Here is a 57009-nt window from a genome sequence, read left to right on the forward strand (position 1 = left end):
GCGCCACCCTTGCCCTCGCGGCAGGCCTGCTCGGCGCAGCGGCGGCGCCGTCCGTCCTGGCCCAGGCGCCGCAGCCGGCGCCGGCTGTCGCGCCCGCCGCGCCCGCGGCGTCCCGCATCCAGCTGGCCGATGCCATCCTGGCCGTGGTGAACAACGAGGTCATCACCCGGCAGGAACTCATCGACAAGCTGCGCATCGTCGAGCGCCGCATGAAGAGCCAGGGCATCCAGCTGCCGCCGCCCCAGGAATTCCAGCGCCAGATGCTGGAGCGCATGATCGTCGATCTGGCGCAGATCCAGCTCGCCAAGGACATGGGCATCCGCATCGATGACCTCGCCCTCGACCGCACCATCGCGCGCATTGCCGAGCAGAACAAGATGTCAGTGACGCAGTTCCGCGACCAGCTCGAACGCGAAGGCACGCCGTTCCCGCGCTTCCGCGAGGAAATCCGCGAGGAAATCATCATGCAGCGCCTGCGCGAGCGCGAGGTCGACAACAAGATCCAGGTATCGGAATCGGAAATCGACAACTACCTCGCCACCCAGGCCAGCTCCACCCGCGGCCCGCAGGAATTCAACGTGCAGCACATCCTGGTTCGCATCCCGGAGAACGCCACGCCCGAGCAGATCAACGACCGCCGCCGCCGCGCCGAAGGCGTGTTCCAGCAGCTGCAGGCGGGCGGCGATTTCGCCAAGCTGGCCGCCACCTACTCCGATGCCAGCGATGCCCTGTCCGGCGGCGACCTCGGCTGGCGCACCGAAGAGCGCCTGCCGCAGATCTTCGTCGATACCGCGACCAACCTGAAAGAAGGTCAGGTGTCGCCAATCTTCAAGAGCGCCAACGGCTTCCACATCATCAAGCTCGCGGGCAAGCGCGCACCGAGCGTGGTCAAGAACGGCGGCGCCGCGCCGAACGCGGTGCAGCAGACCCATGTGCGCCACATCCTCATCAAGGTCAACCAGATCACCTCGGCCGCAGATGCCCGCCGCAAGCTGGCCGAACTGAAGCAGCGCCTCGACAACAAGGCAGCCACCTTCGACGAGCTGGCCAAGCTGTACTCCAACGACCTGTCCGCCTCCAAGGGCGGCGACCTCGGCTGGATCTATCCCGGCGACACCGTGCCGGAATTCGAGCGCGCCATGGATGCGCTGCAGCCCGGCCAGGTCAGCGAGCCGGTGGAGTCGCCCTTCGGCTTCCACCTCATCCAGGTGATGGAACGCAAGTCCGACGACGTCTCGCAGGAGCGCCAGCGCCAGATCGCCCGCGCCGCCATCCGCGAACGCAAGATGGAAGAAGCCACCAACGACTGGCTGCGCCAGCTGCGCGACCGCGCCTACGTCGAGTACCGCGTCGACGCCGGCGATCCGCGCTAAGGAAGATCCCACGTGAGCCAGCGTCCCGACATTGCCATCACCTGCGGCGAACCGGCCGGCATCGGCCCGGAGATCGCCATCCGCGCGGCCTGGGAATTGCGCGGCGAGGTCAATGGCATCCTGATCGGCGACGCGGCCCTGCTGTCGCTGCTCGCGCGCGAGATCGACCCGGCCATCCGCCTGCTTGCCATTTCCACCCAGGCCCTGCGCAACAGCGGCCTGCCGCGGCCCGGGCCGGAGCAATTGGTGGTCATCGATTGCCCGCTGGCCGAACCGGCCGTTCCCGGCAAGCTCGATTCCCGCAATGGGCGCGCCGTGCTGCAGACGCTCGACGTGGCCATCCGGTCCGCGCTGGGCGCGGTGTTCCAGGCGGTGGTCACCGCGCCGCTGCAGAAAAGCACCATCAACGACGCCGGCGTGCCTTTCACCGGGCATACCGAGTATTTTGCGGAGAAGACTGGAACCCCCCAGGTGGTGATGATGCTCGCCGGCGGCTCGCCCATGCTGCGCGTGGCGCTGGCCACCACCCACCTGCCGCTGAAGGACGTATCCGCCGCCATCACCGCCGACAGCCTGGTGCGCACCATCGACATCATCCACGCCGACCTGCAGCGCAAGTTCGGCATCGCCGCGCCGCGCATCCTCGTGACCGGGCTGAATCCGCATGCCGGCGAGAACGGTTACCTCGGCCGCGAGGAAATCGAGGTCATCGAGCCCGTGCTTCAGGACGCGCGGACGCGGGGCATCGACGCCCGCGGACCGTATCCCGCCGATACCCTGTTCCAGCCGAAATACCTCGAGAACGCCGACTGCGTGCTGGCGATGTACCACGACCAGGGCCTGCCGGTGCTCAAGCACGCCAGCTTCGGCCGCGGCGTCAACATCACGCTCGGCCTGCCGATCATCCGCACCTCGGTCGACCACGGCACCGCGCTCGACCTCGCCGCCGCCGGCCTCGGCCATGCCGACCACGGCAGCATGATCGAAGCCATCCGCATCGCGGCCCGCATGGCCCAGGCCTCCGCCGCATCGACCTCTTCCTGATCCATGAAACACATTCCCCGCAAGCGCTTCGGCCAGAACTTCCTGACCGACCAGGGCGTGCTGCACGACATCATCCGCGCCATCGATCCGCGTCCCGAGGACGTCATGGTCGAGATCGGCCCCGGCCTGGCAGCGATGACCAGGCTCCTGCTCGACTCGCTGGATCAGTTGCACGTGGTCGAGCTCGACCGCGACCTGGTCGAGCGACTCAAGAAAAACTTCGACCCGCAGCGCCTCATCGTCCACGCCGGCGACGCGCTGCAATTCGACTTCGCCAGCATCCCGGTGCCGGAAGGACGCAAGCTGCGCGTGGTCGGCAACCTGCCATACAACATCTCCAGCCCCTTGCTCTTCCACCTGGCCGAGATCGCGCCGCAGGTGCATGACCAGCATTTCATGCTGCAGAAGGAAGTGGTGGAGCGCATGGTCGCCGAACCGGGCAGCAAGGCCTATGGCCGGCTGTCGGTGATGCTGCAATGGCGCTATCACATGGAACTGCTGTTCGTCGTGCCGCCCTCGGCCTTCGACCCGCCGCCGCGGGTTGATTCCGCCATCGTGCGCATGATTCCCCTTCCGCAGCCGCTGGCCTGCGACGCGGCGCGTCTCGAAGCAGTGGTCACCAAGGCCTTCTCCCAGCGTCGCAAGGTGATTCGCAACTGCGTCGCCGGCATGTTCACCGAAGACGACCTCGTCCGCGCCGGCATCGACCCGCAGGCCCGCCCCGAAGCCGTGCCGATGGAACAGTTCGTCGCCCTGGCCAATCTTTGATATCCACCCTGGAGAGCATGCGATGCAGGAGCCGTTGATCGAAACCGAGCGTCTCAAGCTGATCCAGGTCACGGCAAACGATGCGCCGGCGGTGGCCGATTACTACCGCCGCAACCAGGAGCACCTCAAGCCCTGGGAGCCGGCGCGCGATCCGTATTTCTATTCACTGGAAGGTACCGAGGAGCGCCTGCACAAGGCCTGGCTCAACAGCCAGTCCGGCAGCGGCTACAGCTTCGGCTTGGTGCTGAAGGACTCCGGCGACCTCATCGGCATGTGCGCGTTTTCGAACATCGTGCGTGGGGTGTTCCAGGCTTGCCATCTCGGGTATTCCATTGACGGCGCGTGGGAAGGGAAGGGGTTGATGTCCGAGGCGATCTCGGGCGGGATTGCCTACATGTTCAACGAGGTCGGGCTGCACCGCATCATGGCGAATCATCTGCCGCATAACCGGCGGAGTGAGATGTTACTGCGCAAGCTGGGATTTGAGCGGGAGGGGTATGCCAAGGCCTATCTGATGATTAATGGGGTTTGGCAGGATCATGTGTTGAATGCGTTGGTGCGGGTGGGATAAAGAGAGTTGGTGTCGCGCCTCCTAAATCGGCCCGCCTGCCTTCCCTGCTTGTCAGCTCAAACCGAACAGGTCCGTGATCCAGCGATCGGGCCGCTGGTTGCTATGTCCCACGCGCAACGCCGTCTGAACGGCGCTTTCATTGGACTGACTGAGAAGCGACCTGTCCGCGCCTGCAGCCACCAGGGCGCAAATCGCGTCCTGGCTTGAAAACAGCGTCTCCGCAGCGATGTGAAGTGCCGTGCGATTCTCGTGATCGCGGGCATTGATGTCGGCGCCCGATTGAATCAATAAGTTCAGCAGCGCAGGGTCATTCCTTGGGGCCGCCAGATGCAGGACGCTCGGAGCGGCATCGTCGCCGCTTGCATTGAGCCCCTCATGAAGCGAGTTGAGGCGAAGAAGGCTTCGCACGCACGCCAGATCGGCGTTTGGCTGGTGATGGTTGATTGCCTCCCGCAGGCTTTGCGCCAGCCAAGCCTGTTCGTCCTGACGTTCGCTGTCGTCACGCGGACGAAAATCCAGCTCTTCGTATAGCGACAGAAGCCTGACTGTCGAGGCTCCGGCCTGCCCATGCGACAGAGCTTGCCTGATCGCTTCGACGACACTCCGCAAATACAACGTCGATGGCGAAATGTCCTCGGATGTCTCAGCTGCCTCGCGCACGAGAGCGTATTTTGCGAGCACGAATTCGACTTCATGAACGTTGCCGTTCCGTGCGGCCTGGGCAAGCAGGTTTGCAGCCGTGCGCGGCTGGCCTGCAGGAAGTGCCGCCTGCAATTGATGGAGGTTGCGCTGATCGACAGGTTTGTCGCCAAGCACCTTTCTAAGCAGCGGGTCTTCTGCGGACGCTTGATCGACATACCCAGCGATGATTTCCAAAATATCGTCGGTGAAGGCATCCCGCAACTCATGCACCGGGGTTGATGCATCAGTTTCAACGCGCGCGGCAGGCAAGGATGTCAATCCGGAGGATGGCGGAATAAAACTGGAAGCGCTTGCGAACGGTGAACGCATGAAGCGTCCGATCGCATCCATGAGTAATTCGCGGATCTCCCGATTCTCCTCATTATCGGACAAGGACGCCATACGCAGTGGCGTGAAACCGCGCCGCTCGTGCAGGAAGGGCGTAGCCCCGTGGTCGAGCAACATCCTGACCATGTCGGGCCTGCCGCGATTGACCGCAAAATGCAGGGCGCAGTTGCCATCCACGCTTCGCCGGTCAACATCCGCGCCTCTTTCGACGAGAACCTTAGCGATGTCGTCGTGGCCTCTGGCCAGGGCGAGGATCAAGGCGGTGTCGCTGTTGGCGCTGCAGGTATTGATATGCGCGCCGCGCTGGATCAAGAGTTTCGCCATCGCCGGTTGGTCATGTTCCAGCGCCCACATCAACGCTGGATGACCGGCACCATTGCCCGCGTTAACATCAGCCCCTTTCCTGATCAGTACGTCGGCGATGTCGGTATTGCCTCGTATTGCAGCGCATATCAAGGGCGTGTTGCCTTCCTCGTCGCGCGCATTCACCTCCGCGCCGTGATGGAGATGGTGTCGGACGGCATGCACGTCACCGGCCTCTATGGCCTTGTGCAAAGAGGGATACGCAGGAGGGCGCACGGGCGGGTCTGCCTGCAGACTAAATGCGTGAAAATCGATCGGCGCAAGCGCTTCGGGAGCAAGCATGTCGTGGTTGTCTCTGGCACTGAAATGGAATGAATCGCGAGCGGATTGATTGCCAAGTGTTGTTGACTTGACGGGGCTTTTTTTCAATCCGCTCAGGTTGCGCAATTTGCTGAACGTGATCGCGAAACGCGTCCTTGGTTTGACAGGCTGGGTCTGGATAACTCCTCCAGGGTGGGAGGGGGATGGCTTGCTGGAATCCGATATTGCCGGGCGCTGGAAGAGTTTGAACATTTGATGTCTTTGCCGGGGGTGTTGGCCATGGGGATTTCTGGCTCGAACCTTCCTTGCGAACGTCATGTAAAGCGTGTGTCAATGAAAGGCCTGGTTATCAAGCCGAGTGCTAAAGGCTGAACTTTTTGAATCCCGTTGCAATCACGTAGCGTTCATCCATCAAATTCTTGAGGCCGGTAATTTTGGCGCTGTAGTAGACTTTTTTCATATTCAAACTTGATATTTCTGCCCCTATTTTTGAAAGCTTGTTACTTATCTGGTCAACTTTCTTTTCATCGTTTGAACTCTTTTGTTGTTTAATCAGGTCGACTTGCAAGTCCGTTGCATCTTTTATTCTTTTTTCCACACTGTCAAATTTGGACTCATTCCTGGCAATTTTTTTCAGTAATTTCTCGCTACTGATTTCTCCAGCCTTATCTTTGGCGACAGCGGCCTCTGCTCGTAAAAAAGCGGCAGTCCTTTGTCCGTTGGTCGTTTTGTTTTTATCAGCGACAGCATCGGCCTTCTTACCAAGGATATCGGGGTCCGTCTCTTCCGGACGAGTACTTTGCATCTTGGATGCTGTTTGCAGTGTTACTGCCAATTTGGTATCCCGGACATTTTGCTTCAGGGCAAACTGGTCTTCTTTGGATAGACTGTCGTACTTGAGTTGCTGATCTTCGCTAAGCCTCAGGTTGCTTGTGCCAGTCAATTGAGAGTGAAAATCCCGTGCTTTCGTCGAAATGCTGTTGAAAGTGGAGAGGAGCATTGGCTCTCCATTTGACAAGGTCGACACAACTTCAAGTTTTGAGAGTACTGATAAACTCTCCCTGAATACCTGTTTGTCGCTTTCTGAAAGCAAATAAAATCGTTCCTTTTGATTGGTCGTTAAGGGACGATTAGCTCTTCCGCCCTCCGGGTCCCTTAGTTCGGCGTAAAATGTCTTGCCTTCCTCCGAAAGCCGGTCGTGAAATCGGGGAAGCATCGGGGCGTCGCCCACGATCGACTCTACTGTTCTGTACGAGCCTTGGAAGGCTACATTCTGCTCAAGCAGGGATATATCACCGAAAGGTAATCCGTTATAGGCAGCCATATGAGCATTAGACATTTGCTTCAGTCTCGGGCCACCTGATACCACGCTTGCATTAAGGTTGTTGTAGAAGTCTTGGCCGGTCGGTGTGAGCTTGTCATAGATTGGTTTAAGGATCGGGGCCTGACCAATTACCTTTGAAATCGTTGGTGCTGTTTTGGAGTGAACCGATTGACTGCTTATCCTCGCCTCGGGTTTGGAGGCTCCAACCTGGCTTTCCCCAAGCGAGTCAACGTGCTTTCCAGTGTCCAAGGCGGAATCCGTGCCTGCCGGGTCCGGCAGATTAAAGCTGCTGCCAGTATTATGGGTAAAGGTGCTCGCGGCGCCGGCGCCGGCTCTGGCTTCGGGGTTCAATCCCAGTTTTGAGTTGGACGGAATGCCATTTGTCAGGTCAATGCTCGCGTTGCGACCATGTTCCACCGTGCTGCGCAGTTCCGGTGATGCCGGTTCATTATGCTGGCCGGCCAGTTGGATGGCTGCGGTACCTGGAGCAATTTGACTGGCAAGCATAATTTTCTCCTGGTCCGGAAGCTTCCCTATGAATGACAGGTGCTTCAGCTTGACTATGGCTTTATATGAAGTGAAATAACTCCTTAAGCAGTTTAAGTTGACAGGTTTCTCAGAACATTAAGAATTAGTTATTTGCATGCATGACTAATTTTTTAAAGAAGGAACAAAGTTTCTTGTGCGGTAACCCGGTACATTCCCCCGGAGTGTGAGCCGCAATTGGGTCAGCAGAGATGCCGGAAACGACTCGGAGCGCCACGGAAACCGAAAAAAGATTCCCGCCTGCGCGGGAATGACAGCAGGAGGAATGGGATTCTCTCGCCTGCCGAGAAGGACAGGCGACTGGGGATTACCCCACCTTCCGCTCAATCAACTCGATCTTGTACCCATCCGGATCCTGCACGAAGGCGATCACCGTCGATCCCCCCTTCACCGGCCCGGCCTCGCGCGTCACATTCCCGCCCTGCGCCTTCACCCGCTCGCACGCCGCATAGGCATCATCCACCGCGATCGCGATGTGTCCATACGCGCTGCCGAGGTCATAGCTATCCACCCCGTAGTTGTAGGTCAGTTCCAGCTCTGCATGATCCGGGTTGGTCCCATATCCGACGAAGGCGAGCGTGTACTTCTGCTCGGGCCGGTCATTGGTGCGCAGCAGCTTCATGCCGAGCACGTTGGTGTAGAAATCGATGGAGCGCTGCATGTCGCCGACGCGCAGCATGGTATGTAGGATTCGCATGGTCTCTCAGAATATCGGCAAGGTTTCGGGGCCGCTGTCACGCAGCACGCGTTTCGCCGCCTCGAACTCGGGGAAGATCGACTGCACGGTGGCCCAGAAGCGCGGGCTGTGGTTCATTTCCCGCAGGTGGGCCAGTTCGTGCGCAATCACGTAGTCGATCTGCGGCAGCGCGAAATGGATGAGCCGCCAGTTGAGGCGGATCTTGCCTTGCGCGGTGCAGGAACCCCATTGCGTCGTGGCTGACGAAAGCGCAAAGGAATGATAGGCCACCCCGAGTTTTTCTGCATACAGCGGCAGGCGCTCGCCGAACAGGCGCTTGGCCTCGCGCTGAAGCCAGCCCTGCACCCTGTCCTTGAGCTGCTGCTCGGTGGCATCCGGCGGCAGGCTGACGGTGAGTTCCATGGCTTCCCCGTCGAATGCCACGCCTACGCCTTGCGCCGCGCGGATGCGCAGCGTGAGGTCGCGGCCGAGGAAGGGCAGGGTGCCGCCGTCTTCCCAGCGCATCTGCGCCTGCAGGCGGCGGGCGGACCGCTCGCGGCGCTCGGTCAGCTTGGACAGGATCCAGCGCTGCTTTTCCCGGATCGCGTTTTCCAGTTCGGCGATGGTGACCCAGCGCGGCGCGGTGATTCGCAGGCCGTCTTCGTCGATCACGAAGCCGATGGAGCGGCGCTTCGAGCGGACGAGGCGGTATTCGATGACGTGGCTTTCGAGCTGGATGCGGCGGTTCCCCGGGGCAGACAATTGCGAGGATGGCGTGCCGGGCGAGGGCGAGAGCGCCAGCGGATCGCGCGCCGGCTGGAAGGGCTGCCCCCAGCCTGGCGCGGCAGGCGCGGGTGGCGGAACGGGAACGGCGGCGGGCGCCGGAGCAGGAGTCGGTGACGGCGCCGCCTCCGCAACCGGCGCGAACAGGTCGAGCTGCTGGCCGGGTTGCGGGGCGTCGCTGGAAGAATCAGGCGGAGTCTGGCGAAGCAGCTTCAAGGGTCTTGTTCGGTACGTAAGTCTGGGTATAGACGCCGGGCGAGGAAATCACCCGCATTTCCGATTCTATCCAGTTTTCCACTTCCTGCATCAGGTCGTTCGGGGTGCGGCCTGCGGAGGAAATCGGCTTGCCGATGGAGACGGTGATGAGGCCCGGCTTCTTGATGAAGGAATTCTTCGGCCAGCATTCGCCGGCATTGAGCGCGATGGGAATGACGGGCACCTTGGTTTCCACCGCGAGGCGGGTGCCGCCGGACTTGTACTTGCCCTGCTTGCCGACCTTCGAGCGCGTACCTTCGGGGAACATGATGATCCACTTGCCGGTGGCGAGGCGCTGCTTGCCCTGTTCGACAACCTGGGCGAAGGCATCCTTGGTCTTGCTGCGGTCGATGGGAATCATGCGCAGCAGCGCGATGCCCCAGCCGAAGAAGGGGATGTAGAGCAGTTCCTTCTTGAAGACATACACCAGCGGACGCGGCAGGGCGTAGTAGAGGAAGATGGTTTCCCAGGCCGACTGGTGCTTGGACAGCACGATGGCCGGGCAGTCGGGCAGGTTCTCGGCGCCCTTGATCTGGTGGCGCACGCCGCAGAAGACGCGCAACGAACCGATGATGAAGCGGTTCCACAGGCCGGTCATGAAGTAGCGCTTCTCGTAGGGCAGGGGCGCGAAGAGGAAGCAGATCGGCGCCCAGATGACGGTGGCGACGATCATCGTCAGCGTGAAGGCGAGCGAGCGCAGGAAAAGAATGGGGTGGGACATCGGGGCTCCGGGTACGTCGATTCAAACCAGCTGTTTCAGTCCCCTCCCTTTCAAGGGGAGGGTTAGGGTGGGGATGGGGTTCGGTTGCAAGCAAAGAACAGGATTTGGTTTGCTTTCGATATCAATGCTGTTCCTTGCTCACGCCGGAAACCCATCCCCACCCCGGCCCTCCCCTTGAAGGGGAGGGAGTTAGATTCGCCCTCAAGGGGAGGGCAATCAATTCATGCCGCCTCCACCGCCACCTTCCGCGATTTCAGCAAAAACTCCACCGCCGCCGCGAGGTCGACATGCACGCTCGTCCCCGGCGGCAGGCCGCCCTTCGCGAGGGTACGCTCGCCCTTGCCGGTGCGTACCAGCAGCGGCGTGCAACCCACGATGAACCCGGCCTGCAGGTCGCGCAGCGAGTCGCCGATGCAGGGCACGCCCTTGAGGCTGACCTCGAAGCGCTTGGCGATGGCCTGGAACATGCCGGGTTTGGGCTTGCGGCAATCGCAGTTGTCGTCGGCGGCATGCGGGCAGAAGAACACCGCGTCGATGTCGGCGCCGGCCTGCTTGGCGGCGCGGTGCAGCTTCTGGTGGATGGCGTTGAGCGTGAAGATGTCGAACAGGCCGCGGGCGATGCCGGACTGGTTCGACGCCACCACCACCCGATAGCCGGACTGGTTCAACCGAGCGATCGCTTCCAGCGAGCCGGGAATCGGAATCCATTCCTCCGGCGACTTGATGAATTCGTCGGAGTCATGGTTGATCACGCCGTCGCGATCGAGAATCACCAGCTTCATCATGCGGCGAGCTTGGAGATGTCGGCCACCCGGTTCATCATGCCGTGCAGCTCGGACAGCAGCGCGAGGCGGTTGTTGCGCAGCTTTTCATCCTCGGCCATCACCATCACGTCGTTGAAGAAGGCATCGACGTTGTTGCGCAACTGCGCCAGCGACTTGAGCGTGCCGGCGAAATCGCCCTTGGCGAAGGCAGCGTCGACCTGCGGCTTGAGCAATTGCATCGCCGAGTACAGGCCTTCCTCTGCCACTTCCTTCAGCAGGCCGACGTGGATGAGGTTCTCGCTCACCGCGGTCTTCTTGAGGATGTTGGTGATGCGCTTGTTGGCAGCGGCCAGCGATTCGGCTTCCGGCAGGGCGGCGAAGGCATGTACTGCGTCCAGACGCTCGACGATGTTGTCGAGGCGGTCGGGCTGCTGCGCCACCACCGCTTCGATCTCGTTCTGGCTGTAGCCGCGCTCGCGCAACAGGCCGCGCAGGCGGTCGAGCATGAAGGCGTAGACCTCGCCGGTGGCGTCCTTGAAGTTGGCGTTGCCGGCGAAGAGTTGCGCCGCATCCTGCAGCAGGGCGTGCAGAGACAGCGGCAGGCGCTTCTCGACGAGCATGCGCAGCACGCCGAGGGCATGGCGGCGCAGCGCGAACGGGTCCTTGTCGCCGGTCGGCTGCAGGCCGATGCCCCAGATGCCTACCAGGGTTTCGAGCTTGTCGGCGAGCGCAACCACGGTGCCGGTCTGCGTAGCCGGCAGGGCGTCGCCGGCGAAGCGCGGCTGGTAGTGCTCGGACGCGGCCAGCGCCACCTCTTCCGGCTCGCCGTCGTGGCGCGCGTAGTAGGTGCCCATGATGCCTTGCAGCTCGGGGAATTCGCCCACCATGTCGGTCAGCAGGTCGGCCTTGGCCAGCAGCGCGCCGCGTTCGGCGAGCGCCACGTCGGCGCCGAGCGCGGCGGCGATCTTGCCAGCCAGCGCCGTCACGCGTTCGGTACGCTGGCCCTGCGTGCCCAGCTTGTTGTGATACACCACGTTGGCCAGGCCGGGAATGCGGTCGGCAAGAGTTTTCTTCTTGTCCTGCTCGAAGAAGAACTTCGCGTCGGACAGGCGCGGGCGCACTACGCGCTCGTTGCCGCCGATGATGTGGCGCGGGTCGGCGGTCTCGATGTTGGAGACGATCAGGAAGCGCGAACGCAGGCGGTTGGCGTCGTCGGTGAGCGCGAAATATTTCTGGTTGGTCTGCATGGTGAGGATCAGGCATTCCTGCGGCACCGACAGGAAGGATTCCTCGAAGCGGCATTCGTAGACCACCGGCCATTCCACCAGCGCGGTGACTTCGTCGAGCAGCGACTCGGGCATCAGCACGCGGTCGGCGCCGGCTTTCTCGAGCAGCGACTTGCGGATGGTTTCCTTGCGCTCGGCGGCCGAGGCGATGACCTTGCCCTGCGTGGCCAGCGTGCCGGCGTAGCTGGCGGCATCGGCGATGCTGATCTCGCCTTGCGAGAGGAAGCGGTGGCCGAGGGTGACGCGGCCGGCTTGCAGGCCGAGCGTGGAAATCGGAACGATCTCGCTGCCGAGCAGGGCGATGAGCTTGTGCGCCGGACGCACGAACTGCACCGTCTCGCCGTCGGGACGCTGATAGCTCATGACCTTGGGAATCGGCAGCTTGGTCAGCATCTCTTCCAGCGCGGCCTGCAGGCCGTCGCGCAGCGCCGAGCCCGGCGCGGTGTAGGTGTAGAAGAAGCTTTCCGCCTTGCCGTCGGAAGCGCGTTCGAGGTCGCTGACCTTCAGGTCGGGGAAGCCGAGCGCGGCAAGCTTCTTCGCCAGCGGCGGCGCGGGGTTGCCTTCTTTGTCCAGCGCCACAGACACCGGCAGCACCTTCTCGCGGATGGACTTGTCGGGCGAGGTGGCGCGCACGCCGCCGATGGTGACGGCGAGGCGGCGCGGCGAGGCATAGGCTGTCGCGGCGGCGTCGGCTTCCAGGAAGTCGCGCGACTTCAGGCCATTGAGAATGCCGGCGGCAAAGGCGTCGCCCAGCCTGGCGAGCGCCTTCGGCGGCAATTCTTCGGTAAGCAGTTCAACGAGAAGAGTTTGGGTCATGTTGTGGTGACGGCCTTGTCAGGTCGGCCGTGTCGATTGCGTTGGTCCGGTCGGCCGCCCGGGGGAGGGGCGGCGTGCGGGTCGGTTCGGATGAAGCGGATCGGGCAGGTCAGGCGGCGCTGCGCGCGGCATCCACCGAGCCGCCGCACATCGGGAAGCCCAGCTTCTCGCGCGACTCGTAGTAGGCCTGCGCGACCGCGCGCGACAGGTTGCGGATGCGGCCGATGTAGGCGGCGCGCTCGGTGACGGAGATCGCGCCGCGGGCATCGAGCAGGTTGAAGGTATGCGCCGCCTTGAGGATCATCTCGTAGGCCGGCAGGGCCAGCGGCACTTCCATCAGGCGCTTGGCCTCGGCTTCGTAGTTGCCGAAGAGCGAGAACAGGAATTCGGTGTTCGAATGCTCGAAGTTGAAGGTCGATTGCTCGACTTCGTTCTGGTGGAACACGTCGCCGTAGGTCAGGCGCTTGGTGACGCCGTTTTCCTGCCATTCGGTCCATACCAGGTCGAAGACGTTTTCCACGCCCTGCAGGTACATCGCGAGGCGCTCGATGCCGTAGGTGATCTCGCCGAGCACCGGCTTGCAGTCGAGGCCGCCGACCTGCTGGAAATAGGTGAACTGGGTGACTTCCATGCCGTTGAGCCAGACTTCCCAGCCCAGGCCCCAGGCGCCGAGCGTCGGGTTTTCCCAGTCGTCCTCGACGAAGCGGACGTCGTTCTGCTTCAGGTCGAGGCCGAGGGCTTCGAGCGAGCCGAGGTAGAGGTCGAGGATGTTTTCCGGCGCCGGCTTGAGCACCACCTGGTATTGGTAGTAGTGCTGCATGCGGTTGGGGTTTTCGCCGTAGCGGCCATCCTTGGGGCGGCGCGAAGGCTGCACGTAGGCGGCGCGCCAGGGCTCCGGTCCGATCGCGCGCAGGAAGGTCGCGGTGTGCGAGGTGCCGGCGCCGACTTCCATGTCGTAGGGCTGCAGCAGAGCGCAGCCCTGCTTGTCCCAGTACTCTTGCAGGGTGAGGATGACTTGTTGAAATGTGAGCATCGTGGTGTTCTTGCTTTCGGGACCGGCCGGGCCGGTGCTTGATCAAGGGTGGCGCAATTCGCAAGGCCTTGCCGGCGATTGCGCGAAACCCCTGATTTTAGCGGCTTTTACTCCTTGGCGGCACGTCTGGAGACCAGACCGGAAGCAATCAGGAGCACCAAGGCAAGCACCACGGCGGGAAGGTTGCCAAAACGGCTGTAGGGCGTCAGGCCTTCCTGGCCTTGCACGCGCGCCTCGACCGCGCCGCGCACATAGGGACGCAGCATCGCCTGCACCTCGCCCTTCGGGCCGATCACGGCGGTCACGCCGGTATTGGTGGCGCGCAGCATCGGGCGGCCGGTTTCCAGCGATCGCATTTGCGAAATCTGCAAATGTTGAGGCAAGGCAATGGTGTCGCCGAACCAGGCGATGTTTGATACGTTGAGCAGCATCGTGGCCGGTACAGGCGAGGCCGACAGCTGGGCAGCAATTTCCTCGCCGAACAAATCTTCGTAGCAGATGTTGGGCAGCACGCGCTGGTCCTTCACGGCAAATGCCGGCTGCACGGCCGCGCCGGGCGTGAAGTCGCCCAGCGGAATATTCATCATGTTGACGAACCAGCGGAAACCGAAGGGGATGAATTCGCCGAAAGGCACGAGGTGGTGCTTGTCGAAGCGGTAGGAAGGCGTACCGGCATCACCCGGCGCAAGCCCGATCACGCTGTTGGCATAGCGTGACGGCCCGTCCGACACCGGAATGCCAAGGATGACGTGGCTGCCGGACCGGTTGGCGAACTCGCCGAACAGCGGCAGGTAGTCCGGCGGCAGCTGGCCGGACAGCAAGGGGATGGCGGTTTCCGGCGTGGCGATCAGGTCGGCGGGGCGCTCGGTGATCATGTCGTGGTACAGGCGCAGCGTGTTGCCGATCTGCTCCGGCGCGAACTTCATTTCCTGGGGCACGTTGCCTTGCAGCAGGCGCACCGTGATCGGCGCGCCGTGCGGCCTGGTCCAGTCGATGCGCCCGAGCAGCCCGCCGGCAACGATAAGCACCATGGCAAGCAGGGGAGCGGGCTTCCAGGCGCGCACGAGCACGAGCGAGGCAGCCGCCCAGGCCGCGATCATGCCGATGCCATACACGCCGGCCAGCGGCGCGAATCCGCCCAGCGGGCCATTGGCGTGGGCATAGCCCGAACTGATCCAGGGAAAGCCGGTCAGCACCCAGCCGCGCAGCCATTCCGCCAGCAGCCAGGCAGCGGGGAAGGCCAGCATCAGCATCGCCGCTTCACTGGCGCCGGTCCTGCGCCGCAGCCACGTCGCGCCGCCGAGCGCCAAACCGTAGAACAGCGAGAGGTACATCGCCAGCAAGACTACCGCGAGCCCGGCCATCCAGGCCGGCATGCCGCCATAGTCGTGCATGCTGACGTACAGCCAGTGGGTGCCGGCGGCCAGCCAGCCGAAGGCGTAGGCGAATCCGGTCCAGCCGGCGCGCCAGGGCGCGGCACGCGACGCCAGGTGGAAAGTGAGGGCCAGCGTCAGGATCTGCAGCGGCCACCAGCCGAAGGGCGCGAAGGAAAACACGTTGGCCAGGCCGGCGAGGAAGGCGAGCGCCGGCGCCCAGCGCGACAGCGGATGCGGACGGGTCGGTACGGGCAGGGCACTCAGGTGGGGATCGTCGGTCCGACGCATGCGCAGGCTCAGGTCTGGTATGGGAAGAGGCGGCTCGCGCCGCCCCGGCGGGATGGGAGGAAACCGGCCGACCGGCGCTGGCGTGCGGCCGGCCCGATGTCAGCTCGCGGTCCGGGAGGCGGTCTCGGCGGCCGGTTCGGGAAGTTTTTCCACCAGCAGCACGTGGACCTGGCGCGCGTCGGCGCGCAGGACCTCGAAGCGCACGTTGTCGATGTCGAACACGTCGCCGCGGCGCGGCACGCGGCCGAGGTGGTTGGCCACCAGGCCGCCGATGGTGTCGACGTCCTCGTCGGAAAAGCGGGTCTCGAGCTTCTCGTTGAACTGCTCGATCTCGGTCAGGGCCTTCACGCGCCAGCGGTGGCGGCGGATGCCGTCCTTCACCGGCAGGATGTTGTCTTCTTCCTCGTCGAAGTCGTATTCGTCCTCGATGTCGCCGACGATCTGTTCGAGCACGTCTTCGATGGTGATCAGCCCGGCCACGCCGCCGTATTCATCGACCACCACCGCCATGTGGTTGCGGTTGGCGCGGAAGTCGCGCAGCAGCACGTTGAGCTGCTTGGATTCGGGAATGAAGACGGCGGGGCGCAGCATGTCGCGCACGTCGAAGCTGTCTTCCGCGTAATACCGCAGCAGGTCCTTGGCAAGCAGGATGCCGACCACCTTGTCGCGGTTGCCTTCGATGGCCGGAAAGCGGGAGTGCGCGGTTTCCAGCACCAGCGGCAGCCATTCCTCGATCGGCTTGGTAAGGTCGACCACGTCCATCTGCGAGCGCGGCACCATGATGTCGCGCGCCGAGAGGTCGGATACCTGGAATACGCCTTCGATCATCGACAGCGCGTCGGCATCGATGAGGTTGCGTTCGTGGGCGTCCTGCAGGATTTCGAGAAGCTCGGTACGGTTCTCGGGTTCGGGGGAAATGAGCGCGCTCAGGCGTTCGAACAGCGAACGCTGCGGCTTGGTGTCAATGAACTTTTGGACACCACCAGGGTGATCTTGCATATGGCGGAAAGCCGTAGTTGGGTTGGATATAAGCATACAACAAGAATTCAGGGTTTCCCAGAAAAGGGGCGGCAGGGTTGTCGCAGATGCAATCCTGGCGGAAACGGCCGCCGCGGACCGCCCGGCAGTGCTTCATTGCCATGCGCCTTCAGCCGCGCTCCGCGTAGGGATTCGATTCGCCAAGGCCGGCGAGGATCTCGATTTCCAGCGCTTCCATTTCCGCCGCTTCCTCGTCGTCCTCGTGGTCGTAGCCTTGCGCGTGCAGCACGCCGTGCACCACCAGGTGGGCCGTGTGGGACTCGACGGTCTTCTTCTGCTCCGCCGCCTCGCGCTGCAGCACGTCGGTGCAGAGGATGATGTCGGCCTGCGTCACCTCGCTGTCCTCATTCTCGGTATAGGCGAAGGTCAGGACGTTGGTGGCGTAATCCTTGCCGCGGTAGTCGCGGTTGAGCGTGCGCCCTTCCTCCGCATCGACGAAGCGGATGGCCAGCTCGGCGGGCGCGAACAGGGCCGCCTGCACCCAGCCCCGCAGCTTGCTGCGGGGAATGACGTCTTTCAGGCGCGGGTCAGGATACTGGACGGACAGGCTAAGCTTGTTTTTTTGCGGCATTTTTCGGCAAGACGGTCTTGCTGGTGGCGGCTTCATAGGCATCGACGATGCGCGCCACGAGTGGATGGCGGACCACGTCGGCGCTGGTGAAGCGGGTGAAGGCGATGCCCCGCACGTTCTTGAGGATGTTGGTCGCGTCGATCAGGCCGCTCTTCTGCGAACGCTGCAGGTCGATCTGGGTGATGTCGCCGGTCACCACCGCCTTGCTGCCGAAGCCGATGCGGGTCAGGAACATCTTCATCTGTTCCGGCGTGGTGTTCTGCGCCTCGTCGAGGATGATGAAGGAGTGGTTCAGCGTGCGGCCGCGCATGTAGGCCAGCGGCGCGATCTCGATCACCTGCTTCTCGAACAATTTCTGCACGCGGTCGAAGCCGAGCAGGTCGTAGAGCGCGTCGTACAGCGGGCGCAGGTAGGGATCGACTTTCTGCGTCAGGTCGCCGGGCAGGAAGCCGAGGCGTTCGCCCGCTTCCACCGCCGGGCGGGTGAGAACGATGCGCTTGACGGCATCGCGCTCCAGCGCGTCCACCGCGCAGGCCACGGCGAGATAGGTCTTGCCGGTGCCGGCCGGGCCGATGCCGAAGGTCACGTCGTGCTCGAGGATGGACTTGATGTACTGGGTCTGGTGCGGCGTGCGGCCGCGCAGGTCGCTGCGCCGCGTCTTGAGCACCGGGCCGGCATCGTCGAGCGTGTCGTCGTCGACGAGGTCGTCGCCCTTCGCTTCCCTGGCGCCGTTGCCATTGCCATTGCCGTTACCCCTGGCCTTGCGCTGGTCTTCTTCCTGGGCTTGCTCCGCCCGCTGCTCGACGAGCGCGAGCTGCACGTCCTCGACGGAAATGCTGTTGTCGGCGACCTGGTAGAAATTGTCGAGGAGCTCGACGGCCTGTTCTGCGTTGGAGCCGCTCACGATGAACTTCTCGCCCCGACGGAAGATGGTCACGTCGAGCGCGGCGGCAATCTGGCGGAGGTTTTCGTCCATGGGCCCGCAGAGGTGCGCAAGCCGCCGGTTATCCAGCGGCTCGGGGACGAAGTGTTGTGGCTGGGCAGGAATTTTGGGTTTCAAGGTGAGTGAATGACCTCGATCAGATTCAATCTTTGATGACAAGTTCGCCACGCAGCGAATTGGGGAAGGACTTGACGATGTTGACGTCGATCATCTGTCCGATGAGGCGCGCCGGGTTGGGGCCGCCATTGAAGTTGACCACGCGGTTGCTCTCGGTGCGGCCTTGCAGCTCGCCTGGATCCTTCTTCGACGGGCCTTCCACCAGGATGCGCTGCGTCGTGCCGACCATGGCTTCGGCAAGGCGGCGGGCATTGGCCTCGACCACTGCCTGCAGGTGCTGCAGCCGCTTGAGCTTGACCTCATAGGGCGTATCGTCGTGCAGGTTCGCCGCCGGCGTGCCGGGACGCGGGCTGAATACGAAGCTGAAGCTGTGGTCGAAGCCGATGTCGTCGATCAGCTTCATCAGGGCCTCGAAGTCGGCGTCGGTTTCTCCGGGGAAGCCCACGATGAAATCGCTCGCCACCGGGATGTTCGGCCGGACTTCGCGCAGGCGGCGGATCACCGACTTGTATTCGAGCGCGGTATAGCCGCGCTTCATCGCCGAGAGGATGCGGTCCGAGCCGTGCTGCGCCGGAAGGTAGAGGTGGTTAACCAGCTTGGGCACCTTGGCGTAGGTGTCGATCAGGCGCTGGGTGAATTCCTTGGGGTGGCTGGTGACGAAGCGGATGCGCTCGATCTGCGGGAATTCGGCGATGTACTCGACCAGCAGGGCGAAGTCGGCGATCTCGCCATCGGCCATCGCGCCGCGGTAGGCGTTCACGTTCTGGCCGAGCAGGGTGATTTCCTTCACGCCCTGTTCCGCGAGGGCCGCGACCTCGGTCAGCACGTCCTCGAAGCGGCGCGACACTTCTTCGCCGCGGGTATAGGGCACCACGCAATAGCTGCAGTACTTGGAACAGCCTTCCATGATGGAGACGAAGGCGGTCGGGCCTTCCACCTTGGCCGGCGGCAGGTGGTCGAACTTCTCGATCTCCGGGAAGCTGATGTCTACCTGGGCGCGGCCGCTTTCGCGGCGCTTGCTGATCAGGTCGGGCAGGCGATGCAGGGTCTGCGGGCCGAACACCACGTCGACATAGGGCGCGCGCTTGATGATGGCGTCGCCTTCCTGCGACGCGACGCAGCCGCCCACGCCGATCACGAGGCCGGGCTTGCTCTGCTTGAGTTCGCGGAAGCGGCCGAGGTCGGAGAACACCTTTTCCTGCGCCTTCTCGCGCACCGAGCAGGTGTTGAGCAGGATGACGTCGGCATCTTCCGGCGTCTCGGTCTTGACCAGGCCCTCGGAGACGTTGAGGACGTCGGCCATCTTGTCCGAGTCGTACTCGTTCATCTGGCAGCCGAAGGTCTTGATGAAGACTTTCTTCGGCGCGTCGTTGTTGGACGTAGTCATTGGCGTAGCTGGGAATTGGTTTGTTTCTGCAGCGACTCGCGCGCCTCGTCGGCGCTCAGGATCCATACCCGGTCGATGTCGCCGTTCATGTCTTCGGTGTAGTTGACCGTGAAGTCGCTGCCGCGCAGGGCGGCGGGCATTTCGATGAAGTTGTCGGCATTCCAGATGCGGGCCGCCGGCGCGAGATGGCGGGTCTGGCCGTCGATGACGATCTGGGGGAAATTGGCCGGCGTCATGGTGCCGCGCTTGGTCTGTTGCGGAAAAGGCCGGTCCGCCGCAACGCTCGTTGCCGCAACCAGGAAAGCAAGGATGGCGAGAATGGGGCGTAGCCGCATCGTGATATCCGCAGGGAAGTGGCCGTCGGTCGGAACGGCTGCGCGTTTCAGGGATTGCCGCGCAAGGCCGGCGACTGGCGCGGGCCGTTGCAACGCAAGCGTGATGTTATTGTGGATTTTGCGGGATTATAGCACCGGGGGACGGGGCCTCCTCGGCCTTGAGCACCACCCGTTGGGTGATGTTCTTCTGGGCGATGGTTTCCGTGAGGAAGGATGTCGCCCGCACCAGCAGGTCCCTTGCCACCTCTTCCAGGGGCGAGCCGCTGATGCTGGCATGGCTGCCGCCCAGTCCGATGCCTGCCCAGGCCGCCCCCGACAAGCCGAATCCCGTCTTCTCGTTGTTGGCCTGGAAGGTCTTGGAGGCGATGACCTTCGCCTTGCGGATGTCGACCACCCGGATGTCGATGTTCATGTGCACCTTGCTCTTCTTGTAATTGACCGAGCCAGCCAGCATGCGGATGGGCGCCGGCAGGAAGGCGATCGCGCCCAGGCCGGTGGAGCTCTGCTCGAATCCGAGCGAGGTGATGGAGCCGGTCACCATGTAGTCGGCGGCCTCGGCCTCGACCTTCTTGCCGATCAGCGCCATTTCCTTGTTGAGTTCTTCCAGCGCGGCCCGCTCCTGCACGTCGAAGCAGCCGGTCTGGGTGAGGGCGGTGGCCAGCATGTCGGTCATGCCGGTGCCGACGCCGGTGTACTTCGGCTGCGCCACCGTGCCGCCGGCGCCGCTGAGGTAATCCCACCAGCGGTACTGCCGCGGGTCCTGCTGGCCTGCGTTCGACGAGCAGTCGGCGGACTTGCACTTGAATTCGGTGAACATGACCTTGGCGGCGGGCGACTTGCAGGTCGGCACCGAGATCTCGCGTTCGACGACCTCGCTGGTGTTCGCGAGACAGAAAGGAGTGGCGAGCAGCAGGACAATGCTGGCGGAATGAGGTTTCATGACGGCCTTTCTTTGGAAAAGCCGTTAGTAGCGGATTGCCCGGATTTGCATCACCCGGCCACGGCATGCCTGCTACAGAAGATGGCCCGCCCAGGCAGGCGCTGCCTTGCACATGATGTGGAGATTCTCGTTGAAGCTGCCGAAGTTGTAGCCGTACTCCACCGCCAGGACCGCCAAGGCCTTGCGGGAGAACAGGCTGATATGCCCGTTGCGCGGCGAGGCATACCACCAGCCCGGGCGCTGGCCCGGATGCACTTGGCCGTCCGACAGCAAGGTGGAAAACAGCAGCATCCCGCCGTCCTCCAACAGCGAGCCGAGCGTGCCGATCAGCTGCCTGGCGTCGGGAACATGCTCGAACACCTCGAACGCGGTGATGAAGTCGAATTTCCCCAGTTGGGCTGGCTGCGTGTCCTTGTGGACGAAGGGGTCATAGGAGCGGGAGGTCCAACCGGCTTCCCTGAGCAGGTCGGACATGATGCCGCTGCCGCCGCCGTAGTCGAGATGCCTGACGGTCGACGGAAGATTGGGGAACATGCCGCGCAGCATGTGCGCGCTTCCCTTCGGCCGCAGCGAAACGTAGTCGGGATCGACCTTCACGTAGTCGGCGTTGTAGATCAGGGCCTCGAACTTTTCCAGCGGCCAGGCGCACATCTCGGGTGCGAAGCAATAGCCGCATTCGCCGCAGAGCGCATAGTGCACCAGCGTGCCCGACGGCGGCAGGAACATGCCGCGCGATTCCTCGCAGGATTTGTTCAGGTCCACGGGCGGGAGCATGGAGCAGGCGGCGCGGCAGATGGGGCAGGAAGTCGGGCTTGTGGTCATGGTCGGACTGGGCAAAGCGGTGGCAGGAATGCGGAGGTCCGCGAAAAAATCTCTTGAAGTAAATTATCGCCGAAAAATTTTCCGGCGGGCCGAAAAATAGCGCTTTGCCATCGGGAGGAATGAGAAAAATGCGCGCCCGTATTTTTGGCCGGGTGATGTGGGGAAAAGCGGAAGGACAAATGAAAACGCCGTCGTTCTTGAAAAGAATGACGGCGTTGAATCTTGGTGGTGATAGGTGGACTTGAACCACCGACCCCAGCATTATGAGTGCTGTGCTCTAACCAACTGAGCTATATCACCAAAAGAGCCCTCGATTATGGCCGGGCCAGTTATGGCTGTCAAGATGTTTTCGGCGCGAAAGCCTGGGCCGGCAGGCCTTCCCTTGCGAGGCGAAAGACATGTCCGGGCGCGTCGGGCGACAGGCAATCGATGACGTGCCGGTCCGGCATGCTGCGCAGCCAGGTCAGTTGGCGCTTTGCCAGCTGGCGGGTGGCGGCGATGCCTTTCTCGCGCAAGGCCGCGAGATCGAACGCGCCGTCGAGGTATTCCCATGCCTGGCGGTAACCCACGCAGCGCATGGACGGCATGCCAAGGTCGAGGTCGCCGCGCGCGCGGAGGCGGCGTACTTCGTCGAGCAAAGCGCCGCCGGCCAGCATCGCGTCGAAGCGGTCGGCGATGCGCGCGTGCAGCACCGCGCGATTGGACGGCTCGAGGGAGAGGAAGAGCACATCGAAGGGCAGTTCCGGCTTGTGCGCCTTCGCGATGAGTTGCGACATCGGCGTGCCGGTCAGCTCATGGATTTCGAGGGCGCGCTGGATGCGCTGGCTGTCGTTGGGCTTGAGGCGGGCGGCGGTGTCCGGGTCGATGCCGGCCAGGCGCGCATGCAGGCCGGGAACGCCGATGCGGGCGGCTTCGTCGTCGAGCCGCGCCCGCACCTCGGGGTCGGCCTCCGGCAAGGCATCGAGGCCGTCGCGCAGGACCTTGAAATACAGCATGGTGCCGCCGACCAGCAGCGGCAGGCGGCCCCGGGCGGCGATCTCGCCGACGAGGCGGATGGCGTCCTGGCGAAACTGCATCGCGGAGTAGGCTTCGGCCGGATCGAGGATGTCTATCAGGTGGTGCGGCACGGCGGCAAGTTCTTCGCTGCTGGGCTTGGCGGTACCGACGTCCATGCCGCGGTAGACCAGGGCGGAATCGACTGACACGATTTCCGAAGGAATCCGGCTGGCCACGGACAGCGCCGCCGCCGTCTTGCCAGATGCGGTGGGACCCATGATGGCAACCGCGAAGGGCTTGCCGCTGGAAGACATGATCATGCCGCCGGCTCCGTGCCGGGGATCAGGCGCACCGCCAGGAAGATCAGCATGCCCAGGGTGCAGGAAATCAGCGCCAGCGGATAGAGCGTGCCATTGTGGGTGGCGCCGACCACCGTGCCCACCAGGAAGGCGATCGCCATGTAGAGCGCGCCCATCACGCCGGCGGCGGTGCCGGCCTGCTGCGGGAAGGGCGTCACCGCGCCGGACTGCGCCACCGGGAAATTGATGCCGTGCGCGCCCATGGTCAGGAACATCGCCGCCAGCACCAGCGCCCAGTGCGCGACCCCAGCCGCCGCCAGCGCCAGGAACAGGGCGCCGGTCGCGAGGGCGAGGCCGCTGCCCAGCTTGAAGGCGCGGCGCATGCCGATGCGCGGCAGCAGGCGGCGGCAGAGCAGCGTCCCGCCCATGTAGCCGGATACGCCGAACGAAAAGCAGTAGCCGAAGATTTCCGTCGGCACCTGCAGCACCTTGATCAGCACCACCGACGATCCGGAAATGAATGAAAAGATGGCGCCGTACGACAGCGCGCCCGGCAAGGCATGGGCCCAGAAGTCGCGCGACCCCAGCACGAGGCGGTAGTTTGCCATCAAGCCGGAGATTTCCGTCGCCCGCCGGTCGCGATGCAGGTTGGTTTCGGGCAGCCACATCACGGTGACGGCCAGGGCCAGGGCGGACACCATGCCGAGCGCGACGAAGGCGGCGCGCCAGCCGGCGTTCACCTGGAGGTAGGAACCGACGATCGGCCCGATGAGCGGCGCCAGAGATAGCCAGGAACTTGCGCGCGCCACCACCCGCGCGCCATGCGCCGGCGCCCAGGCATCGCGCACGATGGCCCGCGCCATGATCACCGCCGCGCAGCAGCCGAGCGCCTGCAGGAAGCGCGCGGCAATGAGCATCCTGATGGAAGGCGAGAGCGCGCAGAGGGCGCTGGCAAAGACGTAAAGCACCAGGCCGGCGATCACCACCGGCCGCCGGCCGAACCGGTCGGACAGCGGGCCGATGACCAGTTGCGCCCCGCCGAATCCGGCGACGAACAGCGACAGCGTAAGCTGCACCGTCGAGGCGGGAACGCCGAAGCCGCTGGCCAGGCCGGGCAGGGAGGCAAGGTAGAGGTCGGTCGACAGCGGCTGCAGCATCAGGTAGCCGATGACCAGCGCCAGCAGCGGCGCGTGCGCGAAATGGGCGTGCGGCCGCACGTCGGCCGCCATGGAATGGCTCATGTCACTGCCCGCGCAGGAAGAGTTTGTCGAGATCGCCCAGGGCGAGCTGGATCCAGGTCGGCCGGCCATGGTTGCACTGGTCGGCGCGCTCGGTCGCTTCCATCTGGCGCAGCAAGGCATTCATTTCCGGCATGGTGAGGCTGCGGTTGGCGCGCACCGCCGTGTGGCAGGCCAGCGTGCCGAGCAATGCGTTGCGGCTTTCCACCAGCACCCGCGAGCCGCCGAATTCGCGGATGTCGCGCAGCACGTCGCGCGCCAGCGACTGCGCATCGGCATTGCGCAGCAGCGCCGGCACCGAGCGCACCGCCAGCGTGGTCGGCGACAGGGCGGTGATGTCGAAACCCAGCGACTGCAGGATGTCGCGGCTTTCCTCCACGGTGCCCACCTCGACCGCGTCGGCATGGAAGGTGACCGGGATCAGCAGCGGCTGCACCTGGATCGCGTTTTCGTCGAGCGCGTTCTTGAGCTGTTCGTAGAGGATGCGCTCGTGCGCGGCATGCATGTCCACCAGCACGAGGCCCTTGCGGTTCTGCGACAGGATGTAGATGCCATGCAACTGGGCGAGGGCGAAGCCAAGGGGAAATTCGTCGTCGGACGCCGCCGGCGTCGCCGGTGCGGCAGTCGCGGGCCCGCTGCCCGGCATGGCGCCGGAGAATGTTGCGCCCGGTCCCGTCGCAGCGCCGCTGTCGCGTGCCTCGAACACCGAGGCCGAGCTGCCGGACGCGCCGGCGAACAGCGCGCCGTAGTCGCCGATGCGTTGCGTGACGCCGCCGCCGGCGTTGCCGAAGCCGCTTGACGCCGGGCCGAACTGCGCGCCGAAGCTGGCCTGCTTTTGTTCCCGTACCCAAGGCAACACGCCAGCGCCCGCCCCGGCCATCACCGGCGCGGGCGCATCGCCGTGCGCGGTTGCCGAGGTCTGGGCCAGCGCCCGGCTGACCGCGTGGAACACGAATTGATGCACCGCACGGCTGTCGCGGAAGCGCACCTCGATCTTGGAAGGATGCACGTTCACGTCCACCAGCGCCGGATCGAGGTCGAGCGACAGCACGTAGGACGGATAGCGGTCGCCGTGCAGCACGTCCTGGTAGGCGCTGCGCACCGCGTGGGTCAGCAGCTTGTCGCGCACGAAGCGACCGTTGACGTAAAAGTACTGGCCGTCGGCCCGCGCTTTGGCGGCGGTCGGCAGGCCGACGAAGCCGTGCAGGCGCAGCACGCCGGACGCCTCGTCCAGCGGCAGGCGGGCATTGGCGAACTCGCCGCCGAGAACCTGGGCGCAGCGCTTGTCGATCTCGCCGGTGTTCCAGTGATCGACCGTCTTGCCGTTGTGCGTCAGGGAAAAGGTCACGTCCGGACGCGACAGGGCGATGCGGCGAACCACCTCGGCGCAATGGCCGAATTCGGTCTGCTCGGATTTCAGGAACTTGCGGCGTGCCGGCGTGTTGAAATACAGGTCGCGCACGTCGACCGTGGTGCCGGGCGCGCCCGAGGACGGCGTAACCTGGCCGCGCTTGTCGCCGCTGATCTCCCAGGCATGCGGTTCCTGCGCGGTGCGAGAGGCCAGGGTGACGTAGGCGACCGATGCGATCGACGCCAGCGCTTCGCCGCGGAAACCCAAGGTCAGGACGTTTTCCAGGTCGGCCAGCGAGGCGATCTTGGACGTGGCGTGGCGCTCAAGGGCGAGCGGCATCTGGTCGGGCGGAATGCCCCGGCCATTGTCGGTGATGGCGATGCGCTTGACCCCGCCTTCCTCCAGTCGGACGGTGACCTGGGTGGCGCCGGCGTCGAGCGCGTTCTCCAGTAATTCCTTGACCACGGCGGATGGCCGGTCGACCACCTCGCCGGCGGCGATCTGGGATATCAGCTGGTCGGGCAGGGCCTGGATGGGGCGCGGGGACGACAGGGAGGGAGAGGGCGCGTTCATCCCGAAATTATAGCCTTCATGGCATGCGCCGGCCTCGCCGGGAAGGCCGGGTTTCTTCCTGGAATTTGCGCCATTTCGCTTCCCCGCGGCAGGCTCTGGTGTATGATGCGGCCGCACTGTGACGGGAGTCAGAATGGAATTCATGCAGTTCTTCGACATGATCTTGCATGTCGATAAATACTTGGGACAGGTGATCTCGCAATACGGCACCATGGTGTACATCGTGCTGTTCGCGATCGTCTTCTGCGAAACCGGCCTGGTGGTGCTGCCTTTCCTGCCCGGCGATACCCTGCTGTTCATCGGTGGCGCCTTCTGCGCGACCGGCGCGATGAACGAATGGCTGCTGGTCGCCCTGCTCATCTTCGCCGCCGTGTCCGGCAATACCGTCAACTACCTGATCGGCCGGGCGCTGGGTCACCGCGTTTTCACCCACGATTACCGCTGGCTCGACAAGGCCGCGCTGCAAAAGACGCATGCCTTCTATGAAAACCACGGCGGCAAGACCATCATCCTTGCGCGCTTCGTTCCCATCGTGCGTACCTTTGCGCCTTTCGTTGCCGGCGTGTCGGACATGACCTGGGCGAAGTTCCAGCTTTTCAACGTGGTCGGCGCGGTGCTGTGGGTTGCCGGCCTGGTGGCGGCGGGCTACTTCTTCGGCAATATCCCGATGATCCGGGATCATCTCAACACCATCGTGCTGCTGGGCGTGGGGGCGGCGGTGATTCCGCTTGCGCTGGGCGGGTTGTGGAAGGTGGGGAGGAAGGTGCTGGGGGTGGGGTCGGGGTCTTGAGTGGCCTCTGTTACGCCTGACCTTCTCCGTCGTCCCTGCAACGCTCAGTCATCCGGGTCACCCCCTGTCATCCCCGCGCAGGCGGGGATCCCATTTCTACGTCAATGGCGTGTGTCTCTCCGGTGACCCGGGTGCGTCTCCCACTCCGTTGGGACTTGCCGGGGCTGGTCCCGGCGGCCCAGGTACTTTCTTTATCAGCAGACCCTAGGCGGGCCCTACGAAAGTACCCAAAGAAAGCTGCTTCCACCCCCATGTGGGAGTTACTTCGGGTGACCTTGTTCGATTGTTTGAGGGGATGCCGTTCGCCACGGTAGTTATCACCTGAGAACGATTTGGTGGCTCGGCCTCCTGCCGCACCGGCATGGCCCGAGTCTGTCCCGACCAAGGGGAGCACTAGGCTCTACTCCTGTCATTCCCGCTCGCCTTCGGCTTCGGTCCTGCCACGGCCAACCTGGGAGCAGCCGACGTGGCCGTCGCCCGGGACTGCATCATTTCCGGCGACAACCTGAACGCCGCCACCGCCTGCGACAGGGTCTGCGCCTGGTCCTGCATGCTCTGCGCGGCCGCGGCGGCCTGTTCCACCAGCGCGGCGTTCTGCTGCGTCATCTCGTCCATCTGCGTGATTGCCATGTTCACCTGCTCGATGCCCGCGCTCTGCTCGGTGCTGGCGGCGGTGATCTCGCCCATGATGTCGGCCACGTGCTTGACCGAGGCCACGATGTCGTCCATCGTCTTGCCGGCTTCGTTGACCAGCTTGCCGCCGGCATCCACCTTCTCCACCGAGTCCGAGATCAGCGCCTTGATTTCCTTGGCCGCGCTGGCGCTGCGCTGCGCGAGATTGCGCACTTCGGCGGCCACCACCGCGAAGCCGCGGCCCTGTTCGCCGGCGCGGGCGGCTTCCACCGCCGCGTTCAGCGCGAGGATGTTGGTCTGGAAGGCGATGCCGTCGATGACGGTGATGATGTCGACGATCTTGCGCGAGCTGTCCTTGATCGCGCCCATCGTGCCCACCACTTCGCTGACCACCGCGCCGCCCTTGACGGCATGCTCGGAGGCGGAAACGACGAGCTGGTTGGCCTGCCGGGCATTCTCGGCGTTTTGCTTCACCGTCGAGGTGAGCTCTTCCATCGAGGACGCGGTTTCTTCGAGCGAACTCGCTTGCGATTCCGTGCGCGACGAGAGGTCGGCGTTGCCGTTGGCGATTTCGCGCGAGGCAGTGCCGATGGTGTCTGTGCCGACGCGCACGTGCGCCACCGTGCGGGCGAGGCTGTCGTTCATGTCGTGCAGGGCTTGCAGCAATTGCCCGGTTTCATCGCGCGCGGAAGCCGTGATGCGCGAACTCAGGTCGCCATCGGCGACGCGCCGGGCCAGGCCGACGGCGTCGTTCAGGGGCGCCACGATGCTGCGCGTGATCAGGGCGACGCCCACGCCGGTGAGCAGGCAGGCGACGACGGTCAGGAAGATCGTCATGTTGCGCATGCTGGCGCTGTCTTCGGCCGCCTGCTCATCCGCCTGCCTGACGCCGTCCGCCTGTAACTTGATCATTTCCTTCATCGCGGTCATCAGCTTGAGCTGGTCGTCGCGCACGGTGGACAGCAGGAAGATCACCGCCTCGTCGCGTTTGCCGTCGGCGGCCATCTTCAGGAACTGCATCTGCGAGGCGCGGAAACGTTCCCGGGCGTCGAGTACCAGCTTGAGCTGGGACGTCTCCTGCTCGCCTTGCACCGCCTTGCCCAGCTGGTCCAGCTTGGCGCCGATCTCCGAGCGCAGGGCTTCGAGGCGCGCCAGTTCCTTCTTGATGAATTCGGCGTCGCTGGACAGGATGGAGTTGCGCAGCGTGCGCGCCACCTCGTTGACGCGGTCGAGCGTCTCGTAAGCCAGCAGCACCTTCGGCACCTTGTCCGTCGCAAGCGCATGCGTGTGGCTGCTCAGGCGCTGCATGGTCATGATCGCCGCCACGGACAGCACGATCATCATCAGGATGGCAATGGCGTTGCCCAGGGCGAGACGGGTGCCGATTTTCAACTGGCGCAGGAACATGGAGACTCCGGGGCGAGGGTGAGCGAAGCCCTGTCCCGGCGCATGGACGGGTTGCGGGCAAGGAAGCGTGCAGGCCGCGGTCAGGCGGCGGTCAGGCGGCGGCCTGCGAGGCGGCGTCGACCAGTCCCATCTCGGAGCTCGACATCAGCATGTCGATGTCCACCAGGATCAGCATGCGCTCGTCGAGCGTGCCCAGGCCGATCAGGTAATCGGTATTGAGCGCGGTGCCCATTTCCGGCGCCGGCTTGATCTGGTCGGAGGAAAGCGTGATCACGTCCGACACGCTGTCGACCACCATGCCGACCACGCGGCCGTTGATGTTCAGGATGATGACCACGGTGAACTGGTCGTAGGTCGGTTCGCCGAGGCGGAAGCGGATGCGCATGTCCACGATCGGCACGATGATGCCGCGCAGGTTGACCACGCCCTTGATGAAGTCCGGCGCGTTGGCGATGCGGGTGACGGTTTCGTAGCCGCGCAGTTCCTGCACCTTCAGGATCTGGATGCCGTATTCCTCGCGGCCCAGGGTGAAGGCGAGATATTCATGGGTGGTGGAATCCTTGGTGCCCAGGCTAAGGTCGGCGCTGGAGGCGGAAGCTTGCATCATCTCTCGTCCTTTCGGGATGGCGGCACTTCGCAGGGCGCGGCAGGCAGGCAGGATGAACCGCGCGGTCCGGCATGGAGGGTATTTATTTCCACGTCGCAACTACAGATTAGCAGACTGTCAGGCCGAATGCGACAGAAAACACGAGCCGAATTGGCGCGTCCCCGACCGGCCCGGCAGCCGCGGGGGACACGGCTGCCCTGATATCGGGAATCAGGTCATGCGGTTCTTCGACAGCGGCGGATTCCTGGAAAAATACTTGCGGATGCCCTTGAGGACGGCGTCGGCCATCTGGTCCTGGTAGGCGTCGTCGCTGAGCTTGGCCTCTTCCTCCGGGTTGGAGATGAAGGCGGTCTCGATCAGGATGCTGGGAATGTCGGGCGCCTTGAGCACGGCGAACCCGGCCTGTTCCACCGCGCCCTTGTGCAGGCGGTTGATGCCGCCGATCTCGCCCAGCACCGCCTTGGCCAGCTTCAGGCTGTCATTGATCTGGGCGGTGGTCGAGAGGTCGAGCAGCACGCTGGCGAGCTGCCGGTCGTGCGTCTTGATGTTGACGCCGCCGATCAGGTCGGCAGCGTTCTCCTTGTTGGCAAGCCAGCGCGCGGCTGTCGAGGACGCGCCTTTTTCGGACAGCACGAACACCGACGAGCCGCGGGCGGTGGTTTCCACGAAGGCATCCGCATGGATGGAGACGAACAGGTCGGCCTGCACCTTGCGCGCCTTCTGCACGCGCACGTGCAGCGGCACGAAGTAATCGGCGTCGCGCGTCAGCAGCACCCGCATGTTGGGCTGCTGTTCGATCCTGGCCTTCAGGCGCTTGGCGATCGCCAGCACCACGTCCTTCTCGCGGCTGCCGCCGCGTCCCACGGCGCCCGGGTCCTCGCCGCCATGGCCCGGGTCGAGCGCGATGGTGATCATGCGGTTGACGACCTGCTTCTCCTCGAGGCCGGGCGTGTCGGTCTTCGCCGGCTGCACCGGCTGCCCGGGCTGGTGGGACGGTGGCAACGACGAGGTTGATGGCGCCGACGGCGTTTCCAGCGGCGAGGGTTGCGGCGGCCGGGTCTCGAGACGCAGTTCCGGCTTGGCCTCCGCCAGCGGCGGGACGTCGCCGGCCTTGTCGCGCGACCATTCACCCTTCTGGATCAGGGCCGCGATCGGATCGGGCGGATTCACCGGGTAAAGATCGAAGATCAGGCGGTGGCGGTAGTCGCCGACCGGGGGCAGGGTGAACAACTGGGGATTGACCTCTTCCTTGAGGTCGAACACCAGGCGCACCACGTTCGGCCGGTTCTGGCCGACGCGCACCTGGCGGATGTAGGGGTCGTTGGACTGGATCTTGGCAACGAGCTGCTTGAGAGTAGGATTGAGCTCGATGCCTTCGATGTCCACCACCAGGCGTTCCGGATCCTTGACGATGAAATGGCTGGTCTTGAGGTTGGAATCGTTTTCCAGCGTGACCCGGGTGTAGTCGTCCGCCGGCCAGACGCGGACGGCGAGGATCTGCGCCGCCCGCGCCGGCAGGGCCGACATGACGGACAGCAGCAGGGTGCCGCCGGCCTTGAGGACGGTGCGGCGGGAACGGGATTTTACGGGGTGGGCGGAGTGAGCGCCGCAGTCAGTCGGTTCAAGCATTGCATGCCTTGGTCGGAAAGCGCCTGCAATTCTATCTCACGCCCTTGTCCGGCAATGCTTAGAAGAATCATGATGTCGGGGGATGGCAACACCGGCCCCGCTTTTTCCGGCCACTCGACGATGCAGATGGTGTCGTTGCCGAAGTATTCACGGAAGCCGGCATCGAGGAATTCCTCCGGACTGGCGAGGCGATACAGGTCGAAGTGAACAACGTCGACCCGTTGATTCCCGATGACAACGGAATACGGTTCGGCAAGAGTATAGGTGGGGCTCCTGACCGGGCCGCGGTGGCCGGCAGCCTGCAGCATGGCGCGGGTGAGCGCGGTCTTGCCCGCGCCGAGGTTGCCGCGCAGCTGGATGTGCAGGCCCGGCGCGAGGGCGCGCGCGAACGCGGCGCCGAACGCGACGGTGTCGGCTTCCGCCGGCAAGTGGAACTGCAGATGAGGGGCCTGCAAATGAGTCTGGTTGGGCTGCATCTCTTAAAATGGCGGTTTTGACGACGCGCTGCTTGGAATGATGCTCGATGATGAAAAACTGGCCACGCTGGCCCTCGCCATCAAGGCCTGGGGCCGGGAGCTTGGCTTCGCCGGCATCGGCATCGCCGGCATCGACCTGTCGGATGCCGAGCCCGGGCTGCAAGCCTGGCTGGATGCCGGCCATCATGGCGAGATGGATTATATGGCAGCTCACGGCCTCAAGCGCGCCCGCCCGGCAGAGCTGGTGCCCGGCACCATGCGGGTGATCACTGCCAGGATGAATTACCTGCCCCGGGACGCCGGCCCCGACTGGCGCGAACGGGAACGGGACCGCGCCGCCGCCCCCGGCGAAGCGGTGATCTCGATCTATGCCCGCGGGCGCGATTACCACAAGGTGCTCCGCACCCGGCTGCAGCGCCTGGCCGACCGCATCCGCGCCGAGATCGGCGAGTTCGGCTACCGCGCCTTCACCGATTCCGCGCCGGTGATGGAAGCCGAACTGGCGGAGCGTTCCGGCATCGGCTGGCGCGGCAAGCATACCTTGCTGCTCCACCGCGAGGCCGGCTCCCTGTTCTTCCTCGGCGAGATCCTGACCGACCTGCCGCTTCCGGTGGACCCGCCCGCGACGCGCCATTGCGGCCAGTGCACCGCCTGCATCGATGTCTGCCCGACCCAGGCCATCCTCGGCCCGTACCGGCTCGACGCCCGGCGCTGCATTTCCTACCTCACGATCGAACTCAAGGGCAGCATCCCGCCGGAGTTCCGGCCGATGATCGGCAACCGGGTCTACGGCTGCGACGACTGCCAGCTCGCCTGCCCCTGGAACAAGTTCGCCCAGGCCGCCGGCGTGGACGACTTCGCGGTGCGCAACGGCCTCGACCAGGCGTCGATGACAACCTTGTTCCAGTGGGACGAAGACGAATTCAACCGCCGGCTGGAAGGAAGCCCGATCCGGCGCATCGGCCATGAGCGCTGGCTGCGCAATCTCGCGGTCGGGCTCGGCAATGCCTTGCGCCAGGCCGGCGAACCGGCGCTGGCCGACGCCATCCGGACGGCGCTGCAGGCGCGCGCCGGGCATCCATCAGCGCTGGTGCGCGAGCACGTGCAATGGGCGCTGGAGCAGGAAGGACAAGGCGCGCCAGCCGGCGCCTGAATCCATTAGCCTCGATTAATTCTTGTCCCGCCGCGCCGGGTCAATTGGCAACATCGCTGCAATTCGTAACCCGTTGAGCGATCTGCCATGAAGTCGATCAGATACCTTTCCCTCGTCAAAACCGCGATCACCGCCATCGGGCTTGCCTGCACGGCCATCGTTGCCGGCGCGGCCGATGACTCCCTCAAGCCGACCAGGGAAGACCGGAAATGGCTGATGCCCAGGACGCCGCCCGCGCCGGCCGACAACCAGCCCAACGCCGCCCGCGTCGCGCTCGGCAAGGCCCTGTTCTTCGATACGCGCCTTTCCGCCGACGGCAACATGGCGTGCGCGAGCTGCCACAACCCCATGTACGGCTGGTCCGACGGGCTGGGCACCGCGCGCGGCAACAAGAGCAAGGTGCTGGGCCGGGCCTCGCCGACCATCGTCAACGCCGCCTACAACAGCATCCAGATGTGGGACGGCCGCAAGGCATCGCTGGAAGACCAGGCCATGGGACCGATGGAATCGGCCGACGAAATGGCGGCCGACATCGAAGCCATGTTCAAGTGGCTCAACGGCGAGCCTGCCTACAAGGCGATGTTTGCCAAGGCCTACCCCCGGGAAGCCATCGACGCCAAGACCCTGTCCAAGGCGATCGCGTCCTTCGAGCGCACGGTGGTGTCGACTACCTCGCCCTTCGACCGCTGGGTCGCCGGCGACGCGCGGGCCATGACAAAGCAGCAGGTGCTCGGCTTCCGCCTGTTCAGCGATCCGGCCAAGGGCAACTGCGCTTCCTGCCACCAGGCGCCCAACTTCACTGACAACGGCTTCCACAACATCGGCCTGGCTTCCTACGGCGACGGCCACGGCGACGCCGGACGCTTCGCCATCAAGCCGCTGCCTTCCATGCGCGGCGCCTTCAAGACCCCGACGCTGCGCGACGTGGCGCTGACCGGTCCGTATTTCCACGATGGTTCGGCAAAGACGCTTGCCGACGTCATGGAGCATTACCGGCGCGGCGGCCACAACAAGCTCGACCTGTCGCCCAACGTCCGCCCGCTGGCGCTGAGCGACGATGAATCCGCGGCAATCGTCGCCTTCATGGAAGCGCTCACCAGCAAGCCGAAGGCGGTGACGCTGCCGCGGCTGCCAGCCTATTGACCGTTCACCCGCTCCGAATCGAGGATCACCATGAAATCCATGCTCTTCGCCATGCTGTCCGCCGCGCTCCTGGTCTCGCTGGGCGCCCGCGCCGCGGACCTGGAAATCATCCAGAAGGACAAGAAGTTTTCCCAGAAATCGGCCTCGGTCAAGGTCGGCGACGTCATCAGCTTCAAGAACGAAGACCCTTACGTTCACAACATCTTCTCCCTGTCCGACACGAAGATGTTCGACCTGGGTTCCTATACCCAGGGCCAGGCAAAGAAGGTCAGCTTCGACAAGCCCGGGACGGTGGAAATCGAATGCGCCATCCACCCCGACATGAAGATGACGGTCGAGGTCAAGAAGTGAGGCGGATCGCCGGCCTGGCCCTGGCTGGCATGGTCGTCACGTACGGCTTCTGCGGCTGGCCGGCGCCGGCGCTGGCCAGCGAGGAGTCCTCCGCCGTCATGCCGAAGGACAGCCTGGAAACCTCGGTTCACCGGGGAGGCATCGTGTTCCAGCATTACTGCGCGCAGTGCCATGGCGTGAAGGGCGACGGCAAGGGCCGTATGGCGAGGCTCTACGATCCGCGTCCGGCCAACCTCATGGAAAGCGACAAGAACGACGACTACAAGCAACTGATCATCCGCCTGGGCGGCAAGGCGATAGGGCGCTCGGAATTCATGCCGCCCTGGGGCGCGGAACTGACCGACGAGCAGACAGCGGACGTGGTCGCCTATCTGCGGTCCATCCACGTCGATGCCCATTCCGCCCAATAGAACGAGCGCCCCACAGAACGAGGTTGCCATGCGATTTCCCCGACTCAGCATCCGCGCGAAACTGGCCATCGGCTTCGGCGCGATCGTGGTGCTCATTCTCGCCATGCTGGCCGCCGCGATATTCAATTTCTCGCGGTTCCAGCGCGCCAACGAATTGAACACGCTTTCCTACCGCACCATGGAAGAAACCCATGGCCTGCTTGAAAGCCTCAACGGCATACAGACCGGCGAGCGCGGTTTCGCGCTGACCGGCATGGAAGGCTACCTCGCTCCCGCCGAACGCGGCAAGTCGTCATTCGACCGGCGCATGGCGCGCGCCATGCAGCTGACCGCGGCCAACGCGGAACAGCAGGGTCGCCTGCAGCAGCTCGAACAGGCGGAAAAGCAATGGCTGAAGTTGGCCATCGAACCGGTGCTGAAGATGCGCAAGGGCGTCACCGCCGGCGCGATCCAGATGGATTCCCTGGTGCAGTTCGAACAGGGCGGGCGCGGCGAGGAACTGATGACCGACATGCGCAAGATGCTCGACGAAATCAATGCCGTGGAAGCCGCATCGCGCGAGACCCGTTCGCGGGAAGCCGATGTCCTGCAGGGCGCCACCGAGGTGATCCTCATCGGCGGCGGCGTGCTGGTGGCGGCGATGGCATCCATCATCGCCATGGTCCTGATCCGCAGCATCGTGAAGCCGCTGGCGCAGGCGGTTCGCGTTGCCGAAACCGTCGCCGCGGGCGACCTGTCCAGCCACATCGAGGTCGGCACCGGCGGCGAGACCGGCCAGCTCCTGTCCGCCCTGAAGAACATGCACGACGGCCTGGAAGACATCGTCGAGCGCGTGCGCACCGGCACCGACGCGATCTCCATCGCCGCCACGGAAATCGCCGATGGCAACAGCAATCTGTCGGCCCGCACCGAGACCCAGTCCACCTCGCTCGAAAAAACCTCGGCGGCCATCGGCGTCCTGACCGAGGCGGTGCACAAGAACGCCGACAATGCGCAGCAGGCCAATACCCTGGCGAGCTCCGCCTGCGGCCAGGCGCGAAACGCCGGCGACGTGGTGCGCAAGGTGGTCGACAACATGGCCTCGATCCGCGACAGTTCGCGCAAGATCACCGACATCATCGCCGTGATCGACGGCATCGCCTTCCAGACGAACATCCTGGCGCTCAACGCCGCCGTCGAGGCGGCCCGCGCCGGCGAGCAGGGACGCGGCTTTGCCGTGGTGGCCGCCGAAGTGCGCAACCTGTCGCAACGCTCGGTCACGGCGGCCAAGGAAATCAAGGCGCTGATCACCGATTCGGTCAGCAACGTCGATGCCGGCAGCGCCCTGGTCGACGAGGCGGGCAAGGTCATGGGCGAAGTCGTTTCCTCGGTCATGCATGTCGCCGGCATCATGGGCGACATCGCTTCCGCCAGCGAGGAACAGCGGTCCGGCATCGACAACGTGAGGCAGGCCATCGGCATGATGGATGGCATGACGCAGCAGAACGCGGCGCTGGTGGAAGAAGCCGCGGCCGCGGCGATGAGCATGCGCGAGCAGGCGGCAACGTTGAGCGCCGCGGTGCGGGCCTTTACCTTGTCCGGGGATGCCGGGGCGGAAGGCGGCGGGAGCAGGGAAGGCTTGGCACCGGGGGAAGCGCCCGCGCGCATCTTGCGCGGCATGCCGGAACCGGAGGCTGCCCGGCCGGCCGCCATGTTGCGCCTGGTCGGACGAGGCTAGGGCAAGTCTAAGCCAAGGCTAGGGCAAGGCGGTCAGCCCGCGAGCGCCATCCATATCGGCACGGTGACGATCGAAATCACCGTGCCGGCGGAAATCAGGAACGCGACATACGGGCCGTTTCCTCCCATCCGGGCCGCCAGCACGTAGGCGCTGGACGCGGTCGGCAGGGCGCAGAACGCGGCGACGATGCGCAGTTGCAGCATCGGCAGGCCGGCCCAGCGCGCCAGCGCGAGGCCGATGGCGGGCACCAGCAACAGTTTCACCACCAGGAACCAGGCGGCAAGAGGCTTGGATTCCTGCAGGCCCGACAGGCGCAGGCCTGCGCCGACCGCGATCAGGCCGAGGGCGATCGATGCGCTGCCCATGCGCGACAGCGTCGCGCCGACTACTTCCGGCACATGCAATCCCGCGATGTTGAACGCCATGCCGCTCGCCGTTGCCACCAGCAGGGGATTCTTCATGAGTTCCTTGAGCAGGCCGCCGCTGCGGTGAACGAGCGCATGCACGGCGGCCGTGTTACAGAGGGGCACGGCGAAGCCGATGATCAGCGCCATCAGGCTGGTGCCCGCGTCGCCGGCCAGCCGCGAGGCGACCGCCAGGCCGATGTACGAATTGAACCGGAACGCGGTCTGGACGCCGGACTCGAACACCATCGGCCCCGCGCGAAGCAAGGGCTTGCCCAGCCATCCCAGCGCGATGCCGGCGACCGTGGCGCCGAGGGCGACCTCCAGCATCCGGCTGGTGCTGCCGAAATCAAGCGGCGTGCGGGCGGTGGAGTAGAACAGCAGCGCCGGGAACAGGAAGTAGTAGATCAGCTTTTCCAGGCCCGCCCAGAACGGCGTTCCCCAGTCGGTGAACCGCACCAGCAGGAAACCCAGCAGAATCAGGGCGAAGTCGGGAAGCAGGATGGTGGCGACGGTCATGGCGCTTACTTCAGCAGGCGAGCGAGTTCGACCGCGGTCTTCACGTTCATCTTGTCGAAGATGTGAGCGCGGTGGACCTCGACGGTGCGCATGCTGATGCCGAGCTCGTCGGCGATCACCTTGTTCATCTTGCCTGCCAGGATCAGGTCGAGCACTTCCCGCTCGCGGGTGGACAGCGTGGCGAGGCGGGATTCGACTTCCGCCATCGCGCCGGCATCGCGCGACGCCGCGAGGGCTTCCTCGACGCGGTCCATGAGCTTGTTGTCGTTGAAGGGTTTTTCGCAGAAGTCGAAGGCGCCGCGCTTGAGCGCATCGACCGCCATCGGCACGTCGCCGTGGCCGGTCAGGAAGATCACCGGCACGCGCCGCGTCAGGCCGCGGCCGGCAAGCGCATCGAACAGCGCGACACCGTTCATGTCAGGCATGCGCACGTCGAGCAGCAGGCAGTCGCCTTGCGGATCGAATTTTTCCAGGCCGTCGAGCATGGCCAGGAAGGCGCCGGCGCTGTCGTATCCTGCCGCCGTCATGCCCCTCGTCCGCGCCAGCCATGCCAGGGCATCCCGGATCACTTCTTCGTCATCGACTATGTGCAGCATCGCGTCTCCGTGGGACGGCGTCGCGCCGGCGGCCGTCCCGTTGTCATGTTTCCTGCAGCGATTATAGGCGATGCCGCCAAGGCAATCGTTACCTGGCCGCCGGCGCGGCGGCAGTGCCTGCCTCGCTGGTTCCGGCGCTGGCCTCTTCCGTGCCGGCACGCAGGGCGAATCGGAAGATCGTGCCGCCCCCCGGGTTCGGCGCGTGCACCAGCTTGCTGCCATGGAATTCGATGGCGGACCGGCAGATGTTCAGGCCCATGCCCATGCCTTCCGCCTTGGTGGAAAAGAAGGGAGAGAACAGCCGCTCGGCCACTTCCTCGGGAATGCCGTGGCCCTGGTCGGCAACCGAGACCAGCACGCCGGTCGAGCCGGGCTGCGGATCGGGTTCGGCGGCGATGCGCAGGACGCGGCGCGCGGGGTCGGTGTTCTGCATCGACTCGATGCCGTTGCGCGTGAGGTTCAGCAAGACCTGCTCCAGCATCACGCGGTCGGCGAGGACGGGCGGCAACCCGGGCGCGATCTGGACCTGGATGCTCACGAAATATTGGCGTGCCTGCAGTTCCACCAGGGGCAGGACGCTGCCGATGAGGTCCTGTACCTCGACCGCTTCGCGCCGCGGCTCGCGCCGCTTGACGAAGGTATGCACGCTGCGGATGATGTGGCCGGCCCGCTGGGCCTGGGTGGCGGCCCGTTCCAGCGCCGGCGTGAGCAGTTCCGCGTCGATGGCGGTGCCGCGTTCCTGCGACTGCCGGATGAGGTTGAGCGCGCCGGTGGCATAGCTGGAAATCGCCGCCAGCGGCTGGTTGAGTTCGTGCGCCAGCGTCGATGCCAGTTCGCCCATCGTTGCCAGGCGGGCGCTGGACTGGAGCTTTTCCTGCTGCCGGCGGTTCAGGTCTTCCACCCTCTTGCGGTCGGAAATGTCGAGGATGGAACCCATCCAGCCGGTCTGCTTGCCGGTCTCGTCCACCAGCGGCGATTCGAAGATCAGCACCGGGAAGCGCTCGCCGCTGGCGCGCTGGAAGATGGTCTCGAATTGCGGCGACACGGTGCCCGCCAGCACGCTGGCGAAGCGCTGCTGGTATTCATCCATCGCCTCGGGCGCCCAGTAGGGCATCGGCGGCAGCTTGCCGACCAGCGACTCGGCAGGCAGGCCGACCATCTGGCAGAACGCCGGGTTGACGTAGGTGATGCGGCCTTCGAGGTCGCGGGCGCGCAGGCCGGTGATCAGCGAGTTTTCCATGGCCGAGCGGAACGCGACCTGGCGGCGCAGCGCGCCCTCGGCCGCAAGCCGGCGCGTGATGTCGCGCCACAGCGCCCACAGGCTCCACAGCAGGCCGAGCGACAGGGCGATCACCGAGCCGACCAGCAGGCTGGGCATCAGCTTCGGGGCGCTCTTCACGCTGTTGGTCGCCAGGTTCAGGGTCACGCCCGGCAGGTCGAGCGGATGCCGGTGGGTGTATACGCCGCGGCCGGGGCCGCCCGCGGCCCGCTTGTCGATGACGCGGTCGTACAGGTCGGTCAGGACGATTTCATTGTCCTGCGCGAACCACCAGGGAATCAGTTCCGACAGGATGTTGGCGACGGAATAGCTCGCCACGAGGCTGCCCACGTACTGGTTCCCGGTGAACAGCGGCACGTGGTAGTCGAGCAGCATCGGCGCCGACTGGCCGGGCGGCGGCGCGGGCATCGCATAGACCGGCGCGCGCGACAGCTTGACGACGATGGCCGCCTCGCGCGACGGCTCGGACAATTCCTGCAGGCTGGTGAGGGCATCGTCGGTCGACATCGCCATGCTGCCGTCGGCATGCAGCTGGATGATGCGGACGAATTCGTGGTTGTTGCGCAACAGCGCCTGCATGCGGTCGCGCAGGCGCGGGCCGGCGAGATAGCCGGCGCCGACCTCGCCCGCCATCTGGCGCAGGCTTTCCTCGTTGCGCCCCAGCTGGTAGCGGATGGTCTGCTCCACCCACAAGGTGTCGGCGATGAGCTGCTCCTGCCGCTCGTTCGATTCCATGCGCTGCGACTGCCAGGGCAGCCAGAGCATGATGAACAGGAAAAGCAGGACCAGAAGGATGGGCAGCAGCCAGCGCCAGGCGGGGCGGCGGCCGGACGGCAGTAAACCGAAGGGCGTGGATGGGGGCAGGGGAGTCATTCCCTTGAGTGTAGAACATTCGGCCTGCCGGCTGGGTCGCCGGAAAGGCGGGGGATATTGTGGTTAACCACAGTTGCTGCCTGAGGAGGGCTTGTCCAGAATGGTAACGTTGCAGTAAACCATTGCAAATTCAACAATAACCCAGGAGACAGCATGAAATTGAAGACCCTTGCCTTCGTCTTTTCCGCGGCCGCCATCGTCGGCGGCTACAGCGCCAGCGCATTCGCGCAGGCCCCCATCGTCATCAAGTTCAGCCACGTGGTGGCGGCCGACACGCCGAAAGGCAAGGCAGCGGATCGCTTCAAGGAGCTGGCCGAGAAAGCCACCAATGGCCGCGTCAAGGTGGAAATCTACGCCAATAGCACGCTGTACAAGGACAAGGAAGAACTCGAGGCCCTGCAGCTCGGCGCGGTGCAGATGCTCGCCCCCTCGCTGGCCAAGTTCGGCCCGCTGGGCGTGAAGGAATTCGAAGTCTTCGACTTGCCCTATATCTTCCCCAGCAAGGACGTGCTCTATCGCGTCACCGAAGGCCCGATCGGTCAAGGCCTGATGAAGAAGCTGGAGCCCAAGGGCATCATCGGCCTGGCGTATTGGGACAACGGCTTCAAGGTCATGTCCGCCAACAAGCCGCTGCATCACCCTGCCGACTTCAAGGGCCTGAAGATGCGCATCCAGTCTTCCAAGGTGCTCGACGCCCAGATGCGCCAGCTCGGCGCCAACCCGCAGGTGATGGCGTTCTCCGAGGTGTACCAGGCGCTGCAGACCGGCGTGGTCGACGGCACCGAGAATCCGCCGTCCAACCTCTATACCCAGAAGATGCACGAGGTGCAGAAGCACGTCACGCTCTCCAACCATGGCTACCTCGGCTATGCGGTGATCGTGAACAAGAAGTTCTGGGACGGCCTGCCGGCCGACATCCGCAAGGCGCTCGATGGCGCGATGAAGGATGCGACCAAGTATGCCAACGCCATCTCCCAACAGGAAAACGACCGCGCGCTCGATGCCGTGCGCAAGTCAGGCAAGACCGAGATCTATTCGCTGAACGACAAGGAGCTCGGCGAATGGCGCAAGTCCCTGCTGCCGGTGCAGACTTCCATGGCGGGCCGCATCGGCCCCGACCTCGTCAATGCGATCAACAAGGAATCGCAGGCCCTCGGATACAAGCAGTAATCGATGTGGCGCTGACAGCGATTGCGGCGTCCGGTGCATGCTTCCGGACGCCCGGCTTCCAACCTTTGCAAGGTCGACTTCCATGAAAATCCTGGATCATCTCGAGGAGTGGATCATTTCCTTCCTCATGGGCGGGGCCACCCTGCTCATCTTCTTTTCGGTGCTGCATCGCTACGGCACCGGTTTCGCCATTCCCGGCGTGCAGGACTGGCTGCTTTCGCTGAACTTCAGCTGGGCGCAAGAGCTGTGCATCATCATGTTCGTCTGGATGGCCAAGTTCGGCGCGGCCTACGGCGTGCGCGCCGGCGTGCACGTCGGCGTGGACGTGCTGGTCAACCGCCTGCCCGAGGAATGGCGCAAGATCACGGTGATGGTTGCGCTGCTGTGCGGCATCCTGTTCACCGGCGTCATCGGCACGCTCGGCCTGACCTTCATCTGGGAAAACGGCATGCACTATGCCCTGTTCCATCTGCTTGGCGTGCCCACCGGCGACCTGCCCGAAGGACCGACGACGCCCGACCTCGAATGGCCGACCTGGTTCGTCTATTCCGCCGTGCCCATGGGATCCTACCTGATGTGCTTCCGCTTCCTCCAGGTGACCTGGCGCTTCCTGAAGACCGGCGAAGTGCCGCACCATGACCATGCCCATGTCGAAGGCATCGAAGACGACATCATGCCGGAGCTGCAAGTGCCCGGCAAAGCCATCGCACAGGGAGGCGCACGATGAGCACCGCGACGATTTCCGGGCTTGACGCCTGGAGCAAGAAGAAATCCGGCATCTGGCTGGCGATCATCGCCGCCATCCTGGTCGGCGTGTGCGTGGCCGGCGGCAACGTCGGCATCGTGTTCGCGCTGCTGATCGCGCTCATGCTCACCGGCATCCCGGTGTCAATCGCGCTCGGCCTGACGGTGCTGATGTTCCTGTTCCTGCTGACCAACGTGCCCATCGAGGCCGTGGCGCTGAAGCTGTTTACCGGCATCGAGAAGTTCGAGATCATGGCGATCCCGTTCTTCATCCTGGCCGGCAACTTCCTCACGCATGGCGGCGTGGCCAAGCGCATGATCGCCTTCGCCACCAGCATGATCGGCCACTGGCATGGCGGCCTCGCCTTGGCGGGCATCTTGTCCTGCGCGATGTTCGCGCTGGTCTGCGGCTCGAGCGTCGCGACGGTGGTGGCCATCGGTTCCATCATCCTGCCGGCGATGGTCAAGCAAGGGTATCCGAAGCAGTTCGGCGCCGGCGTCATCATCACCGCCGGTTCGCTCGGCATCCTGATGCTGCCATCGATTCCGAAGGTGATCTACGCGATTTCCACCAACACCTCCATCGGCGCGCTGTTCGTGGCAGGCCTGTTCCCGGGCATGCTGCTGACCGCCATGCTGTGCGGCACTACCTGGTTCCTGGCGAAGAAGAATAACTACCCGCGCATGCCGAAAGCAAGCTGGGGGCAGCGCTGGAAAGCCTTCCGTGAAAGCATCTGGGGCCTGATGCTGGTGGTGATCATCATCGGCGGCATCTATTCGGGCGTGTTCACCGCCACCGAGGCGGCGGCCATGAGCGCGGTGTATGCCTTCTTCATCTCGAACTTCGTCTACAAGGACATGTCGATCAAGGAAACGCCGAAGGTGCTGCTGAATTCGGCGAGCATGAGCGCGATGCTGCTATACATCATCACCAATGCCGTGCTGTTCTCTTTCCTGATGACCCACGAAGACATCCCCAAGCTGATGGCGGACTGGATCCTCAACAAGGATCTCGGCCAGGCCGGCTTCCTGTTCTTCACCAACATCCTGCTCCTGCTCGCAGGCAATGTGATGGAGCCGTCGTCGATCATCTTGGTGCTGGCGCCTATTCTCCATCCCGCCGCGATCCGCTTGGGCATCGACTCGGTCCACTTCGGCATTCTCATCGACGCCAACATGGAAGTCGGCCTGTGCCATCCGCCGGTTGGCCTCAACCTGTACGTCGCCAGCGGTATCTCGAAGATGAGCATCACCGAGCTGACGGTTGCTGTCATGCCCTGGCTGCTGACCATGATCGTCTTCCTGGTGATCGTGACCTACTGGCCCGGTCTGTCGCTGTGGCTGCCAAGAGCGATGGGAATGATGTAGCGCGAGTCGCCAACCCGAAGGGACGCCATCCGATGCGTCCCTTTCTTTTTCAATGCCTTTTGCGCAAGCTGGCAACGGCGGGTTCGCCGGGGGGCGTTCCGCCTTCGCATGCCAAGCCTGCAAGCCACATCGAAGAACGAAGCCATGAATCCATTCCTCCGCGCAGGCGTACCTGCCGCACTTTCCCGCGCGCCTTCACTGGCGCGCTCCTTACCGCTTGCCATCGCCGGCACGGCCATCGTAGCCGTGCTGGCGGGCTGCGCGCAATTGCCAAGCATGCCCGGCATGTCCGACGCAGCCCGGCCCGCGCCTGAACTCACGCCTTGCCCCGTCGACCTGAGCGGTCTCGCCAAGTGCTATACCGGCCGCGACGACAACGGCGCCCAGTACTGGATCGCCATTCCGCACCAATGGAACAAGACCCTGATCATGCATGCGCATGGCGGTCCGCGCCTGTCGCCGATTTCGCGCGACAGCAACCTCGAAGACCTCGAGCGCTTCTCGGTGAACGTCCGGCAGGGCTATGCCTGGGCCGGCTCCAGCTACCGCCGGCCGGGCTATGGCGTGCGCATGGCGGCCGAGGACACCGAAAACCTGCGCAAGATCTTCATCCAGGCCTTCGGCAAGCCGAAGTACACCATCCTGCACGGCCAGTCCTGGGGCGGCAACGTCGCCGCGAAGGGCATCGAGCTGTATGCCGCCAATTACGACGGCCTGGTCCTGACCAACGGCATGCTGGCCGGCGGCACGAAGAACTACCTGCACCGGGCCGACCTGCGCGCCGTGTACGAGCAGGTCTGCAAGAACCATCCGCGCCCGGACGAGCCTGCCTATCCGCTGTGGATGGGCCTGCCCGCCGGCACGAAGATGACCGGCAAGGAACTCGAGGAGCGGGTCAACGAATGCACCGGCGTGCGCCTCAAGCCCGATCAGCGCAGCGCCCAGCAGAAGCGCAATCTCGCCGACATCCTCGGCGTGGTCCACGTGCCCGAGCGCACCCTGGTATCGCATCTCAGCTGGGCCACCTTCATGTTCCGCGACCTGACCCAGCGCGTGCTCGAGAACCGCAGCCCGTTCACCAACAAGGACGTGGTCTACCGCGGATCGGGCGACGATGCGGCGCTCAACCGCGGCGTGATGCGTTTCGAGGCCGATCCGGTTGCGGTCGAGCGCCTCGCATACGACTCCGACATGAGCGGCGACCTGCGCGTGCCGGCGATCAGCATGCATGCGATCAACGATCCGACGGCGATGGTGGAGTACGAAGCCGAATACCGCGACGTCGTGGCGCGCAAGGGCGCGCAGGACAAGCTGCTGCAGGTATTCACGACCGAGAAGGAACACAGCAAGCTGGCCGACGCGGAATACGCGGCGGTGTTCGACACGCTGATGGACTGGGTGCGCAACGGCAAGCGGCCCGCGGTAGCCGACGTCGCGGCGCGCTGCCAGCAGGAGTCGCAGCGTTTCGCCGGTGGCTGCCACGTGGAGCCGGGCTTCGTTCCGCAGCCGCTGTTCAGCCGCGTGCCGCGGCGCGACGGCAAGGGTTGAACGGCGGGGCCGGCGTCGTCGCGGATGGCAGGGGCGGACAGGCATAACTTTGCGGCCGCGCCACTTGCCGGTCCGGGAATCCGCTAAGATGTTCCTTCAATAATAATTCCGGCGCTCATGCCGGGAAGGCCGCCGGTCAGGAAGCGGCCTCCCGGCCGGGCCATGGAGAGAAGGAGGCAACGTGCGCGCCCTGATCCGCAATCCCAAGGACTTCTGGTCCGGCCTGATTTTCATCGTCAGCGGCCTCGCCGCCATCCTGCTCATCCAGGAACATCCCATGGGGTCCGCGGGCCGCATGGGTCCCGCCTATTTTCCGACGGTGCTCGGCGCGCTGCTGGCCTTGATTGGCGGCATCGCGGTGCTGCGCTCCTTCTTCAGCGACGGCGAGCCGGTGGAAGCCTTCAAGCTGCGCGGCGGCTTTCTCATCCTCCTCTCCACGGTGTTGTTCGGACTGCTGCTGCGGCCGGCGGGCCTGTTCATCGCCATCGCCGTGCTGGTGATGATCAGCGGCATGGCCAGCAGCCATTTCCGCTGGAAGCCGTTTCTCAGCGTGGCGCTCCTGCTGGCCTTCTTCAGCGTGCTGGTATTCGTGCTCGGCCTCAAGCTGCCGATCCCTATCCTCGGCAGCTGGTTCGGCAGCCTGGCGAGCTGAGGGGATCACATGGACATGGACATCTTCGGAAATCTGGCGCTCGGCTTTTCCACCGCGCTGTCGCTCAGCAACCTGTTGTACTGCCTGATCGGCGTCTTCCTCGGCACCGCCATCGGCGTGCTGCCCGGCCTCGGCCCGGTGGCGACCATCGCCATGCTGCTGCCCGCCACCTTCTCGTTGCCGCCGATCTCGTCGCTGATCATGTTGTCCGGCATTTACTACGGCGCGCAATACGGCGGTTCCACCACCGCCATCCTGGTCAACCTTCCCGGCGAATCGTCTTCCGTCGTCACCGCGCTGGACGGCTATCAGCTTGCGCGACAGGGACATGCCGGCAAGGCACTGGCCACGGCCGCCATCGGTTCTTTTTTCGCCGGCACGGTGTCCACCTTCCTGCTCGCGCTGTTCGCGCCGCCGCTGGCCGAGGTTGCCCTCAAGTTCGGACCGGCGGAATATTTTTCCCTGATGGTGCTGGGACTGGTGGCCTCGGTCGTGCTGGCCCACGGGTCGCTGCTGCGCGCGCTCGGCATGATCCTGCTTGGCCTGCTCCTCGGCCTCGTCGGCACCGACGTCAATTCCGGGGCGCAGCGCTATTCCTTCGGCGTGCCGGAACTCGCGGACGGCATCAACTTCGTGGTGGTCGCCATGGGCATGTTCGGCCTGGGGGAGATCATCAACAACCTCGAGCAGGAGGAAACCCGCTCGATCATGATCAAGAAGGTGTCCGGCCTCATGCCCGACCGGGAGGACTGGAAACGCATCATCTGGCCCATCCTGCGCGGCACCGGCCTTGGATCGGTGCTCGGCATCCTGCCCGGCGGCGGCGCCATGCTGGCTTCCTTCGCCGCCTACTCGCTCGAGAAGAAGGTGTCTCCCAACGCGGCGCAATTCGGCAAGGGCGCGATCGAAGGCGTGGCCGCGCCGGAATCCGCCAACAACGCCGGCGCCCAGACCTCCTTCATTCCCATGCTGACGCTGGGCGTTCCCTCCAACCCGGTCATGGCGCTCATGATCGGCGCGCTCGTGATCCAGGGCATACAGCCGGGGCCGTCCGTCATGACCGAGCAGCCGGCCTTGTTTTGGGGGGTGATCGCCTCGATGTGGATCGGCAACCTGTTCCTCGTCATCCTGAACCTGCCGCTGATCGGCATCTGGGTGCGCATGATCATGGTGCCTTACCACTTCCTGTTCCCGGGCATCCTGGTGTTCTGCGCCATCGGCGTCTTCAGCCTGAGCAACGCCACCTTCGACGTCTACCTCATGGCGCTGTTCGGCCTGTTCGGCTACATCTGCGCCAAGCTCGACTGCGAGCCGGCGCCGATGCTGCTCGCCTTCATCATCGGTCCCATGATGGAAGAGTACCTGCGCCGCGCGCTGCTGCTGTCGCGCAGCGATCCGATGGTGTTCCTGCAACGCCCGATCAGCGCGAGCATGCTTGCCCTGGCCGCGGGTGCGCTGCTGGTAGTGCTGCTGCCATCGTTGCGTAAAAAGCGCGAAGAGGCCTTCGAGGAATAACGCGGCTTGGATTGCGCGGCCGGATTGTTTATCCTGAGAACATGAATCCCAAGAAAGCCTCCGACATCTTCAGCGCCATCGTGCCCGCGCCCTTCGGCGCCATGGGCATCCGCGTCGGCGAGGGCCTGCTGCGCGAACTGGTGTACCTGCCGCCCGAGTTCGACGAAAAGGCCCCGGCCGATGCCGTTTCCGAACAGGCCGCGTCCCAGATCGCCCGTTACCTCGACGAACCCGATTTCCGCTTCAGCCTGCCGCTGTCGCCGGCCGGCACCGATTTCCAGCGCCGCGTATGGAGCGCGATTTCGGCCATCCCGCGCGGCGAGGTGCTGACCTACGGCCAGGTCGCGAAACTGATCCGCTCCGCGCCGCGCGCGGTCGGGCAAGCCTGCGGCGCGAACTGGTTTCCGCTGGTGATTCCTTGCCATCGGGTGACCGCGAGCGGCGGCCTCGGCGGCTTTTCCAATCATGACGATGCCAGCGGCTTCCACCTCGGGGTCAAGCGCTGGCTGCTCGCGCACGAAGGCGTGCCCGGCTACCGCTGAAGACCATGCCACGCACCGCACGCAAGCCGGCCGCCGAAGCCGGGGCCAGCCAGCCGGCCATCGACGAGTTTTGCGACACGCTCTGGCTGGAAGATGGGCTGTCGAAGAACACGCTCGAGGCCTACCGCCGCGACATGACGCTGTTCGCCGCCTGGCTGGGCGAGCAGGGCGGCAAGACGCTCTACGACGTGCAGCCATCCGACCTGAACGGTTATTTCGCCGCGCGCCACGCCGTCACCAAGGCGACCTCGGCCAACCGCCGCCTGGCGGTACTCAAGCGCTTCTACCAGCTCGCGTTGCGGCAGAACCGTGTCAGCGCCGATCCTTGCCTGAAGCTCAAGTCGGCGAAGCAGCCGCCGCGCCTGCCCAAGACCCTGAGCGAAACCCAGGTCGAGGCCTTGCTCACCGCGCCCGACACCGGCACGCCGCTCGGCCTGCGCGATCGCACCATGCTGGAGCTGATGTACGCCAGCGGGCTGCGCGTGTCCGAACTGGTGGGCTTGAAGTCCCTGGAACTGGGCATGAACGAGGGAGTGCTGCGCATCACCGGCAAGGGCGCGAAGACGCGCCTCGTGCCCTTCGGCGAGGAAGCCCGCGGCTGGATAGAGCGTTACCTCAAGGAAGCGCGGCACCTGATCCTGCAGGGGCAGCTCGACGATGCCTTGTTCGTCACCGCGCGCGGCGGCCCCATGACGCGGCAGATGTTCTGGACGCTCATCAAGAAGTACGCGCTGCAGGCAGGCGTGCGTGCGCCGCTCTCGCCTCACACGCTGCGCCATGCCTTCGCCACCCACCTGCTCAACCATGGTGCGGACTTGCGAGTGGTGCAACTATTGCTTGGACATGCAGACATCTCGACCACCCAAATCTATACCCATGTTGCGCGCGAACGACTCAAGAAGCTGCACGCGGAGCACCATCCCCGCGGATGAATGAAGGTTTCAAGGAAGGTTTGCGCGGCTTGTACACATTCATTGTGGCCAAGCCTGTGGATAAGCACTGGAAAGTTTGCATATCGCAATGATTTTGAACGGGAAATTCGTCTTGATCAAAATCAAGGCATCATTACCTTGCTGTTCGTCAATTTGAAGCGGGGTTGCTGCGTTAGAGTGAAATCGTTGTCAGGGAGATTGTCATGGAATTGATTCGTACACTTTCTTATATCGCCATCGTCGTCGCCACGTTCGCTGCCACGTATATCGTCAGCAGCCTCTGATTCGCGGCGATCGCGCCCTGGAGCGCCGGTCGGCAAACCAAGGACGCCAGAACCCTCTCCCCGCCGGAACGGCGGGGACACGCCAGGGATGTGCCTCGCGAACGCGAGGCCCCGCCCGCTGCGTCCGGGACGCAGATACAAAAAAGGCCGCTTGATAGCGGCCTTTTTCAATGCGGGCGGAAAGCTTACTTGCGGGTGCGGGCGGTGCCGGCGGCGCTGGCTGTCTTTTCGGCGGCCTGGGAGAACTGGCTCACCGCGTTGTTGATGTTGGCTTCGACGACCTCGGCAGCCTGCTTGGTCGCCTTGCTGAACTGCTCGTAGCCGGCGTTGGCGTTGCCGATCGCGGACTTGACGATGGCGATCACGTTTTCGGAACCGGCGGGCGCGTTCTTCGCAGCGTCATCGACCATGGCGGTAACCTTGCGGCTGTTCTCGGCGAACTGCTCTTCGGCCACGCGGGTCAGTTCGGTCTGCGCGCTGTTGGCGATGCTCGCAAGCTGGCGGCCATAAGCGATGGCGCGGGCGGCGACGGGCTGGGCCTGGGCGGCGGTCAGGGTGACGAATTCCTGCGGGTCCTTGGCGGCCAGCAACTGGCGGGTGGCGGCGGCGTACTCCTCCAGGGAGGCCTTGCTGGCGTTGATGTTAAGGCCGACGATCTGCTCGAAGGCTTCGACGGACTTGGTGCTCAGCGTGGTGAACGCGGCGAGCTGGGCTTCGAGGTTGGCTTTGGCGACGGTGGCGAATTGTTCGGGCGTGGTGAACATGGCTTTCTCCTTGGAGGTTCGGTAAATGGTTTCTCGCGTACGCATTGTGCGCTGCAACAATTCTTATTCTAAGGGCGGTCGATCCGAAATCAAGAGGCTTTTTGTGCGACGCACAAAATATTTTTCTGAATGCCGCCTCGAAAAATTGCTCGACGGATATTTTGTGCGAGCGCAGCAAACAGCGTTGTACCACACGCGATCGAGGTCCCACTTTGTCCATTCCTGCAAAGGGAAAGTTCATTGATCCATCTCAAATCGCATTGCACCATTGGCAACGGCTTTCCTTACTTTGGAACAACGATGGATTTGCAGCCATCACCAACTTCTGCATAATGTGGCCACTCGAGAGAAGAACGCGCATGGCCAAGAAAGAACACGTTTCCGAAACACCCGCCACGCAGTTCCTGCGCAAGCATGGCGTGGCATTTACCGAACATCTCTATGAGTACGAAGAGCATGGCGGGACGGCCGTATCGGCCCGCGAGCTTGGCGTCGACGAGCACCATGTCGTCAAGACCCTCGTCATGCAGGACGAGGCTGCGAAACCGCTGATCGTGCTGATGCACGGCGACCGCAAGGTATCCACCAAGAACCTGGCGCGCCAGACCGGCCGGAAGTCGGTCGAGCCCTGCAAGCCGGAGGTGGCAAGCCGCCATTCCGGCTACCTCGTCGGCGGCACCTCGCCCTTCGGCACCCGCAAGGCGATGCCGGTTTACGTCGAGGAGACAGTGCTTGCGCTCGACAAGATCTATATCAACGGCGGCCGCCGCGGCTATCTCGTCGGCATCGTCCCGGGCGTCCTGACCACGCTGCTGTCCGCCGCGCCGGTCCGCTGCGCGCTCGACGACTGACCCCGCCTACAACCCCCCAGGAAAACATGAATACTTTGTTGATCACCCTCGCGGCGTATCTGATCGGATCCATCTCCTTCGCCGTCGTGGTGACCAGGCTGCTCGGCATGGCCGACCCGCGCACCTATGGCTCGAAGAATCCCGGCGCCACGAATGTCCTGCGCAGCGGCAACAAAGCCGCCGCCGCCCTGACGCTGCTCGGCGATGCCCTCAAGGGACTCGTTCCGGTGTGGTGGGTCCAGCAATACGGCATGGACTACGGCATCGGCGACAATGGCGTGGCGCTGGTGGCGCTGGCCGTCTTCATCGGCCACCTGTGGCCGGTGTTTTTCCGCTTCGTCGGCGGCAAGGGCGTGGCGACGGCGCTCGGCGTGCTCATCGGCCTCAATGGCTGGCTCGGCCTGGCCACCCTCGTCACCTGGCTGGTGATCGCCTATGCATTCCGCTACTCCTCGCTGGCGGCCCTGGTTGCCGCCGTGTTCGCGCCTTTCTATTACGGCCTGCTGTTCGGCACGGACATCAAGCTGCTTGCCGTGCTCGTCATGAGCGGCCTGCTCGTCTACCGCCACAGGAAAAACATCGCCAACCTCATCGCGGGCAAGGAAAGCCGCATCGGCAGCAAGAAGAAATGAGGTCCTGGCGGACCGAGCCTTTCAATCCACCAAGTCCCCCAAAGTCCGCCAAGTCCGTTCAGCCCGCTCCGGCCGTCAGCTCATCCAGCGGCCAGCGCGGCCGCACGTTGAAGCCGTAGTCGCGCTGCGCTGCCTGCGGATCGATCTGCAGGCGCATGGCGCCGGCGAAGGCGATCATCGCGCCATTGTCGGTGCAGAATTCCAGCTCCGGGTAGTACACCTTGAAGCCGCGCCGCGACGCCGCCTCGTTCAGCGCCGCACGCAGTTGCCGGTTGGCGCCGACGCCGCCGGCGATCACCAGCCGCTTCAGCCCGGTCTGCTTCAGCGCGGCGAGGCATTTCGCCACCAGCACCTCGACGATCGCATCGACGAAGGCCCGCGCCACGTTGGCCTTGTCCTGCTCGCAGATGTTCGCGATCTGGTTGTGTACCAGCGTCAGCACGGCCGTCTTCAGGCCTGAGAAACTGAAATTGAGATCCTTGGAATGCAGCATGGGGCGCGGCAGCTGGTAGACGCCGGGATCGCCGAATTCCGCCAGCCGGGAGATCGCCGGGCCGCCGGGGTAGCCCAGACCGAGCAGCTTGGCGGACTTGTCGAAGGCCTCGCCCGCCGCGTCGTCGAGCGTTTCGCCGAGCAGCGCGTAACGGCCGACGCCGTCCACCCGCATCAGTTGCGTATGGCCGCCCGAGATCAGCAGTGCCACGAAGGGGAACGCCGGCGGGTCGGTGGCCAGCAGCGGCGACAGCAGGTGCCCCTCGAGGTGATGCACGCCGAGCACCGGCTTGTCCAGCGCCAATCCGAGTCCGCATGCCACCGACGCGCCGACCAGCAGCGCGCCCGCCAGTCCGGGGCCCTGGGTATAGGCGATCGCGTCGATGGCCGAACCCTCGACGCCGCCCTTGCCCAGCACCTGTTCCAGAAGGGGAATGGCGCGCCGGATATGGTCGCGCGAGGCCAGTTCCGGCACCACGCCGCCATATTCTTCATGCATCGCCACCTGGGAGTGGAGAGCATGGGAAAGGAGGCCGCGTTGCGTATCGTATAACGCGAGGCCGGTTTCATCGCAGGAGGATTCGACGCCGAGGACGAGCATGGTGGGAGAGGAGTGCTGCCGGAAGATGGCAAGCTTCTTGCAAAGCGCCATTGTAAGCCAAAGCCCGCGCCGGGGTCGCCAAGCTGCATGCGGCTCTCGAAGGCGAGGGTAACGACCGGCTTCAACAACGAGAGAGACACACCATGACAGATTCCAGGCAGCTGAAGATCGTCGTCATCAATTCCCTTGTCGTGCCCGAGGGAGCGGATGAGGCGGCGCATATGCAGGCGGAGCGGGCGAGGGCGCTGCGCATCGGCCTGCTCGAAGGCGGCTACAACATCCTGGCGGCGCTGCCGCCGGATGCCGACCTCGAAAACCGGATCGCGGAACTGCAGCCCGACGTCATCATCGTCGACGAGCAGTCCGACGCCGCCCTCAAGAAAGTCGTTGCCGCCACCGCGGACGCGCGCCGTCCCATCGTCTGCTTCACCGAGGACGGCGACAAGGAAAAGATGCATGCCGCCATCGAGGCCGGCGTGTCCGCCTACGTGGTCGCCGGCCTCTCGGCCGAGCGCGTGAAGGCGGTGCTGGACGTGGCGATCGCCCGCTTCGAGGTCGACCAGAAGCTGCGCCACGAACTTTCCGAAACCAAGCTCAAGCTCGCCGAACGCAAGCTCATCGAACGCGCCAAGGGCTTGCTGATGGAGCGCCATCATTGCACCGAAGACGAGGCCTACCGCAAGCTGCGCCGCCTCGCCATGGACAAGAACCTCAAGCTTGCCGAGGTCGCGCAACGCATGATCGACGTCGCCGACCTGCTCATTTGAGCGCCCCGTTTCAATGCGCCGCACAAAACGGGTGCGGCAAACTAGCAGCAAGAGGATGAATCCGGATCAATGATGTGCAAATCCGCGAACGCGGGGTTGGCACATCAATTGCAGTCAGGACAGCAAGCGCCAACGATGGCGCACCGAAAGAATCAGTCGTTCCGGCCGACGCAGGCCGGGACGCGTTGGACAAAGGCGTCCGTGTCGCATGAGCTCGTCTCATGAGGCCGGACGCCTTTGTTTTTGCTCTTTTCGACATCAACGACGAGGAAAACATGTCTTCAATGAAAACGAACATGACCCGCCGCAGCATCATCAAGGCGGGCGCAGGCGCCGCAGCGGCTGCCGCCGGTGCGTTCGGCAGCCTTGCCACGGGAGGCGCATGGGCCGCCGGCTCCGACAAGCCGGAAAAGGAAGAAGTCAGGATCGGCTTCATCCCGCTGACCGATTGCGCGTCGGTCGTCATGGCATCGGTGCTGGGCTTCGACAAGAAGTACGGCGTCAAGATCATTCCGACCAAGGAAGCCTCGTGGGCCGGCGTGCGCGACAAGCTGGTCAATGGCGAACTCGACATGGCCCACGTGCTGTACGGCCTGATCTACGGCGTGCATCTCGGCGTCAGCGGCCCCAAGAAAGACATGGCCGTCCTCATGAACCTGAACCACAACGGACAGGCGATCACCCTGTCAAAGAAGCTTGCCGACAAGGGCGCCGTCGATGGCCCCAGCCTCGCCAAGCTCATGCAGACCGAGAAGCGCGAGTACACCTTCGCCCAGACCTTCCCGACCGGCACCCATGCGATGTGGATCTACTACTGGATGGCGAGCGCCGGCATCAATCCCTTCAAGGACGCCAAGGCGATCACCGTGCCGCCACCGCAGATGGTGGCCAACATGCGTGTCGGCAACATGGATGGATTCTGCGTCGGCGAGCCATGGGGCCATCGCGCCATCATGGATGGCATCGGCGTCACCGCCGTCACCACGCAGGACATCTGGAAGGATCATCCGGAAAAGACGCTCGGCACGACCGCCGACTTTGTCAGGAAGAACCCGAACACCTGCCGCGCGGTCATGATGGCGGTGCTCGAGGCCAGCCGCTGGATCGACGCCGGCCTGCAGAACAAGCTGAAGATGGCCGAGACGGTGGCCGACAAGTCCTATGTGAACACCGGCGTGGACGCGATCAACCAGCGCATCCTCGGGCGTTACCAGAACGGCATGGGCAAGACCTGGGACGATCCCAACCACATGAAGTTCTTCAACGACGGCAGCGTCAACTTTCCCTACCTCAGCGATGGCATGTGGTTCCTCACGCAGCACAAGCGCTGGGGCCTGCTGAAGGAACACCCCGACTACCTCGCGGTCGCGAAGCAGGTCAACCAGATCGACCTCTACAAGGACGTCGCTTCCGCCATGAAGATCAGCGTTCCCAGGGAAACGATGCGCTCCTCGAAGTTCATCGACGGCGTCGTCTGGGACGGCAAGGAACCGGCAAAGTACGCCGACAGCTTCAAGATCAAGGCATAAAGGAAAACCACCATGAGCGCAGTCATGAAAAACATCGCCGATCATGGCGCCGCGTCTGCGGAGCCTGCCATCGCGGCGGAAGGCAAGCGCCGCATCCGGGTGGGCGCCGACGCCCGGCCCGCCATGCGGAAATCGCCATTGCGGCCGTTGCTGCTGGGCGTGCTGCCGCCGGTGCTGGGCATCGCCTTCCTCGCCCTGGTGTGGCAGATCGTTTCACTCAAGACCACGAGCTTTCCCTCGCCGCTGATGACGCTGGAAGAAGCCATCCGCGTGTTCTCGGATCCGTTCTACCAGAAGGGACCGAACGACCAGGGCATCGGCTGGAACATCCTTTCCTCGCTCAAGCGCGTCGGCATGGGCTTCGGCCTGGCGGCGCTGGTCGGCATTCCGCTGGGCTTCATGATCGGCCGCTTCAAGTTCCTCGCCGGCATGTTCAATCCCATCGTCAGCCTGCTCAAGCCGGTGTCGCCGCTGGCCTGGCTGCCGATCGGCCTGCTCGTCTTCAAGGCCGCCAATCCCGCCGCCATCTGGGCGATCTTCATCTGCTCTATCTGGCCGATGATCATCAACACCGCGGTGGGCGTGCAGCGCGTGCCGCAGGACTACATGAACGTCGCGCGCGTGCTCAACCTGTCGGAATGGAAGATCGTCACCCGCATCCTCTTCCCTTCGGTGCTGCCCTACATGCTCACCGGCGTGCGCCTCGCCATCGGCACCGCCTGGCTGGTGATCGTTGCCGCCGAAATGCTGACCGGCGGCGTCGGGATCGGCTTCTGGGTCTGGGACGAGTGGAACAACCTCAACGTTCCCCACATCATCATCGCGATCGTCGTCATCGGCGTGGTCGGCTTGCTGCTGGAACAGGCGCTGGTCGCCCTCGCCCGGGCCTTCACCTACGAAGACGTGCGCAACTAGGCTCTCATCGCCGCGTACACGAACCAATCGCATGCAAGCAAAGGACAGAGTCATGGACACCGATAGCAAGTTCATCGAAGTACAGAATGCCGAAATGACGTTCAACACCAGGAAGGGCGTTTTCCACGCGCTGCGCGACATCAACCTGACGGTGAAGAAAGGCGAATTCATCACGCTGATCGGCCATTCCGGCTGCGGCAAGTCGACGCTGCTCAACCTGATCGCCGGCCTGCTGACCGCGACCGATGGCACGCTGCTCTGCGCCAACCGTGAAATCGCCGGACCATCGCCCGAACGCGCGGTGGTGTTCCAGAACCACTCGCTCCTGCCGTGGCTGACCTGCCATGAAAACGTCTACCTCGCGGTGGAGCGCGTCTTCGGCTCGAACGAATCCAAAGACCAGCTCAAGGCGCGCACCCGGGCGGCGCTGGCGCTGGTAGGCCTGGCCCATGCAGAGCACAAGCGGCCGCACGAGATTTCCGGCGGCATGAAGCAGCGGGTCGGCATCGCGCGCGCCCTGTCGATGGAGCCCAAGGTGCTGCTGATGGACGAACCCTTCGGCGCGCTCGATGCGCTCACCCGCGCCCACCTGCAGGATGAATTGCTCAAGATCGTCGCCAAGACGCATTCCACCGTGGTCATGGTGACCCACGACGTCGACGAGGCGGTCCTTCTCTCCGACCGCATCGTGATGATGACCAACGGGCCGGCCGCCACCATCGGCGACATCCTTGCTGTGCGGCTGCCGCGTCCGCGCGACCGCGTGGCATTGGCGGAAGATCCGCTCTATACCGAGTACCGCCGTTCGGTGCTGGAATTCCTGTACCACCGGCAGGCGCACCCGGCGAAGGAAGCGGCCTGAGCGGCAAGGATGTCCCAGAGGGCGCCGCCCTCCGGGAAGCGGGCTCAGCGCACCACGACGATGTAGAGCAGCAGGAGGTTGAGCACCACGGAAATGACCGCGACCGCGCGCCACAAGGCCACCGGGTCGCGCTTCGCGAGCGGCATCGCGCCGCGCGCGGGCATCGGGTTGCTTGCGCCGCGCTCCAGCGCGAGCTGGAATTCTTCCGCGGTTTCGAAACGGTCAGCCGGATCGCGCGCCACCGCTTTCAGCAAGACGTTTTCCAGCCACAGCGGCAGGTCGGGACGAAAACGGCTGGGCGGAACCGGCTCGCCGAAGCGGGGCCGCTGGAAGGGCTCGATCTCGCCATAGGGGAAGCGCCGCGTCAGCATGTTGTACAGCGTGACGCCGGTGGCATACAGGTCGGTCTGGCGCGACGGCGAGCCATTCTCGAACAGCTCCGGCGCGAGGAAGGACGGCGTGCCGGCCTGCGGCGCCTGCAGTTCCGACTTTTCCTCGAGGCCGGATTGCGCCACGCCCAGGTCCAGCAGCCGCAGTTCGCCGTCGGTTCCCATGTGCACGTTTGCCGGCTTGACGTCGCGGTGCAGGATGCTGCGCCGGTGCAGGGCCCCGACCGCCCGCACCAGACGCACGCCGTCGGTAATGATCTCCGGGATGGTGAAATGCCGGCCCGCATCCAGTCTTTGCTGCAGGTTCTGGCCCTCATGCCAGGTCGTCAGGTAATACAGGTAATTGCGCCGGTCCGGGGTGATCACCTGGGGAAAGAAGCGGGCCACCGCGCGCTTGGCCAGCCATTCCTCGTGCGCGAAGGCCGATCGTTCCTGCGGATCGCCGGAGCGGTCGGGCTGCAGGGTCTTGAGCACCAGCTGGCGCTGGCTGCGCGGATCGAAGACGCGATACAGCAGCGTCGCCTGCGAGGAATGGATCAGCTCCTCCACCTGGTAGCCGTCCAGTGACTGGCCCGGCT

53 protein-coding genes and 1 tRNA gene (1 of these 54 only partly in view) are annotated in these 57009 nt (G+C 64.3%); 24 read left to right on the plus strand and 30 right to left on the minus strand.

Features of this window, described 5'->3' with window-relative positions; all coding sequences use genetic code 11:
• The 4 genes from G3574_RS06985 to rimJ all read left to right on the plus strand — a co-directional run.
• A partial coding sequence (locus G3574_RS06985) for a peptidylprolyl isomerase (RefSeq protein ID WP_163961431.1) occupies nt 1–1373 on the plus strand: 1373 nt, incomplete at its 5' end.
• Nucleotides 1374–1385: 12 nt separating this feature from the next.
• Complete coding sequence (gene pdxA / locus G3574_RS06990) at nt 1386–2417, plus strand: 4-hydroxythreonine-4-phosphate dehydrogenase PdxA (RefSeq protein ID WP_163961433.1); 1032 nt, start codon at nt 1386–1388, stop codon at nt 2415–2417.
• A gap of 3 nt (nt 2418–2420) precedes the next feature.
• Complete coding sequence (gene rsmA, locus G3574_RS06995; protein WP_163961434.1) at nt 2421–3185, plus strand: 16S rRNA (adenine(1518)-N(6)/adenine(1519)-N(6))-dimethyltransferase RsmA; 765 nt, start codon at nt 2421–2423, stop codon at nt 3183–3185.
• A 22-nt stretch (nt 3186–3207) separates the two neighbouring features.
• On the plus strand, nt 3208–3756 hold the full coding sequence (rimJ, locus tag G3574_RS07000; RefSeq protein ID WP_163961436.1) for a ribosomal protein S5-alanine N-acetyltransferase: 549 nt from the start codon (nt 3208–3210) through the stop codon (nt 3754–3756).
• A gap of 51 nt (nt 3757–3807) precedes the next feature.
• On the opposite strand, the gene G3574_RS07005 is transcribed toward rimJ, so the two are convergent.
• The 20 genes from G3574_RS07005 to mutL all read right to left on the minus strand — a co-directional run bounded on the left by G3574_RS07005 (nt 3808) and on the right by mutL (nt 25887).
• Nucleotides 3808–5661 (minus strand): ankyrin repeat domain-containing protein, encoded by a 1854-nt coding sequence (locus G3574_RS07005; RefSeq protein WP_163961438.1) that lies wholly within the window; start codon nt 5659–5661, stop codon nt 3808–3810.
• Between the two features lie 109 nt (nt 5662–5770).
• On the minus strand, nt 5771–7240 hold the full coding sequence (locus G3574_RS07010) for a hypothetical protein (protein ID WP_163961440.1): 1470 nt from the start codon (nt 7238–7240) through the stop codon (nt 5771–5773).
• Between the two features lie 346 nt (nt 7241–7586).
• Nucleotides 7587–7976: a lactoylglutathione lyase gene (gene gloA, locus G3574_RS07015; protein WP_163961442.1), complete on the minus strand. Its 390-nt coding sequence runs from the start codon at nt 7974–7976 to the stop codon at nt 7587–7589.
• A 6-nt stretch (nt 7977–7982) separates the two neighbouring features.
• Entirely contained in the window at nt 7983–8954 is a 972-nt protein-coding gene (locus tag G3574_RS07020) for a M48 family metallopeptidase (RefSeq protein ID WP_163961444.1), read from the minus strand.
• The gene (locus G3574_RS07025) at nt 8926–9714 is read right to left on the minus strand and encodes a lysophospholipid acyltransferase family protein (protein WP_163961446.1); all 789 of its coding nucleotides are present in this window, start codon (nt 9712–9714) and stop codon (nt 8926–8928) included. The genes G3574_RS07020 and G3574_RS07025 overlap by 29 nt, the downstream gene beginning before the upstream one ends.
• 221 nt (nt 9715–9935) lie before the next feature.
• Entirely contained in the window at nt 9936–10496 is a 561-nt protein-coding gene (gmhB, locus tag G3574_RS07030) for a D-glycero-beta-D-manno-heptose 1,7-bisphosphate 7-phosphatase (RefSeq protein ID WP_163961658.1), read from the minus strand.
• Nucleotides 10496–12580 carry a glycine--tRNA ligase subunit beta gene (glyS, locus tag G3574_RS07035; protein ID WP_163961448.1) on the minus strand — a complete coding sequence of 695 codons (2085 nt, stop codon included), beginning with the start codon at nt 12578–12580 and terminating at the stop codon, nt 10496–10498. The genes gmhB and glyS overlap by 1 nt, the downstream gene beginning before the upstream one ends.
• A gap of 109 nt (nt 12581–12689) precedes the next feature.
• Nucleotides 12690–13613 carry a glycine--tRNA ligase subunit alpha gene (gene glyQ, locus G3574_RS07040; RefSeq protein WP_163961450.1) on the minus strand — a complete coding sequence of 308 codons (924 nt, stop codon included), beginning with the start codon at nt 13611–13613 and terminating at the stop codon, nt 12690–12692.
• Between the two features lie 107 nt (nt 13614–13720).
• The gene (gene lnt, locus G3574_RS07045) at nt 13721–15277 is read right to left on the minus strand and encodes an apolipoprotein N-acyltransferase (protein ID WP_163961452.1); all 1557 of its coding nucleotides are present in this window, start codon (nt 15275–15277) and stop codon (nt 13721–13723) included.
• A 99-nt stretch (nt 15278–15376) separates the two neighbouring features.
• The gene (locus G3574_RS07050; RefSeq protein ID WP_163961454.1) at nt 15377–16276 is read right to left on the minus strand and encodes an HlyC/CorC family transporter; all 900 of its coding nucleotides are present in this window, start codon (nt 16274–16276) and stop codon (nt 15377–15379) included.
• Nucleotides 16277–16424: 148 nt separating this feature from the next.
• Nucleotides 16425–16886: an rRNA maturation RNase YbeY gene (gene ybeY, locus G3574_RS07055; RefSeq protein ID WP_163961456.1), complete on the minus strand. Its 462-nt coding sequence runs from the start codon at nt 16884–16886 to the stop codon at nt 16425–16427.
• Nucleotides 16864–17946: a PhoH family protein gene (locus tag G3574_RS07060; protein WP_163961458.1), complete on the minus strand. Its 1083-nt coding sequence runs from the start codon at nt 17944–17946 to the stop codon at nt 16864–16866. The genes ybeY and G3574_RS07060 overlap by 23 nt, the downstream gene beginning before the upstream one ends.
• A 25-nt stretch (nt 17947–17971) precedes the next feature.
• Nucleotides 17972–19333 (minus strand): tRNA (N6-isopentenyl adenosine(37)-C2)-methylthiotransferase MiaB, encoded by a 1362-nt coding sequence (miaB, locus tag G3574_RS07065; RefSeq protein ID WP_163961460.1) that lies wholly within the window; start codon nt 19331–19333, stop codon nt 17972–17974.
• On the minus strand, nt 19330–19668 hold the full coding sequence (locus G3574_RS07070) for a hypothetical protein (RefSeq protein WP_163961462.1): 339 nt from the start codon (nt 19666–19668) through the stop codon (nt 19330–19332). The genes miaB and G3574_RS07070 overlap by 4 nt, the downstream gene beginning before the upstream one ends.
• A gap of 106 nt (nt 19669–19774) precedes the next feature.
• Entirely contained in the window at nt 19775–20608 is an 834-nt protein-coding gene (locus G3574_RS07075) for a CsgG/HfaB family protein (RefSeq protein ID WP_163961464.1), read from the minus strand.
• Nucleotides 20609–20680: 72 nt separating this feature from the next.
• The gene (locus G3574_RS07080) at nt 20681–21430 is read right to left on the minus strand and encodes a class I SAM-dependent methyltransferase (protein WP_205609685.1); all 750 of its coding nucleotides are present in this window, start codon (nt 21428–21430) and stop codon (nt 20681–20683) included.
• Between the two features lie 223 nt (nt 21431–21653).
• Nucleotides 21654–21730: transfer RNA gene (locus G3574_RS07085), tRNA-Met, on the minus strand.
• A gap of 38 nt (nt 21731–21768) precedes the next feature.
• Nucleotides 21769–22740, minus strand: a complete 972-nt coding sequence (gene miaA / locus G3574_RS07090; RefSeq protein WP_163961662.1) for a tRNA (adenosine(37)-N6)-dimethylallyltransferase MiaA — start codon at nt 22738–22740, stop codon at nt 21769–21771.
• 2 nt (nt 22741–22742) lie between these two features.
• On the minus strand, nt 22743–23966 hold the full coding sequence (locus tag G3574_RS07095; RefSeq protein WP_163961465.1) for a multidrug effflux MFS transporter: 1224 nt from the start codon (nt 23964–23966) through the stop codon (nt 22743–22745).
• 1 nt (nt 23967) lies between these two features.
• Entirely contained in the window at nt 23968–25887 is a 1920-nt protein-coding gene (gene mutL / locus G3574_RS07100) for a DNA mismatch repair endonuclease MutL (protein ID WP_163961468.1), read from the minus strand.
• 133 nt (nt 25888–26020) lie between these two features.
• Here mutL and G3574_RS07105 point away from each other — a divergent pair, with 133 nt between their 5' ends.
• A complete protein-coding gene (locus G3574_RS07105) occupies nt 26021–26677 on the plus strand; it encodes a VTT domain-containing protein (protein ID WP_163961470.1) in 657 nt (218 codons plus the stop codon).
• Between the two features lie 393 nt (nt 26678–27070).
• Here G3574_RS07105 and G3574_RS07110 read toward each other — a convergent pair whose 3' ends face one another.
• The 4 genes from G3574_RS07110 to tsaE form a co-directional block, all read right to left on the minus strand.
• Complete coding sequence (locus G3574_RS07110) at nt 27071–28717, minus strand: methyl-accepting chemotaxis protein (RefSeq protein ID WP_163961472.1); 1647 nt, start codon at nt 28715–28717, stop codon at nt 27071–27073.
• Nucleotides 28718–28808: 91 nt separating this feature from the next.
• On the minus strand, nt 28809–29321 hold the full coding sequence (locus G3574_RS07115; protein ID WP_163961663.1) for a chemotaxis protein CheW: 513 nt from the start codon (nt 29319–29321) through the stop codon (nt 28809–28811).
• 213 nt (nt 29322–29534) lie between these two features.
• Nucleotides 29535–30953, minus strand: coding sequence for an N-acetylmuramoyl-L-alanine amidase (locus G3574_RS07120; RefSeq protein ID WP_163961474.1), 1419 nt, complete (start codon nt 30951–30953; stop codon nt 29535–29537).
• Entirely contained in the window at nt 30908–31429 is a 522-nt protein-coding gene (tsaE, locus tag G3574_RS07125) for a tRNA (adenosine(37)-N6)-threonylcarbamoyltransferase complex ATPase subunit type 1 TsaE (protein WP_163961476.1), read from the minus strand. The genes G3574_RS07120 and tsaE overlap by 46 nt, the downstream gene beginning before the upstream one ends.
• Nucleotides 31430–31466: 37 nt before the next feature.
• On the opposite strand from tsaE, the gene queG reads away from it, so the two are divergent.
• From queG to G3574_RS07150, 5 genes are all read left to right on the plus strand, one after another.
• Entirely contained in the window at nt 31467–32582 is a 1116-nt protein-coding gene (gene queG, locus G3574_RS07130) for a tRNA epoxyqueuosine(34) reductase QueG (RefSeq protein WP_163961478.1), read from the plus strand.
• A gap of 87 nt (nt 32583–32669) precedes the next feature.
• A complete protein-coding gene (locus tag G3574_RS07135; protein WP_163961480.1) occupies nt 32670–33725 on the plus strand; it encodes a cytochrome-c peroxidase in 1056 nt (351 codons plus the stop codon).
• A 30-nt stretch (nt 33726–33755) separates the two neighbouring features.
• Nucleotides 33756–34076, plus strand: a complete 321-nt coding sequence (locus G3574_RS07140) for a plastocyanin/azurin family copper-binding protein (RefSeq protein WP_205609687.1) — start codon at nt 33756–33758, stop codon at nt 34074–34076.
• A complete protein-coding gene (locus G3574_RS07145) occupies nt 34073–34486 on the plus strand; it encodes a c-type cytochrome (protein WP_205609688.1) in 414 nt (137 codons plus the stop codon). The genes G3574_RS07140 and G3574_RS07145 overlap by 4 nt, the downstream gene beginning before the upstream one ends.
• A 28-nt stretch (nt 34487–34514) precedes the next feature.
• Nucleotides 34515–36203 (plus strand): methyl-accepting chemotaxis protein, encoded by a 1689-nt coding sequence (locus G3574_RS07150; protein WP_163961481.1) that lies wholly within the window; start codon nt 34515–34517, stop codon nt 36201–36203.
• A gap of 32 nt (nt 36204–36235) precedes the next feature.
• On the opposite strand, the gene G3574_RS07155 is transcribed toward G3574_RS07150, so the two are convergent.
• The 3 genes from G3574_RS07155 to G3574_RS07165 form a co-directional block, all read right to left on the minus strand.
• Complete coding sequence (locus G3574_RS07155; RefSeq protein ID WP_163961483.1) at nt 36236–37126, minus strand: AEC family transporter; 891 nt, start codon at nt 37124–37126, stop codon at nt 36236–36238.
• 5 nt (nt 37127–37131) lie between these two features.
• A complete protein-coding gene (locus tag G3574_RS07160; RefSeq protein WP_163961485.1) occupies nt 37132–37722 on the minus strand; it encodes a response regulator transcription factor in 591 nt (196 codons plus the stop codon).
• An 88-nt stretch (nt 37723–37810) separates the two neighbouring features.
• A complete protein-coding gene (locus G3574_RS07165; protein WP_163961487.1) occupies nt 37811–39874 on the minus strand; it encodes a sensor histidine kinase in 2064 nt (687 codons plus the stop codon).
• A gap of 153 nt (nt 39875–40027) precedes the next feature.
• Here G3574_RS07165 and G3574_RS07170 point away from each other — a divergent pair, with 153 nt between their 5' ends.
• From G3574_RS07170 to xerD, 8 genes are all read left to right on the plus strand, one after another.
• On the plus strand, nt 40028–41044 hold the full coding sequence (locus tag G3574_RS07170) for a TRAP transporter substrate-binding protein (RefSeq protein ID WP_163961489.1): 1017 nt from the start codon (nt 40028–40030) through the stop codon (nt 41042–41044).
• Between the two features lie 82 nt (nt 41045–41126).
• Nucleotides 41127–41771 carry a TRAP transporter small permease gene (locus G3574_RS07175; protein WP_163961491.1) on the plus strand — a complete coding sequence of 215 codons (645 nt, stop codon included), beginning with the start codon at nt 41127–41129 and terminating at the stop codon, nt 41769–41771.
• Entirely contained in the window at nt 41768–43156 is a 1389-nt protein-coding gene (locus G3574_RS07180) for a TRAP transporter large permease (RefSeq protein WP_163961493.1), read from the plus strand. The genes G3574_RS07175 and G3574_RS07180 overlap by 4 nt, the downstream gene beginning before the upstream one ends.
• Nucleotides 43157–43300: 144 nt before the next feature.
• Complete coding sequence (locus G3574_RS07185) at nt 43301–44704, plus strand: alpha/beta hydrolase (protein WP_163961495.1); 1404 nt, start codon at nt 43301–43303, stop codon at nt 44702–44704.
• Nucleotides 44705–44885: 181 nt separating this feature from the next.
• The gene (locus G3574_RS07190) at nt 44886–45356 is read left to right on the plus strand and encodes a tripartite tricarboxylate transporter TctB family protein (RefSeq protein ID WP_163961497.1); all 471 of its coding nucleotides are present in this window, start codon (nt 44886–44888) and stop codon (nt 45354–45356) included.
• A 15-nt stretch (nt 45357–45371) separates the two neighbouring features.
• Entirely contained in the window at nt 45372–46871 is a 1500-nt protein-coding gene (locus G3574_RS07195; RefSeq protein WP_163961670.1) for a tripartite tricarboxylate transporter permease, read from the plus strand.
• 41 nt (nt 46872–46912) lie between these two features.
• Entirely contained in the window at nt 46913–47413 is a 501-nt protein-coding gene (locus G3574_RS07200) for a methylated-DNA--[protein]-cysteine S-methyltransferase (RefSeq protein ID WP_163961499.1), read from the plus strand.
• A 5-nt stretch (nt 47414–47418) separates the two neighbouring features.
• Complete coding sequence (gene xerD / locus G3574_RS07205; protein WP_163961501.1) at nt 47419–48345, plus strand: site-specific tyrosine recombinase XerD; 927 nt, start codon at nt 47419–47421, stop codon at nt 48343–48345.
• Nucleotides 48346–48814: 469 nt separating this feature from the next.
• On the opposite strand, the gene phaP is transcribed toward xerD, so the two are convergent.
• A complete protein-coding gene (gene phaP, locus G3574_RS07210) occupies nt 48815–49393 on the minus strand; it encodes a TIGR01841 family phasin (protein ID WP_163961503.1) in 579 nt (192 codons plus the stop codon).
• Nucleotides 49394–49752: 359 nt separating this feature from the next.
• On the opposite strand from phaP, the gene ybaK reads away from it, so the two are divergent.
• Nucleotides 49753–50244 (plus strand): Cys-tRNA(Pro) deacylase, encoded by a 492-nt coding sequence (gene ybaK, locus G3574_RS07215; protein WP_163961505.1) that lies wholly within the window; start codon nt 49753–49755, stop codon nt 50242–50244.
• A gap of 26 nt (nt 50245–50270) precedes the next feature.
• Entirely contained in the window at nt 50271–50876 is a 606-nt protein-coding gene (gene plsY / locus G3574_RS07220; protein ID WP_163961507.1) for a glycerol-3-phosphate 1-O-acyltransferase PlsY, read from the plus strand.
• Nucleotides 50877–50934: 58 nt separating this feature from the next.
• Here plsY and tsaD read toward each other — a convergent pair whose 3' ends face one another.
• Nucleotides 50935–51969, minus strand: coding sequence for a tRNA (adenosine(37)-N6)-threonylcarbamoyltransferase complex transferase subunit TsaD (tsaD, locus tag G3574_RS07225; protein ID WP_163961672.1), 1035 nt, complete (start codon nt 51967–51969; stop codon nt 50935–50937).
• A 143-nt stretch (nt 51970–52112) separates the two neighbouring features.
• Between tsaD and G3574_RS07230 the strand changes: the two genes are divergently transcribed.
• The 4 genes from G3574_RS07230 to G3574_RS07245 all read left to right on the plus strand — a co-directional run bounded on the left by G3574_RS07230 (nt 52113) and on the right by G3574_RS07245 (nt 56042).
• On the plus strand, nt 52113–52736 hold the full coding sequence (locus tag G3574_RS07230; protein WP_163961510.1) for an ANTAR domain-containing response regulator: 624 nt from the start codon (nt 52113–52115) through the stop codon (nt 52734–52736).
• Nucleotides 52737–53020: 284 nt separating this feature from the next.
• Nucleotides 53021–54265 carry a CmpA/NrtA family ABC transporter substrate-binding protein gene (locus G3574_RS07235; RefSeq protein WP_407941647.1) on the plus strand — a complete coding sequence of 415 codons (1245 nt, stop codon included), beginning with the start codon at nt 53021–53023 and terminating at the stop codon, nt 54263–54265.
• A 12-nt stretch (nt 54266–54277) separates the two neighbouring features.
• Nucleotides 54278–55180: a nitrate ABC transporter permease gene (ntrB, locus tag G3574_RS07240; RefSeq protein ID WP_163961514.1), complete on the plus strand. Its 903-nt coding sequence runs from the start codon at nt 54278–54280 to the stop codon at nt 55178–55180.
• A 52-nt stretch (nt 55181–55232) separates the two neighbouring features.
• Nucleotides 55233–56042, plus strand: coding sequence for an ABC transporter ATP-binding protein (locus G3574_RS07245; protein WP_163961516.1), 810 nt, complete (start codon nt 55233–55235; stop codon nt 56040–56042).
• A gap of 44 nt (nt 56043–56086) precedes the next feature.
• Here G3574_RS07245 and G3574_RS07250 read toward each other — a convergent pair whose 3' ends face one another.
• Nucleotides 56087–57009: the 3' portion of a bifunctional protein-serine/threonine kinase/phosphatase gene (locus G3574_RS07250; RefSeq protein WP_163961518.1), read on the minus strand. Its footprint extends 781 nt past the window's final position; 923 of the gene's 1704 nt are visible here — the last part of the coding sequence; the start codon falls outside the window, past its right edge — the gene reads right to left on this strand; its stop codon occupies nt 56087–56089.

The sequence above is a fragment of the Noviherbaspirillum galbum genome, from assembly GCF_010974945.1.
Taxonomy (GTDB): Bacteria; Pseudomonadota; Gammaproteobacteria; order Burkholderiales; family Burkholderiaceae_D; genus Noviherbaspirillum; species Noviherbaspirillum galbum.

Coding starts and splice junctions, on each gene's coding strand:
- rsmA (WP_163961434.1), top strand. CDS start 2,421: ATGAAACACATTCCCCGCAAGCGCTTCGGCCAGAACTTCCTGACCGAC.
- rimJ (WP_163961436.1), top strand. CDS start 3,208: ATGCAGGAGCCGTTGATCGAAACCGAGCGTCTCAAGCTGATCCAGGTC.
- G3574_RS07005 (WP_163961438.1), bottom strand. CDS start 5,661: ATGTTCAAACTCTTCCAGCGCCCGGCAATATCGGATTCCAGCAAGCCA.
- G3574_RS07010 (WP_163961440.1), bottom strand. CDS start 7,240: ATGCTTGCCAGTCAAATTGCTCCAGGTACCGCAGCCATCCAACTGGCC.
- gloA (WP_163961442.1), bottom strand. CDS start 7,976: ATGCGAATCCTACATACCATGCTGCGCGTCGGCGACATGCAGCGCTCC.
- G3574_RS07025 (WP_163961446.1), bottom strand. CDS start 9,714: ATGTCCCACCCCATTCTTTTCCTGCGCTCGCTCGCCTTCACGCTGACG.
- gmhB (WP_163961658.1), bottom strand. CDS start 10,496: ATGAAGCTGGTGATTCTCGATCGCGACGGCGTGATCAACCATGACTCC.
- glyS (WP_163961448.1), bottom strand. CDS start 12,580: ATGACCCAAACTCTTCTCGTTGAACTGCTTACCGAAGAATTGCCGCCG.
- glyQ (WP_163961450.1), bottom strand. CDS start 13,613: ATGCTCACATTTCAACAAGTCATCCTCACCCTGCAAGAGTACTGGGAC.
- lnt (WP_163961452.1), bottom strand. CDS start 15,277: ATGCGTCGGACCGACGATCCCCACCTGAGTGCCCTGCCCGTACCGACC.
- G3574_RS07050 (WP_163961454.1), bottom strand. CDS start 16,276: ATGCAAGATCACCCTGGTGGTGTCCAAAAGTTCATTGACACCAAGCCG.
- ybeY (WP_163961456.1), bottom strand. CDS start 16,886: ATGCCGCAAAAAAACAAGCTTAGCCTGTCCGTCCAGTATCCTGACCCG.
- miaB (WP_163961460.1), bottom strand. CDS start 19,333: ATGACTACGTCCAACAACGACGCGCCGAAGAAAGTCTTCATCAAGACC.
- G3574_RS07070 (WP_163961462.1), bottom strand. CDS start 19,668: ATGCGGCTACGCCCCATTCTCGCCATCCTTGCTTTCCTGGTTGCGGCA.
- G3574_RS07075 (WP_163961464.1), bottom strand. CDS start 20,608: ATGAAACCTCATTCCGCCAGCATTGTCCTGCTGCTCGCCACTCCTTTC.
- G3574_RS07080 (WP_205609685.1), bottom strand. CDS start 21,430: ATGACCACAAGCCCGACTTCCTGCCCCATCTGCCGCGCCGCCTGCTCC.
- miaA (WP_163961662.1), bottom strand. CDS start 22,740: ATGTCTTCCAGCGGCAAGCCCTTCGCGGTTGCCATCATGGGTCCCACC.
- G3574_RS07095 (WP_163961465.1), bottom strand. CDS start 23,966: ATGAGCCATTCCATGGCGGCCGACGTGCGGCCGCACGCCCATTTCGCG.
- mutL (WP_163961468.1), bottom strand. CDS start 25,887: ATGAACGCGCCCTCTCCCTCCCTGTCGTCCCCGCGCCCCATCCAGGCC.
- G3574_RS07105 (WP_163961470.1), top strand. CDS start 26,021: ATGGAATTCATGCAGTTCTTCGACATGATCTTGCATGTCGATAAATAC.
- G3574_RS07110 (WP_163961472.1), bottom strand. CDS start 28,717: ATGTTCCTGCGCCAGTTGAAAATCGGCACCCGTCTCGCCCTGGGCAAC.
- G3574_RS07115 (WP_163961663.1), bottom strand. CDS start 29,321: ATGCAAGCTTCCGCCTCCAGCGCCGACCTTAGCCTGGGCACCAAGGAT.
- G3574_RS07120 (WP_163961474.1), bottom strand. CDS start 30,953: ATGCTTGAACCGACTGACTGCGGCGCTCACTCCGCCCACCCCGTAAAA.
- tsaE (WP_163961476.1), bottom strand. CDS start 31,429: ATGCAGCCCAACCAGACTCATTTGCAGGCCCCTCATCTGCAGTTCCAC.
- queG (WP_163961478.1), top strand. CDS start 31,467: ATGATGCTCGATGATGAAAAACTGGCCACGCTGGCCCTCGCCATCAAG.
- G3574_RS07135 (WP_163961480.1), top strand. CDS start 32,670: ATGAAGTCGATCAGATACCTTTCCCTCGTCAAAACCGCGATCACCGCC.
- G3574_RS07140 (WP_205609687.1), top strand. CDS start 33,756: ATGAAATCCATGCTCTTCGCCATGCTGTCCGCCGCGCTCCTGGTCTCG.
- G3574_RS07150 (WP_163961481.1), top strand. CDS start 34,515: ATGCGATTTCCCCGACTCAGCATCCGCGCGAAACTGGCCATCGGCTTC.
- G3574_RS07155 (WP_163961483.1), bottom strand. CDS start 37,126: ATGACCGTCGCCACCATCCTGCTTCCCGACTTCGCCCTGATTCTGCTG.
- G3574_RS07160 (WP_163961485.1), bottom strand. CDS start 37,722: ATGCTGCACATAGTCGATGACGAAGAAGTGATCCGGGATGCCCTGGCA.
- G3574_RS07165 (WP_163961487.1), bottom strand. CDS start 39,874: ATGACTCCCCTGCCCCCATCCACGCCCTTCGGTTTACTGCCGTCCGGC.
- G3574_RS07170 (WP_163961489.1), top strand. CDS start 40,028: ATGAAATTGAAGACCCTTGCCTTCGTCTTTTCCGCGGCCGCCATCGTC.
- G3574_RS07175 (WP_163961491.1), top strand. CDS start 41,127: ATGAAAATCCTGGATCATCTCGAGGAGTGGATCATTTCCTTCCTCATG.
- G3574_RS07180 (WP_163961493.1), top strand. CDS start 41,768: ATGAGCACCGCGACGATTTCCGGGCTTGACGCCTGGAGCAAGAAGAAA.
- G3574_RS07185 (WP_163961495.1), top strand. CDS start 43,301: ATGAATCCATTCCTCCGCGCAGGCGTACCTGCCGCACTTTCCCGCGCG.
- G3574_RS07195 (WP_163961670.1), top strand. CDS start 45,372: ATGGACATCTTCGGAAATCTGGCGCTCGGCTTTTCCACCGCGCTGTCG.
- G3574_RS07200 (WP_163961499.1), top strand. CDS start 46,913: ATGAATCCCAAGAAAGCCTCCGACATCTTCAGCGCCATCGTGCCCGCG.
- xerD (WP_163961501.1), top strand. CDS start 47,419: ATGCCACGCACCGCACGCAAGCCGGCCGCCGAAGCCGGGGCCAGCCAG.
- phaP (WP_163961503.1), bottom strand. CDS start 49,393: ATGTTCACCACGCCCGAACAATTCGCCACCGTCGCCAAAGCCAACCTC.
- ybaK (WP_163961505.1), top strand. CDS start 49,753: ATGGCCAAGAAAGAACACGTTTCCGAAACACCCGCCACGCAGTTCCTG.
- plsY (WP_163961507.1), top strand. CDS start 50,271: ATGAATACTTTGTTGATCACCCTCGCGGCGTATCTGATCGGATCCATC.
- tsaD (WP_163961672.1), bottom strand. CDS start 51,969: ATGCTCGTCCTCGGCGTCGAATCCTCCTGCGATGAAACCGGCCTCGCG.
- G3574_RS07230 (WP_163961510.1), top strand. CDS start 52,113: ATGACAGATTCCAGGCAGCTGAAGATCGTCGTCATCAATTCCCTTGTC.
- G3574_RS07235 (WP_407941647.1), top strand. CDS start 53,021: ATGAAAACGAACATGACCCGCCGCAGCATCATCAAGGCGGGCGCAGGC.
- ntrB (WP_163961514.1), top strand. CDS start 54,278: ATGAGCGCAGTCATGAAAAACATCGCCGATCATGGCGCCGCGTCTGCG.
- G3574_RS07245 (WP_163961516.1), top strand. CDS start 55,233: ATGGACACCGATAGCAAGTTCATCGAAGTACAGAATGCCGAAATGACG.